The sequence below is a fragment of the Nocardia xishanensis NBRC 101358 genome, from assembly GCF_001613365.1.
In the GTDB taxonomy this organism is placed as follows: domain Bacteria; phylum Actinomycetota; class Actinomycetes; order Mycobacteriales; family Mycobacteriaceae; genus Nocardia; species Nocardia xishanensis.
This window is the reverse complement of the sequence record NZ_BDCF01000001.1, coordinates 1-55,832: the sequence shown is the minus strand read 5'-3', so window position 1 is coordinate 55,832 and position 55,832 is coordinate 1. Positions and strand designations below refer to the sequence as shown.

Sequence of the window (55,832 nt, the reverse complement as noted above, 5' to 3'; positions counted from 1 at the left end):
CTCGTGCTGCGGCGCACCCGGCCCGACCTGCCGCGCGGCTTCCGCGTTCCGCTTGTCCCGTTCATTCCGATCCTCGGCGTCCTGTCCTGCCTGTGGTTGATGCTCAACCTCTCGGTCGAGACCTGGTTGCGATTCCTCGTCTGGATGGTTATCGGCCTGGTGATCTACTTCGCCTACAGCCGCAGGAACTCGCAGCTCGGCAAGGCGCTCGCCGAGTAACCCGCGACTCGCCGTGCCCTGCCCGCCTGCGGGGCACGGCGTATCCTGACAACCCGCCCATCCCACAACCCGAGACCAGCCGCGCCACAATTCCGGTACAGCCGTACGAGTCGGTAGGCTGACCGAACGGCCCCTATAGCCCAATTGGCAGAGGCAGTGGACTTAAAATCCATTCAGTGTCGGTTCGAGTCCGACTGGGGGCACCGCGAGTGGGGGATTCCGATGGCCGGTGTTCGATCCTGCCTCGGGGGTCCGCGCAGGCTGCCCATGGAACTCACGCCAACGGAATTCGGGGCGCTGAGCAGGGGTGTTTTCTCGTAACAGGGTTCGGTGCCCGCCGATGTCACAACCGAATACCGAAGACGGAAGGCGGGCCATGCGGAATTCCCTGAAAAGTGTTGTGGCACTGGGTATCGCATTTTGTTTGTGGGCGGTAGCCGGTGGTTTCGGTGGCCCGGCGGCGGCAGAACCCGCTGGGTTGAAGCATTGCGAGCTGCGGCAGGGGCGGCAGTTTCCGACGGCGACACCCGAGGAGGTCGGGTTGGACTCGGCGGTGCTGCGCGCCGCGATCGCGGCGGCTTCTTCCCCGACCCGGCTCAACTTCAAGGTGTTTCGCAATAACTGCCTGATCGCCGCCGGGCCGCAGAACGAGCGGACCGGCGGATTGCCGTGGAACCTGTGGAGCGCGACGAAGAGCGTGGTCTCGCTGGTCGCCGGTATCGCCGTCGACGAAGGGCTGCTCGGGCTCGACGATCCGATCGGCGCCCATCTGCCACCCGGCCTCGGCGACGCGGAGCACCGGGCCATTCGCGTGCGCAATCTGCTCACCGAGTCCTCGGGTATCGAGGTCGCGGTGGTGTCGGAAGGCGTGACCGGGCTGGGGCAGCTCGATCCCAACGTGGTCGCCCAGGCATTGGCGATGCCGATCGAGGATCCGCAGGGCACGACGTTTCGGTACAGCCAGCGGGCCGTGGATCTCATCGCCTACGTGGTGCAGCAGGCGGTCGGCGAAGACTTTCAGGCGTATGCGCAGCGAAAGCTGTTCGATCCGTTGGGTATCCGGGCCAGCAACTATCACTGGGGGCGGGATCGGAGCGGAAACACCTATGGCTACGCGCATCTGGTGATGGCACCGGACGATTTCGCGAAGCTCGGTCTGCTGGTCGCCAATCGTGGGAACTGGGAAGGGGCGCAGGTCATTTCCGCGGAGTACCTGACTCAGGCTGCCGAATCCTCATCCGGGTACGAGTGCTACGGCTTCCTGTTCGTGGTCAACGGTCCCGGCTGCGGTCCGGAATTCCCCGGTCTGCCCGCCGACGCGGTGAAGATGAGCGGCATGATGCGCCAGGACAATTACATCGTCCCGAGCCTGAACCTGCTGGTCAGCTGGACCGGGTTCATCGTTCCCGGTGATGTCGGCTTCGCGTATCAGGTGCTGCGCTCCCTCGTCGGCGCGTTCCGCGAACCGGCGCTGCCGGACCCGGGCCCGTTCGTCCCGCTGCCCGACGTCAGCATCACCGACCCGATGATGACCAACCCCGACGCCACCCTCGCCGCGCTCGGACTCGGGCCATACGCCTATCCGGGCTGCGATCCGATCACCTGCCTCGGCAAGCCGTTGCCGCCGCCGTTCGCGGACTGGCCGGTGGGTTGCTTCGTCGTGGGGTGTTCTACGCCGACGCCTGGCCGTCGGTAGATACGCCGGTGCTGCACCGGCCTCCGAGGTTCGCCGGGCGCTCGATCTCGGTGAAGCGACGGTAGGCCCGTGCCGTGACCATCGGCACTCGGCCGCGGGGGAACACCCGCGGCTGCCGTGGTGTTCCCACCGACCGGGGCGAAGACGAAAGCGAGGACGACCGTGCGGGTCGAGATCTGGACCGATATCAACTGCCCGTTCTGCTACCTGGGCAAGGCCAGGTTCGAGCAGGCGTTGGCAAAGTTTCCGCAGCGTGCGGAGGTCGAGGTGGTGCACCGCTCGTTCGAGCTGGATCCGTCGCTGCCCGCGGACGAGACCGGTCCCGTCATCGCGAAGATCGCCCGCAAGTACGGCATCAGCGAGGCGCAGGCGGCCGCCAACGAGCGCGGTATCGGCGCGCAGGCGGGGGAACTCGGCCTGCCGTACCTGACCGAGGGACGTGACTACGGCAACTCATTCGACATGCACCGCCTCCTGCATTTCGCGCTGGCGAAGGGCCGCCAAGACGAACTCCTCGACGCGCTCTACCGCGCGAATTTCGCCGAGGAGGCGTCTCTTTTCGGCGATGCCGAGCGGTTGGTCGAGATCGCCGTCGCGACGGGTTTCGAGGAAGCCGAAGTCCGCAGGGTGCTGGCCGATCCCACCGCGTACGCCGACGCGGTGCGCGCCGACGAACGGGAGGCGGCGCGACTCGGCGCGAACGGGGTGCCGTTCTTCGTATTCGACAACAAGTACGGCGTGTCCGGCGCGCAGCCCCCGGCGCTCTTCACGCAGGCGCTGGAGCGAGCCTGGGCCGACCGCGAGCCCGCCTTGCAGATCGTGGGCGACGCGGAAGCGTGCGGTCCGGACGGCTGCGCGGTCCCCAGCCACGACTGACACCGCTGACCTAGCGGCGAGCCTCCGGCGCCACCCGGTAGTTCCGAAGCACGAGAACCAAACACCCCGCCGCGGTCACGGCCAGCCCGGAGTACATAGCCGGATAACTGAACCCCGCGTGCTGATGCAGGTACGACAGCCCCGCCGGAACGCCGAATCCCAGATAACTGACCGAGTAGAACACCGCCGTTAGCCCGGCGAGATCGTCCGGCCGGGCGATGCGTTCGATTTCCTGTAGGCCCGCGACGAGCCCGATGCCGTAGCCGGCGCCGAGGATGACGGCGGTGAGGACGGTCGCGCCGAGTGTGAGCGCGCCGGAAGCCCATGTCGCGGCGAGCATTCCGCAGGTGACAAGGGCCAGGCCGACGGCTGCGGCGCGGGCGGTGCCAGGCCGGTCGATGCGGCGGGCCACCGACTGAATGGTGAATCCGCAGCCGAGGGTGATTACGGTGATCAGCGCCGAGAACGCGATGGGTGCGCCGTGTACGTGCGGCAGCATGAGCGTCGGCATGACCGCGTAAGCCGTTGCGGCGGAAGTGAACAACCACAATGCCGCGGGCAGCGCGACGTAGCGGAAGCGGCGGTGACCGGCGGCGGGAATCTTCAAGTCGTCGCTGAGACGGCCGGGGTTCTCCTGCGGCGGAACGGTTTCCGGTGCGCGGGACAGCCACGCCGCTGCCGCGAGACAGAGGGCGGCGTTGATCAGGTAGGCGAGCGTGTTCGGCAGCGGAGCCCATTGCGCGAGCACCCCGGCGGTGCCCGCCCCGATGGCGAACCCGCCGGTGAGGCTCATCGCGGAGCGGCGCGCACCGGTACCTGCGGGCAGGGCGCGGCCGTAAGGGGGTTGCGAGAGTTCCTTGAGCCAGCTGCTGCCCACCGCCATCGCCAAGCCGAGGGCGACGCCGCACAACACGCGTCCCGCCGCGAGCGCGGGCACCGAGCAGGAGCCGAAGGCGAGCAGCAGCGATCCGCTCGCGGCGATCAGCGGAGCGGGCAGCAGGAGCTTGCGGCGGCCGTAGCGGTCCGAGAGCGGGCCGCCGATCAGCAGCGCGGGCACGATGCCGAGCACGTAGTAGAAGAGCAGCAGATCCACAGTGGTCGGCGCCAGCCCGTGGCTCTTGTACATGACCAGCAGCGGAGTGAATTCGTTTCCGCTCCAGGCGATGGTGAACACCGCGGCGGCGACGCCCCACCAGTGCTTGGTTGCGGTGGCCGATCGGACGGGGCGTAGGTCGGTCAGGGTCGTCATCACAGGCCACGTAGTTCCAGCTGGTGCACCCCGGCGAGGTGGTCGATCAGCGCCGCCGCGAAACCTTCCACGTCGCTGGCGGTGATCAGCTCCGCCAGCCGGGCGTGCTGGTCGATGATCCGGTCGACGTCCAACGGGCCGCGCCGCAGGGCGACGCTGTTCATCCGGCGCTGCCGCTCGCGCAGCGAATCGTAGAAGCCGCTGAGCAGCGGATTGCCCGCGGCGACAACGTAGGCGCGGTGGAAGTCGGTGTCTTCGACGGCGAAGGCGTCCAGGTCCTCGGTCGCCGCCAGCGCGCGCTGACGGTCGAGAGAAGCGCGCAACGAAGCCGCGACGGCGGCGGGGTCGGCGGCGACCAATACGCGGACGGCCGCGGTCTCGACGACATACCTGGCGTGCGCGACGTGCTCGGCTTCGTCGGGCGGGATCGGCACGACGAGCGCGCCGCGCTTCGGGTAGAGCCGCATCCACCCCTCGGTCTCCAGCCGGAGAAAAGCCTCGCGCACGGGTGTGCGCGAGGTGCCGAGCGCGGCGGCGATCTCGCCCTCGCTGATCAGCTCTCCGCCGGGCAGCGCACCCGTGAGAATGCGCTCTTTGACCTCGCGATAGGCGTGCTCGGCCGATGAGTACGTCTTAGACACAAGTCGTATCTTAGGGGCGCACGCCGCTCACCGAAGTGTGTGGTCGGCCCATCCGGGTCAGATCAGCGACACGATTATCGCAATCGCGACCACCGTGAACAGGACGACCAAGGCGATCGTCACGGCCAGCGCGGCGATGCCGGTTCCGGGGAACCGGTGCCTGGTGCGCGGCTCCGGCGCGGACAGGCCGGAGGTCTGCGCTGTTTCCGGCGGAGTCGCACCCGGGGCGACGCCACCGCCCGGTTCCAGATCCGGGGTGCGTGCGGGATCGGGGTCCATTGCCGCCATCGGAATCACTCCCCGTCGTTGCCTGGAGACTCCGGCGCTCCAGGTCGCCGTCCGGACATCTTGCGAGACAGGACCACCGCGCCGACGAGCACGGCGATCCCGATGATCACCAGTAGCTCCATGTATGCCGGTTACCCGCGATCGGCCCGGCCAATCACGGGGCGGCGCGTTGTGGGATCTCCAGCCCGGCGCGCGCCGCACTGGTGATTTCCCCAGCGATCGCCGATCGCGTTGCCGGGCGTGCTTCGCGGCTGGACGATCGAAAGAGAACGCGACGCGGCGGCTGATCTCGCTGCCTCGCGATCGATTCCACAAGCCTGCCGACCCGTGGAAGGTGGATGGCGACGATGACATTGCGGCAGACCTTCGTGACCTATCGGGAGATGTACCGATTCCCCGTCGCGATCATGGGGACCCAGGTGGTCCTCCGGGTGGGCGTGGTGGGGGTCGTGACCATGCCCGACGGGCTCGGCGCGCGCCTGCAGACCTTGTTGCAGCCCGCGCAGCACGCCGGTCCCGTCTTCGTCGACCCGGACACCGGTCGGTGGGTCTTCCTGACCGCGGGCATCTGCGAATCCGCGCACCGCGGCCTGCTCTCCGAGGCCGGCGTGCGGATCGCGGAATGGGGCGAACACGTCACGCTGCCGCTGCTCAGCGAATCCAGCAAGCCGACGTCCGAGGAACGCCGCTGGCTCTGGCCGCCGGGTTACGAGCTGCCGCAGCCCGGGCCGTTCGTCGCCGAATTGCTCGGCGCAGTATACAGATTCGGCAATCGTGGTGACCTGCGAGGTCGTGCGCTCGCTGGGTGAGCGATACCGGCCGAGGCTCCCGATCGCCTTGGAGTACCGGCGAGTTCGTTCGGACGGTTTCGCCGCGGTGAGTTGGGATACCCAGCTGCCGAACGTATCGCGTACGAACCGAACGAGGTGGTCGCACCATGGCATCCGACGGCACGTGGGAGATTCCCCCGCTCGATGACGCACCGGACATCGCCCGCACGCCCGGACCTCAACCAGGGGAGACGATGGCCGACACCCGGAATTGGGCGGGCTTCGTGCTGGTCGGAATCGGATTGCTCACGGTGATTCCGGCCGTCGCGCTCGCTGCGCTCGGCGCCCGAGGGTGGGCGCTGCTCATCGGGTTCATCGCCTGCGTCGCGTTGGCGGCCGGTGCCGCGCTGCTCGTCTTACAGCGGAGGAATCAGCCTGCGAGACAACAGGGTTCGGAAGCGAAGCAGAAGACCGCGGCCTGGTAAGGGAGCGTTCGACGGCCCTGAGCCCGGCGGTGGCGGGTGACTCGGATCAGTGGCCTCGACAGGCTTCGCGCGCGGAGTTCTTGGTCGCGTTGAACTTGTCGATGGCGGCGTTGAGCGTGTCCACATCCACGCGGCGTTCGAGCAGGTCGGCGAGTGCGTTGGTGTCGTCCCGGTAGGCGCGCAGCGTGCTCGCGACATTCGGTGGGACGTCCTTGCTCAGCTTCTGATCCACGTTGCGGGCATTGGCGCGCAGTGTGCTGACGGCGGCGGTGGCCTTGGCGTTGGCGTCGGGCGCGTTGTTGTTGCTGGCGTCGATGTAGGCGTTGAACGAATCCACCGAGCTGTCGTTCGCCGCCGCGAAGGCGCCGCAGGCGGCTTCGGCCGCGTGTTCGACGGCCGCCGCCCGCGACGACGAGGCGGCGGCGGAGGAGGCGGCGACCTCGGACGTGTACGCGGCCAACTCGGTCTGGTTGACCTGGGGGTTGCCGGTGACCTGCGTGGAGCAGGCGCCGATGAAAATGATGCCGGTCGCGGTTGCCGCCGCGGCGGCGGTCATGCCTGCGCGCTCCAGTCTTCGCATGTCCGTTCGCCTTTCCCCTCGGTGCGTCCGGCGCGGAGGAGACCGGACCTTACGACGTTACTTCGCGGCCCGTGCCCCGTCAGCGTGGCGGGCCTATATCGATGGTCAACCGATACCGCCTGGCGTGGACCGGTCCGACCGGTCCGCATCGAACCCGGATCGGGACCGATGCGGACCGATCGCGCGATCAGCTCTGGCCGAGCATGGTGCGCATGGTCGCTATCTCCGCCTCCTGTGCGGTGATCACCGAGCGGGCCAGCGCCTGCGCATCGGGATTGACGCCGTCGGCCAGTTCGGTCTTCGCCATATCGATCGCGCCCGCGTGGTGCTGGATCATCATCTCGAGCCACATGCGGTCGAATTCGGCGCCGGACGCCGCCTGCAACGCCGACATCTGCTCGGGCGACATCATGCCGGGCATACCGTGGCCCTCGTGTCCGCCACCGGCGGTCGGGGCGGGCTTGCCGAAACTCTGCAACAGCGAGCTGATCTGCTCCATCTCGGGCGCCTGCGCCTTCTCGACATCCGCGGCGAGCGCGAGCAGCTGCGGGTTCTGGGTGTGGCTGGGAACCAGCTTCGCCATCTCGACGGCTTGGGCGTGATGCGGGTACATCATCTGCAGGAAGGTGACGTCGGCGTTGTTGAAATCGGTGCGGACGGCGGAGGTCGCCGGCGCGGCGGTGCTCGGCGACGTGCCGGACATCGAATCGGAACCGTCGCCACATGCGGCGGCGAACAGGAGAGCGCCCGCGGCGATGGTGGCCACGGTGATGCGGGTACGGGTGATGAACATGGTCGAACTCCTTGGGAATTGCGAAAACGCACAGTGAAATGGGCAGGCGGAACCGCGTCCGTACGGCAGCACGACGCGGTGGACCTGTCAGATCCGCAGAATCGACAATTCGGCGAGGGACAACACGGTCCAAGGCGGTGGACGTTCACGTCTGGGTCGCCAGTGGCGAGGTTTCGGGCCGCCGCCGTCAGCGGGCCGACCACTACAGATTCGGTACAGCGCAACGAGCAGGACCGCCAGGGCGAACGCGGTCAGGATGAAGACGCAGGCATGCGGACCCGCGTGGCCGTCGCCGCAGTCGGCGCATCCGGGTTCCGCGGAGGGGGTTGCCAGGAACTCGTTGATGGTTGCGGGCCGTGCTGCGCTGGCGCTGTGGATTACAGCGGCCTGCGTCCCGGTGGTGCCGTCGATGACGGCGACCGGCGTGGTGCTGTAGCTACCGAGGCCGCCATGCTCGCGGGGTTCCTTGTATGCGCCGCCGATCAGAAGCGCGCGGCCGTCGGCGGAGCGGACGGACGGCGCAGACGGTTCGGCCGCCGGGCTGGCAGGGTCGGCCGCCAGCGCACGCAGCCCAGATTCATGACTCTCGCCCGCCAAGAGCTGGGCGGAAGTACTGCCGACGGCGGTCGAATGGGCAGCGATCGCCGCGCGTTCGTCGCTTGTTCGGTCTCCGTCCGCCGAGTGGTCTGGGGTCGGTGCGACGTCGGCGCCTGCGCCCGCGGCGGTAGCGGCGTGATGTGTCGTCGCGAAAGGGCCGACCGCTGAGGCAGCGAGGCGGTGCTCGGCGGCGGGTGTGGTGAAGATGCCGACATGCATGGCCGCGATGCCAGCGATCAGAGTGAGCACGCTCAGCATCCGGGTGAACCCGGATGCCTGCTGGGAAGCGTGCGGTGCGGCCACATGGATCAGGGTAGCGGGCGCCATTCGTGGCTACCTATACCCCCTGTGTGTACCAGCGATACTTCGCTGCTCACACACCCCCCGACCGCCGCGATACGGTCGTCGCACACGCTTCACACGCCTCGCAGGGCTTGTAGCCGCTGCGAAGCGTGTCGAAGGTCTGCCGGGCTCGGCGGGTCAGGAGGATGCGATGTCGATCACGAGGCGGGTCGGGTTGGACATGGCGGTGACGGAGAAGCCTGGGCGGTCGGCGTCGACGCCGATGAAGGACTGGGTGGTGCCTTCGAAGACCGCGGTGCGATAGACGCCCGCGATGGTTGGTGCGCTCGGGTCGGTGGCCGGGTCGGGGCCGGAGTAGGGCGTGACGCCGCTGTCGAAGGGGTAGGCCGAGCCGGTGATCTGCACTTCGAGAACGGACTGTCCGGCTACCTCGATCTCCTTGCCGCTGCCGTCCTGTATCGCGCGATCGGTGTATTGCACGATCCAGCCAGGAGTTCCGGTGCCGCCGAGCTCGTAGACGACGCGGTCGAAACCGGGATGGTGGCCGATGCGCAGGTCCGTGACGGTGAGCCCGGCGCCGCTCGATGGCGTGCCTTGTTTGGGCGCCGCGTCCCCCGGCGCGGGGGCCGCCGGCGCTTCCACCAGCGAGCCCGTGGTGGTGGGCGGCGGGGGCGTCGTCGTGGCCGAGCCGGTTTCGGCGTCGTCACAGCCTGCGATCAGAGCCGCCGCGAGCGCGACGGTCAACACCATCTTGTTGCGCATGGGCCGATGGTACGCAGCGCCGGTGCCATGAAAGGGGACAATGCGAGACTCGGTGTGCCGCAGGTCTCGTGTCCGGAAACTTGCCAGGCGAGGCGGCTGCACGTCCGGTCCGCTGTCTCGCTCGAACGAACGATGCGGTGATCGGTTGCTGTGCAGTCGATTTGGTTACGGTCGGGTGAGTCCGTCGATCGCCGAACCCACGCAGCACGCGGCCGTCCGGATGTGAAGCGCCGGTGCTCTCGTTCGGATCTCCCCCGTCGCAACGGCGACGCCGGATGGATCGGCCCGCGACGGAGTGAACGTGAGATGACGCACGCGCAAAACCGAATCGACGACGAGCCGGTGCGGATTCGTCGAAGGGACACGCCGCCGCCCGGCCGCCGGAGCCGACGGCGCAGCCGAGGAAGTCGCGAGTCTCCTTGTGGCAGAACGTTTCAGAAGGAATATGCCGAGCTCGGAAAAAGGCGGACGCGCGATATGCCGGGGTGGACGCGACTATTGGGCAACGATCTAGCACACTTGACGTGTGGACGATGTCGAGGATGTGCTTGGCCGACTGCGGCGGTATCCGGATGTGGAGGCGCTGAACCTCTATGCCGTCGATGCCGCCGACCGGTTGATCCTCGACGTGGCCGTCGATCCGATCGAGGCGGCTGGTAGCGGGAAGATTGCCGTTATCGGTGACAACTACGGCGCGCTGACCCTCGGGGCGATCGCGCGACACGACTTGCGCGACGTTCGCGTGCACCAGGATCTGCTCACCGGGGAACTGGCGCTGGCCAACAACGCTCGCACGCTCGGGTTGGCGGACCGCTACACCGCGCACGCGCTCGGCGAGGATCTGCTGCGCGGCGTCGAGGTCGTGATGCTGCGGTTGCCGAGGGTGCTGGCCGGACTGGCGGAGGTGGCGGAAGCCATCGCGCGGTACGCCGACCCCGGGGTGAGCGTAATCGCGGGCGGACGCGACAAGTATCTGACCAAGTCCATGAACGACGTACTCGGGGAGTCGTTTTCGACGGTCAACGCCAGCCGGGGCAGGCAGAAGTCGCGCACGCTCTTCATCGAGGGACCCAAGCCCGTTGGCGAGCCCCGGTTCCCGGTGCGCGAGTCCTTGGACGAGGTGGGCATCGAGGTCGTCGCGCACGGTGCCGCGTTCTCCGGCCCGCGCCTCGACATCGGCACCAGATTCCTGTTGCAGCACCTGAAATGGATGAAGCCGGACGCCCGCGACGCCATCGACCTCGGCTGCGGCACAGGCATTCTGGCGGTGGCGCTGGCCAAGGCCCGCCCGGCGCTGCGGGTGGTCGGCACCGATCAATCAGCCGCCGCGGTGGCTTCGGCGCGCGCGACGGCGGTCGCCAACGACGTGGCCGACCGGGTGACGGTGGTGCGCGACGACGCGATGTCATCGGCCGCCGACAACAGCGCCGATCTGGTGCTGTGCAATCCGCCGTTCCATGTCGGCGCGGCGGTGCACACCGGCTCGGCCATCAAGATGTTCGCCGAGACCGGACGCGTGCTTCGCCCCGGCGGCGAACTGTGGACCGTGTACAACACCCACCTCAACTATCGCGGCGTGGTGGAGCGGATGGTCGGGCGCACCGAAGTGATCGGCCGGAACCGGAAGTTCACTGTGACAAGATCGGTGCGTGGCCTGCACGACGTCAGGCAACGGTAGAGTCCGAATTGTCCGCCTTGGTGAACGTCTCGGGAACTCGACACGAGTGCCGTACGTTGGACCAGGCAGTTGGATATCGAGCAGCAGCTCGGCAGACAGCGGCAACGACTCAAGAAAGGCACTCACGGTGCGCACCTCGAGCAATCCGGTCTTCAGAAACCTGCCCAGGCAAGAGGGCGGCGGCTACGCCAACTTCGGTTCGGGTGTAGCGGGTGCCGGGCAGTACGGACAGCAGTTCGGTAACCAGTACCCCAACCAGTACCAGCCGTACCAGCAGGCCCCGCCAACCACCCGGGCCATGACCATCGACGACGTGGTGACCAAGACGGGCATCACGCTCGGCGTGCTGACCCTCTCGGCGCTCGTCGCCTTCGGCCTCACCGCGGCCAACACGAGCCTCGCGCCGTTGTTCGTGATCGTCGGCGGTCTCGTCGGCCTGGTGCTCGTGCTGATCGCCAGCTTCGCCAACAAGATGGACAACCCGGCCATCGTGCTGGGCTACGCCGTCGCGGAGGGCCTGTTCCTCGGCGCCCTGTCGTTCATGTTCACCGACATCACGTTCGGTGGCACGGGCGGTAGCGCGCTGATCGGTCAGGCGGTGCTCGGCACCTTCGGTGTGTTCGCGGGCATGCTCGTCGTCTACAAGACGGGCGCGATCCGCGTGACGCCGCGGTTCACCCGCATGCTCATCGGCGCCACCATCGGCGTCGTGGTGCTCATGCTGGGCAACCTGGTCGCGAGCTTCTTCACCGACGGCGGCTTCGGCCTGCGCGACGGCGGTCCGATCGCCATCGTGTTCAGCCTGGTCTGCATCGCGATCGCCGCGTTCAGCTTCCTGCTCGACTTCGACGCCGCCGACCAGCTGATCCGGGCGCAGGCCCCGGAGAAGGCGGCCTGGGGCGTCGCCCTCGGCCTGACCGTCACCCTGGTCTGGCTGTACGTCGAGATCCTGCGACTGCTGAGCTACTTCCAGAACGACTAGTGACCGCGGTCGAGCACCGCTGACGAACACAAAGGCGGCCGCCGGGAAATCCCGGCGGCCGCCTTCGTCGTAGCGATGCGGACGAACGTCAGCTCAGTCGCTCGATGACCATGGCCATGCCCTGGCCGCCGCCGACGCACATGGTCTCCACACCGAACTGCTTGTCGTAGGTCTGGAGGTTGTTGATGAGCGTGGTGGTGATGCGGGCGCCGGTCATGCCGAACGGGTGGCCGAGCGCGATGGCGCCGCCGGAGACGTTCAGCTTGTCCTCGTCGATCTTCAGCTCGCGGGCCGAGCCGAGCACCTGCACGGCGAATGCCTCGTTGATCTCGAACAGGTCGATGTCGTCGACCGTCTTGCCCGCCAGCGCCAGCGCGCGCTTGACGGCCTCGATCGGGCCGAGACCCATGATCTCCGGCGACAGGCCGGACACGCCGGTGGACACGATCCGCGCGAGCGGGGTCAGGCCGAGCTCCTTGGCCTTGGTGTCGCTCATGATGACCAGCGCGGCCGCGCCGTCGTTGAGCGGGCAGCAGTTGCCCGCGGTGACGGTGCCGTCCGGGCGGAAGACCGGCTTCAGCTGGGAGACCGCCTCGTAGGTGACGCCGGCGCGCGGGCCGTCGTCCGTGGAGACCACGGTGCCGTCCGGCAGGGTGATCGGGGTGATCTCGCGCTCGAAGAAGCCGTTCTTGATGGCCTCCTCCGCGCGGTTCTGCGAACGCACGCCCCAGCGGTCCTGGTCCTCGCGGGAGATGCCGGTGAAGCCGGCGACGTTCTCCGCGGTCTGACCCATCGCGATGTAGGCGTCCGGGATCAGACCGTCCTCGCGCGGGTCGTGCCAGATGCCCGCGCCGCCCTCGGCGGTCTTCACGGTCCTGGCCTGGGCCTCGTCGAACAGCGGGTTCTGGGTGTTCGGCCAGCTGTCGGCCGAGCCGCTGACGTAGCGCGAGACGGTCTCGACACCCGCGGAGATGAAGACGTCGCCCTCGCCCGCCTTGATGGCGTGGAACGCCATGCGGGTGGACTGCAGCGAGGAGGCGCAGTACCGGTGCACGGTGGTGCCCGGAACGAAGTCGTAGCCGAGCTGCACCGCGACGATCCGGGCGATGTTGAAGCCCTGCTCGCCGCCGGGGGAGCCGCAGCCGAGGATCAGGTCATCGATCTGGGTGGGGTCGAGCGCAGGAACCTTGTCGAGCGCCGCGCGCACGATCTGGGTGGTCAGGTCGTCGGGCCGCATGTCGACCAGCGAGCCCTTGCGGGCCCGGCCGATGGGGGAGCGGGCGGTCGAAACGATAACTGCCTCTGGCATGAGGGCTCCTTCGTACTTGCTGCTCAGTTTTGTACTGGCACCTCTATGTGTACCGAACCTGTCGAGCGCCGGGAACGCCGCCCCGGCCATTGCGCGCTTCGCCGTCGTCCGCCGCGATCACGCCGGATTTCTGAGCAACCAGCCCGCGCAGCCTGGCCGCGAGTCCGCGAAGCGGGCCGCGCGTGTCGCGGTCGGTGCGCAGCCCGCGCTGTTCGAGGGCGGCGAGCAGGGCGGGAAGCACGCGCGCCGCGGCCAGTTCGTAGCCCGCGGCCGATGGGTGGAAGCCGTCGGCGGAGAACATCTGCTCGGGGGCGGTGCGGAATTCCGGACCGAGCTCGCCCAGCACCACCGGGTGCCCGCCCGCCGCGTTGGTGACCGCGAACTGGGCCCTGGCCAGTCGAACGCTCCAATTGCGCACGATGGTGCGCAGCGGTTGCGGGATCGCGGACACCGCGCCCAGATCGGGGCAGGTGCCGACCACGACGACGCTGCCCGCCAGATGCAGCCGGGCCACCGCGGCGCCGAGCCTGCGGGCCGAGGCGCTGACGGAGTGCTTCTTGGTGATGTCGTTGGCGCCGATGAAGATCACCGCCGCGTCCGGCGGCGGTCCCGCGACGAACATGGCGTCCACCTGACCGGCCAGGCCCTTGGAGGTGGCGCCGGAGATCGCCTTGGTGCTCAACCGGATGCGCTTCCCGCTCGCGTCGGCGAGTGCGCGGGCGATCCGCACGCCGGGCACCCCGTCCGCGGTGAGGCAGCCGACACCGGCCGCGGTGGAATCGCCGAAGATCATCAGGTGCAGGTCGGCGTGCTTACCGGCGCGCCACGGCTCCGGCGCGTCGCAGCCCGCGGTGTAGATACCGTCCGCCTCCGGCGGTTTGGAAGTGTCGCGGCCGATCACGCCGCGCGCGACGCCCGCCTGTGCCATGAGCAGCCGATAGGCGGCCCACGACGCGGTACCCGCTCCGGAACCGGCGAGCAACGTCGCAGCACCGGTGACGGCGGCCGTGCGCAGGCTGATCCGAGGGGCTTCCACGTTCCGAAATTTTACGGGCCGATCTACCGCCTCGGCGCGAACGAATTCCCGAGGCCAACGGTCATGCGACGTCGAAGACGCCGCGCGCTGGGATGCTCAACGCGTCGGTGGTGACGGTCACCTCGATGCGGCCCGGCCCGGTGTCCTGGAACAGCGCGTACTGGATGCTGCCGTAGATGCCGGTGACCACCGTGTTCTCGTAGGCGCCCGTCGCCCCGGTGTTCAGATTGCGCCACGCCACGGTGGTGCGCACCTCGCACAGCGGCGCCAGCGGGTACTGGCCGGGGCCGATGCCGGCGACCGGCAGCGCGCGAACGTTGAGGATCGCGCGGCCCGGATATTCGGGACTGGTGTCGGCCCAGGTCTGGATGGCGGTCCAGCACAGTCCGCCGTGCGCCATGGTCGGCACTGCCGGGAACGACACGGTGCCCGCGTTGGCCTGCGCGCCGGTCCCGATCAGCGCCGCCGTCGCCGTCGCGGCGATGACTGTGGCGGCGCGAGTGATAGTGGGCTGCCTCATGTTTCCCGATCCTAAGGGCGGCCGCCTCGCCGCGTGGCGTGTCGCCGACCGGACGCTCCGGACGCACGTGCGCCAATTCACAGCGTCGCCATCGGCGGCATTTCCCGGCCCCTGCGCCGGTACGTTGGGCTGCCGCCTGCCGGGACCGTAGCTCATGTCACAACGGGCCTTCTGCAACGATAGGGCTATGCGCATCGCGGATCACGTCGTGGACCTCATCGGCAACACGCCCCTGGTCCGGTTGAACAGTGTGGTGGGGCCGACCGACGGGCTCGTCGCGGCCAAGATCGAATACCTCAATCCGGGCGGCAGCGCCAAGGACCGGATCGCGGTGAAGATGATCGACGCCGCCGAGAAGGCCGGACTGCTGAAGCCGGGCGGCACCATCGTCGAGCCGACCTCGGGCAACACCGGCGTCGGGCTGGCGTTGGTGGCGCAGCAGCGCGGCTACAAGTGCGTGTTCGTCTGCCCGGACAAGGTCTCCGAGGACAAGCGCAATGTGCTGCGCGCCTACGGCGCCGAGGTCGTTGTCTGCCCGACCGCCGTGCCGCCGGACCACCCGGACAGCTACTACAGCGTCTCCGATCGCCTGGTCCGCGAGATCGATGGCGCGTGGAAGCCCGACCAGTACTCCAACCCCGGCGGCCCGCAGAGCCACTACGAGACCACCGGCCCGGAGATCTGGCGCGACACCGAAGGCAAGATCACCCACTTCGTCGCAGGCGTCGGCACCGGCGGCACCATCACCGGCACCGGCCGGTACCTGAAGGAAGTCTCGGGCGGCAAGGTCGAGATCATCGGCGCCGACCCGGAAGGGTCGGTGTACTCCGGCGGCACCGGCCGCCCGTACCTGGTGGAAGGCGTCGGCGAGGATTTCTGGCCCTCGGCCTACGACCCGGCGGTGCCGGACGAGATCATCGCGGTCTCCGACGCAGACTCCTTCGACATGACCCGCAGGCTGGCTCGCGAGGAGGGCCTGCTGGTCGGCGGATCCTGCGGTATGGCCGTGGTCGCCGCCATCGAGGTGGCGCGCCGCGATCCGGACGCGGTGGTCGTGGTGCTGCTGCCGGACGGCGGTCGCGGTTACCTCTCCAAGATCTTCAACGACGAGTGGATGAGCTCCTACGGCTTCCTGCGCGGCCGCCTCGACGGCAGCCCGGAACCGCTGGTCGGCGACGTGCTGCGCGGCAAGTCCGGCGAGCTGCCCGACCTGGTGCACACCCACCCGTCGGAGACGCTGCGCGACGCCATCGAGATCCTGCGCGAGTACGGCGTGTCGCAGATGCCGGTCGTCGGCGCCGAGCCGCCGGTGATGGCGGGCGAGGTCGCGGGCAGCGTCACCGAGCGCGACCTGCTCTCCGCGGTGTTCGAAGGCCGCGCGCAGCTCACCGACTCGGTGGCCGAGCACATGAGCCCGTCGTTCCCGCTGATCGGCTCCGGCGAGCCCATCTCCGCGGCCACCAAGGCGCTGTCGGACACCGACGCGCTGATGGTCGTCGAGGACGGCAAACCGGTCGGCGTCATCACTCGCCACGACCTGCTCGGCTTCCTGAGCACCGGCCGCATCGGCCACTGACCCGCGACACCGTCGCGTCCGGCTGACGCCACACAGCGTGTCGACGCGTCACGTGAGTTGGTGGCGCGTGAGGTCGGCGACGGCGAAGTCGAAGGAGTGCACGGCGTACACGGCGTCGTGGTATCGCGTTCTTCAATGCGCGCTCCCTCGCTCTACGGCCATTTCGCCTCGCCGACCGCGGTCGCGACCTCGCTCAGGTCAGCCGAGCGAGTCGCTGCTCGGCGCGCGAGGGCCTAGGCCGCGGTGAGGTTCTCTTGGCGGTTGCCTCATGGCGCTCGGCCTTCCTATCGCGCGCAGTTTCTCCACCACGATCGAAATGTGTTATAGATCACATTCGACGTTCGGCTATGCGTGTGCGCAGACCCGCGGCGGGTGATGGCGACGGGATTTGGTTAGCCCGAGGCGCTCTCGCCGGTGTGACCGCGGCGGCTCGGTGCTCTGGGTGTCGAACGACCTTCGTCTCCGAAAACTAATGCCATGGCGCGCCGGGCAAATTCTGCGCAAATAACGGATTTCCGGCGCCTCTCGGAGGTATAACCGGCCTGGACATCGCCATGGCAAACGCCATGGCTTAATCGGATAGCGAAGGGAAGGGCGCGGTGTACACCTCCAGTTTGGCTATCGATTTCCAGCAGGGACTTTCGGACGCGTGGAGTTCGGTCGCGACGTTCGTGCCCAAGCTCGCCGGTTTTCTGGTCATTCTGCTCATCGGCTGGGTCGTGGCCAAAGTGGTGGCGACGATCGTCGGCAAGGTGCTCGAACGAGTCGGATTCGACCGGCTCGTCGAGCGCGGCGGCGTCAAGCGGATGCTCGCGCGCAGCAACTACGACGCCTCGAACCTGATCGCCAAGCTCGCTTATTACGCGATCCTGCTGATCGCGCTGCAACTCGGCTTCGGCGTGTTCGGTCCGAATCCGGTCAGCGACGTGCTCGACGGCATCGTCTCCTGGCTGCCGCAGGCCGCGGTCGCGATCGTCATCGTGGTCGTCGCGGGCGCGATCGCCCACGCGGTGCGCGAGATGATCAGCACCATGCTCGGCGGCCTTTCTTACGGCGCCGTGGTCGGCAGGCTGGCGGCGGCGTTCGTCTGGGGCGTCGGCATCATCGCGGCGCTGAACCAGATCGGTGTCGCCACCTCGGTGACCGTCCCGATTCTGATCGCGGTGCTCGCCACCGTCGGCGGCATCCTGGTGGTCGGCGTGGGCGGCGGCCTGATCCGGCCGATGCAGCGGCGCTGGGACGCCTGGCTACGCAATATCGAGGCAGAGATGCCCGCGGTCAAAGGCCACGCGGACGCCTACCAGCGCGGCCGCGAGGACATCGCCCGCGAACAGCAGTGGGCGCGGCGGCCCGTGCCCGCTCAGCAGTGGGTCCAGGAAGCGGCCATGACGGGTGGGCGTTCGCAGGGCGGCTACGCGCAGCCGCGGCCCGGTATGACCCCGGCGCCGAGCAGTGGCTACGGCCAGGGCGTCGGTTACCAGCAGGGCGGCGCCCACGCGCTGGGCGGTCAGGCGGGCGGCTACTCGGAGGGGTATCCCGACGGCGGTGGTTACGCCGAAGACGGACAACATGGTTACGCCCAAGGACAAGACCCGGCCTACCCGCAGAGCGGCGGCTACCCGCAGGGCGGAAACTATCCGCAAGGCAACTACACCCAGGGCGGCGACGAGTACACGGACTACAACACCGAGCCGCGCGACATGCGGTAGAACCGGCGATGGAAACGTCCGCCCCGGGTGATGCCCGGGGCGGACGTTCTTTCAGCCCTGTCGACCGGCGTCGTGCAGGCAGACTCCAGCCAGACGCAGTTGCAGCCAGCCGGCGTTCAGCCAGCCGTGCGTGCCCTCGGGTGCGCCGCTGACGAACGGGACAGTGTCGGCGTTCGCGGGACTCGCGTGGTCGAGCAGCCCTCTGACGTATCCGGCGAGCAATACCGTCGCGGGAACCGAGCTCGCGCCTTCGACGCCCATGTCGAGAATGTCGCGTACGGCGGCCGCGTGCTGATCGAGTGCCGCCGAGACCAACGGAAATTCCGCGGCGGCCGTGCGAGCAGGCGCCCCGTGCGTCGTGTGCAGGCGGTTCAACAATCTGCGTGCCGACACTTCGAGCAACGCGGGGCCGAGCGGAAACACTAGTTCATGCTAGCAATCGGCGAAAATCCATAAAACCGTGATGTTCGACCGATTGTCCGCATGCTCCCCGGAATTTCCAGCAAATTACCCGCATGACCTCAGCGGAATGCGTTCGCGTCGGTGAGCGCCTTGCCGAGCACGAGCTGGTGCACCTCCGCGGTCCCCTCGTAGGTGAGCACCGATTCCAGATTGTTGGCGTGCCGCAGTACCGGGTAGTCGAGCGTGATGCCGTTGGCGCCGAGGATGGTGCGGCATTCACGCGCGATGGCGATCGCCTCCCTCGTGCTGTTCAGCTTGCCCGCGCTGATCTGTTCGGCGCTGATCTCGCCGCGATCCTTCAGCCGGCCGAGGTGCAGCGCGAGCAGCTGTCCCTTGCCGAGCTCGAGCGCCATGTCGGCGAGCTTGCCCTGGGTGAGCTGGTAGCCGGCCAGCGGCTTGTCGAAAACCTCGCGGGTCCTCGAGTATTCGACGGCGGCGCTCAGGCAGTCCCGGGCCGCGCCCAGTGCGCCGAAGATGATGCCGAAGCGCGCCTCGCTCAGGCAGGCCAGCGGCGAACTCAGCCCGCGCGATTCGGGCAGCACCGCGTCGGCGGGCAACCGGACATCGTCGAAATCGAGTTCGGCCGTGATCGATGCGCGCAGCGAGAGCTTGCGATGCATCTCCCGTGCGGTGAAGCCCGGCGTCCCCGCCGGCACCAGGAAACCGCGGACCACGGGCTTGGCGTCGTCGTCCTCGGCGTAGGCCCACACCACCGCGACATCGGCCACCGAGCCATTGGTGATCCACATCTTCGACCCGTTGAGCACCCAGTCGTCGCCGTCGCGCTTGGCCCTGGTGCGCATGCCGCCGGGATTGGAGCCGAAGTCGGGCTCGGTCAGTCCGAAACAGCCCAGTGCGGCGCCCGCGGCCATGTCCGGCAGCCACCGCTGCTTCTGCTCCTCGGAGCCGAACCTGTGGATCGCGGTCATCGCCAGCGAGCCTTGCACCGACACCATGCTGCGCACGCCGGAATCGACCGCCTCCAGCTCCTGACAGGCCAGGCCGTACGCCGTCGCGGACATCCCGGCGCAGCCGTAACCCTCCAGGTGCATGCCGAGCAGACCGAGCTTGCCGAGCTCCGGCGCGATCTCACGAGCCGGGAAGGTGCCTGCCTCGAACCAGTCCGCGATATGCGGTCGCAGCCGCTGCGCGGCGAATGCTGCGACGGTATCTCGGATCTCCCGCTCCTCCCCGGAAAGCAGGGAATCGATCGCGAACAGTTCTTCGACAGTGACCATGCAGTCAGCGTAAATCGCGCCGCCGCAGGAAGCTCGCCGGAACGAATCCGCGGGCGGTTGCTGGTCGGCCGATCGGCTGCGATCGAGACCGAGACGGGCGTCACGACGCGCCCCGGGCGGATGCTCCGAAAACGCCCCCCTTTACGCTGTCCCCATGAGTGAGCTGGGATTCTCCACACGCGCCGTGCACGCCGGATTCGATCCCGACCCCCAGACCGGCGCGGTCAACGTGCCCATCTACGCGAGCTCGACCTTCGCTCAGGACGGCGTCGGCGGCCTGCGCGGCGGCTACGAGTACGCGCGCACCGGCAACCCGACGCGGACCGCGCTCGAAGCGAACCTGGCCGCACTCGAATCCGGCCGGTACGGAAGGGCTTTCGCATCCGGCATGGCCGCGACCGACTGTGCGCTGCGCGCGACGCTGCGCCCCGGCGATCACATCGTCATCCCGGACGACGCTTACGGCGGCACTTTCCGGCTGATCGACAAGGTTTTCAGCCAGTGGGGCATCGAGCACTCGCCCGCGCACGTGTTCAACACCGACGAGATGCGCGCGGCGATCCGCCCGAACACCAAACTGATCTGGGTCGAGACCCCGACCAACCCGCTGCTGAGCATCGGCGACATCCCCGCGCTCGCCGACGTCGCGCACGCCGCGGGGGCGAAGCTCGTGGTGGACAACACCTTCGCCACCCCGTACCTGCAACAGCCGCTGCTGCTCGGCGCCGACATCGTGGTGCACTCGACCACCAAGTACCTGGGCGGACATTCCGACGTGGTGGGTGGCGCGCTGATCACCGACGACGCGGAGCTGGACGCGGCGTTCGGCTTCCTGCAGAACGGCGCGGGCGCGGTGCCCGGTCCGTTCGATTCGTTCCTCACCATGCGCGGCACCAAGACGCTCGCGGTGCGCATGGAGCGGCACTGCGACAACGCGGAGACCCTCGCCGACTTCCTCGCCAAGCATCCGGCCATCTCCCAGGTCATCTACCCCGGTCTGCCCGAGCACCCCGGACACGTGGTCGCCGACAAGCAGATGCGCCGGTTCGGCGGGATGATCTCGGTGCGGCTGCACGGCGGCAAGGAAGCGGCCCACGACTTCTGCTCGCGGACCGAGATCTTCACCCTCGCCGAGTCGCTGGGCGGCGTCGAATCGCTGATCGAGCACCCCGGCGCCATGACGCACGCGTCCACCGAGGGCTCGCTGCTGGAGGTGCCCGCGGATCTGGTGCGGCTCTCGGTCGGCATCGAGGACATCAGCGACCTGCTGGCCGACGTCGAGCAGGCGCTCGCGAAATAAGGACAGAAACAGGAATGGATACGACGAAGCGGCCGCACTCGGGATCGAGTGCGGCCGCTCGCGTATCGGTCGGGTTTTCTCGGTCCGGATCCGGTCGGCGACCGGATCGGCGCCCGCGCGCCGACGAGGAGCGCGCGGCGGGATCAGCCGTGGTACGGCTCGGCGCTGACCAGCGTCACCTTCATGGTGTTGCCGTTCGGCAGCGTGTATTCGCGGGTCTCGCCGACCTTCGCGTCGATGAGCGCGCCGCCGAGCGGGGAGTTCGGCGAGTACGTCTCCAGGTTGGAGTTGCCGCGCAGGCCCTCTTCGCGGGTGGCGATGAGGAAGGTCTCGGTGTCGGACTCGTCGCCGTCGTAGTAGACCTTCACGACCGAGCCCGGCAGCGCGACGCCGGACTTGGTCGGCGCGACGCCGACCTTGGCGGTGTTCAGCAACTCCTGGAGCTGACGGATGCGAGCCTCCTGCTGGCCCTGCTCCTCACGCGCCGCGTGGTATCCGCCGTTCTCCTTGAGGTCGCCCTCTTCCCGACGTTCGTTGATCTCCGCGGCGATGACCGGACGGTTGGCGATGAGCGCGTCGAGTTCGCCCTTGAGCCTGTCGTGCGACTCCTGGGTCAGCCAGGTCACGTTCGTCTCAGTCATCTCGATCACTCCCTAGTAGTTGTTCCCGGCGGGCCGGGATTCCCTGAGCACTGCCGCATCACCCACCCGAAGGCAGGCATGCACCAGCCGACGGCGAGAGCCATCCTGGGGGGGTGGTCCTACGAACCCCGACAGGCCCGGCTCCGGGCAAACCCGAAAACCCGGAACGCGCAGCGCTGGCCGCCAATGCAGCAAACACGGCTCCGGGGTACGGAACCGTGTATCACGCCATTTTAGCATGAATCACAAAAACGCAGGTCGGAGTTATTTTTATCGGCGTCGCGCCGTCGATTCGCCCCGCTGGATACCGATCTGGGCGGGTGATCGCCTGGCGCGGAGGCCTCCAATCACCCCGTCCGGCGGTACTGAATTACCCCCTGCGGAGGTGCTGAATCACCCCGCCCGGAGATATTCGGGAACCTTGTCGCTGCACCCGTAGATGTTGCCCGCCGCGGGTCGCGCGGAGGAGCGGACCGTCGTGGTCAGTTCGATCGTTCCGCTCGTCGACGGGCCGATCAGCACCTCGCGGCGGCCAACCTCGGCGCCGTCGCGGTCCATCGCGCGCACGAAGCAGACCACCGGTTCGCCGGGCTCGTCGCGGGTGACCTTCATCCTGATACTCAGGGTGGAGTCGTCGACGACCGTGTAGCCGAGCTGCTCGGCGTCGATGTCCTCGGGACCGAACTTCTGGAAACCGAGATAGGCGACGCCCATGCCTGCCGCGACCACCAGAAGGCCGAGCGCAACGGCCAGTTTGCGCCGCGGCGTGCGCGGCTTCGTCCCGTAGCGGTCGGCGTGTCGCCGCGCCTGCTCGGCGGCCGAGTCGCCGCTGCGTTCGGGCGTGGGATCGCTCGTCACTGGTCGCTCCCGGGGGGTACGTCGGAACAAAAGACGGTCGAATGGAACTATAGGGAACGAAGACCCGACACCCGCGACCGAGAGCGATGGTGAACGAGACGTGAGTGGCCTTCGCCTCATGGCGGTGCACGCCCACCCAGACGACGAATCCAGCAAGGGTGCCGCGACGACCGCCCGATACGCCGACGAGGGCCACGAGGTCCTCGTCGTGACGTTGACCGGCGGCGAACGCGGCAGCATCCTCAACCCGGCGATGGACACGCCCGGGGTGCTGGAGCGCATCGATGAGATCCGGCGCGAGGAGATGGCGGCCGCGGCGCGGGCGCTCGGCGTGCGACAGACCTGGCTCGGTTTCGTCGACTCCGGCCTGCCCGAGGGCGACCCGCTGCCCCCGCTGCCGGAGGGCTGCTTCGCGCTGGTGCCGCTGGAGGAGGCGACCGAGGCGCTGGTGCGCGTGGTGCGCGAGTTCCGGCCGCACGTGATGACCACCTACGACGAGACCGGCGGCTACCCGCACCCCGACCACATCCGCTGCCATCAGGTGTCGATGGCCGCGTTCGAGGCGGCGGGCGACCCGGAGCGCTTCCCCGGCGCGGGCGAGCCGTGGACGCCGCTCAAGCTCTACTACGACCACGGCTTCAGCATGAAGCGGCTGGAGCTGTTCGCCGCCGAGTACGAGCGGATGGGCGAGCCCTTCCCGTTGCAGGAGTGGCTGGATCGCATTCGCGCCTACGCGGTGGAGCGCGGCGACGTGATGTCCAGGGTGACCACGCAGATCGAATGCGGTAAGTACTTCCCGCAGCGCGACGACGCGCTGCGAGCGCACGCCACGCAGATCGACCCGAACGGCGCCTTCTTCGCGATCCCGCTGGAGATGCAGCAGCGGCTGTGGCCGACCGAGGAGTTCGAGCTGGCCAAGACCCGGGTGCGCACCGCCATCCCGGAGACCGACCTGTTCGCGGGCATCGAGGACGCGACCCGGTGATGTTGGAACTGCTCGCGCAAACCCCGGGGACGCCGACCGGCCCCGAATTCGGCAAGGCATCGCCATTGGGCCTGGCCGTCATTCTGCTGCTGCTCGCAGGCACCTTCCTGCTGGTGCGCTCGATGAACCGGCACCTGAAGAATCTGCCGCCGACCTTCGAACCCGAGCATCCCGAACCGGATCAGGAAGCCGACGAGGGGACCGATCACGGCGCGGTGCACCGGCCCGACGGACCCGACGACGCAGGCGCCGAGGGGCGACCGCAAGCCACTTGAGCGCGGCTCGACCGTCGGCGCGATACCGCGAACTCGCCCGTCGAGCCCGGGTTTCCAGACTCGGCGAACGAGGCCTTGTCGAGTGGGCTGACACCTGATCGGGTGCCGAGTTCGTCACAGGCCGGACTGGAACGGGTTCCCGAACCGGCTTTGCTGCTATCACTTTCGCGATGGTCAGTTCTGTTGTCACACAAGGCTTTTGCCAAGGTAGAGGCACTCCCGCGCGATCGCTGATTCGCGACAGTCGGCGGGGCGCAATCGTTTTCGCCGCCTTTCGGGGTCGGCGCACCGCTTTGTGCGTCGGCCGACACCTGTCACCCGGTCGTGCTATCAATGCTCCAACTCCGCTCGACCGAAGGATGCCCATGGACACTGTGATCGGCCAGATCGACCGCGCTCTCGACATGACCGGCGCGATCGTCGCCGCAGTCGACGACGACCTGCTCGCCGCGCCGACGCCGTGCAGTGACTGGGATGTGCGGGCGGTACTGAACCACACGGTGGGTGGGATGCACACCTTCGCAGCCGCGCTGAGTGGGAACGATCCGCGCGGCGCGCGCGGCGACGACTGGCTGGGCGGCGACCCGCAGGGCGCCTACGCGGCCGCGGCCGAGGTGGATCGCGCCGCGTGGCGCAGACCCGACGTGCCGACGGCGACGGTGCGGATCGGCCTCGGCCCGATGCCGGGCCCGGCCGCCGCGATGATCCACCTCACCGAGGTCTTGGTGCACGGTGTCGACATCGCCCTGGCGATCGATCGGCCGGACCTGGCCGACGACGCGCTGTGTGCCGAGCTGCTATCGACCATGCGGGCCATGGGCGGCATCGATATCTTCCGCACGCCGGGTATCTACGAGGCCGAGGTGCCGATCCCGGATGACGCCCCGCCGCACCGCAAGCTGCTGGCCTACACCGGTCGTAAGTGGTGATTCCGGCGCGCGGTCGATAGACCGGACGACGAACGGGAGCGCGGTCGATCAGCTCGACCGCCGCACCGGCTGACGCAGAATCGTCCTCGTCCGGCTGTCCGGGCTCCTGTTCGGATCGGTCAGATAGATCTCGTGGTGGCGTCCGTGCGGGATAAGTCCCTCGGCCGCCATGAACGCCTCCATACGCGACAGCGTCTCCGGCTCCGTCACATACGGTCCGGCGTGCAGGGCCTGGACCGACTCGCCCTCGACCAGGCGCTCGAATCGCACGGGCCCCTCGCCGAGCATCGCCGCGGTGACCGCCTCCGGCATGCGGATCATCATGGTCCAGTGCCACTGCTCGCGCGGCACCGAGAGGGGCGGCTCGTCGGACTCCACCCACCACAGACCCTCGAGCTTCGGCACCACGAAATCCCGCCCGTCCGCCTTTGCGATCTTCTTGGCTCGGTACGCGGCCTGATAGAGCAGTTTGACGGCGTCGGTGTACGCGGGCCCGGTGGGCGCTCCGGAGCCGGTGATCATGGCGTAGTCGTAGCCGTCGAACGCGCGTAGGACCGGATCGGCCGGTGCGCTGTAGTACTGCTTGTCGCTCTTGGCCAGATCGAGTTTCACGATATCTCCTCCTGTCGGACTCGGATCGAGCCTCCGGTCTCCAGCGGCGGTAGAGTCAAGCGGGTGCGGCGCGGGTGGCCGGATTTGTGAGACCGTGGAAGATATGAACCGGCTCGGGAAAGCGACCTCACCGTATCTGCGCCAGCACGCGGACAATCCGGTGCACTGGTGGGAGTGGGATGCCGATGCGCTGGCCGAAGCGCGGCGGCGCGACGTGCCGATCCTGCTCTCGATCGGCTACGCCTCCTGCCACTGGTGCCATGTGATGGCGCACGAGTCGTTCGAGGACGAGGCGACCGCGGCGCTGATGAACGACCACTTCGTCTGCGTGAAGGTGGACCGCGAGGAGCGCCCCGACCTCGACGCGGTCTACATGAATGCCACCGTCGCCATGACGGGGCAGGGCGGCTGGCCGATGACCAGCTTCCTCACCCCCGACGGCGAACCGTTCTACTGCGGCACCTACTACCCGAAGCATCGGCGCGGCGGGATGCCCTCGTTCGCCGAGGTGCTCACCGCCGTCGGCGACACCTGGCGCAACCGGCGCGAGGATGTCGACAAGGCGTCGGCGCAGGTCGCCGAGGCCCTGCGCGCGCAGGCGGCCGGGCTACCCGATGCCGATCTGACCATCTCCCCCGAACTGCTCGACCACGCGGTGGCGGCGGTGCTGCGCGACGAGGACGCCGAGCACGGCGGATTCGGGAGGGCGCCGAAGTTCCCGCCGTCCGCGCTGCTGGAGGGACTGTTGCGCAGCTGGGAGCGCACCGGCGACCAGACCGTGCGCGGCGTCGTGCAGCGCGCGGCCGACGCGATGGCGCGCGGCGGCATCTACGACCAGCTGCGCGGCGGCTTCGCTCGCTACTCGGTCGACAATCGTTGGCTGGTACCGCATTTCGAGAAGATGTTGTACGACAACGCGCAATTGCTGCGCGCCTACGCGCATTTGGCGCGCCGGACACCGCACGCACAGGATTCGCTCGCGCTCCGTGTCACCTGCGAGACCGCGCACTTCATCCTCGACGACCTCGGGACCGAGCACGGCGGGTTCGCCTCCGCGCTGGACGCCGATACTCATCTCGAACCGGGCGGTCCGGGCGTCGAGGGCGCGACCTACGTGTGGACGCCCGCGGAACTGGTCGGCGCGCTCGGTCCCATCGAAGGCGCTTGGGCCGCTGATGTTTTCGGGGTGACGACGGCGGGGAACTTCGAGCAGGGCACCTCGGTTCTCACGCGCTACCGCGATCCGCGTGACGCGGCCGAGCAGGAGCGGTTCGACCGGATCAGGGAGACGTTGCGCGCCGAACGGGCCCGTCGCCCGCAGCCCGCCCGCGACGACAAGGTCGTCACCGCGTGGAACGGGATGGCGATCACCGCGCTCGCCGAGGCGGGTTCCGCAGTGGGACGGCCGGATTGGGTGGCGGCCGCGGATCGCTGCGCGCGGTATCTGCTCGCCGAGCACGTGGTCGGCGGACGGGTGCGGCGGGCCTCGCTCGGCGGCGCGGTCGGAGCCTCGGCGGGCGTGCTGGAGGACTACGCCTGGCTGGTCACCGGCCTGCTCGCGCTGTATCAGGCCACCGGCGACCCGGAGCGGCTCGACCAGGCGCAGCGGCTGCTGGACACCGCCGTCGAACGCTTCGCCGATGCCGAGGCGCCCGGCAGCTGGTTCGACACCGCCGACGACGCCGAAACCCTCGTCGCCCGCCCGCGCGACCCGATCGACGGCGCAACCCCGGCCGGTGCTTCGGCTCTCGCCGAGGCACTGCTCACCGCCGCGGCGGTCAGCGATGTCGAGCGGGCGGCGCGCTACGGGGAACTCGCGGAGGCGACGCTCCGGCGCGGTGCGGTCGTCCTCGCCCGTGCGCCGCGCTCGGCGGGCCAGTGGCTCACCGTGGCGGAGGCCGCGTTGCGCGGTCCGATCCAGATCGCCGTCGCGTCGGCGGCCGAGAATGCCGACACCGCAACGGAATTGCTCGCCGTGGCGCGCGAGCTCGCGCCGGGCGGCTCGGTCGTTCTGGCCGGAGCGCCGGATTCCGCTCCGCTGCTCGTCGATCGGCCGCTGGTGTCCGGTGCGGCGGCGGCCTATGTCTGCCGCGGGTCGGTCTGCGATCTACCGGTCACCACGGCGGAGGATTTGCGGGAGTCGCTTGCTCGCAGCTGAATCGCACGGGCGACTCCGAACCCCTGTGCCGCTCGACATCGCCCGGCACGGTGGCCGCGATCTCGTTGGCGGTGCCCGGCTTCGGCAGACCGCACGCCGCGGCTCCAGGCGACCGTCGAGGGTCGCGACGTGCGCGGCGGCGACCCGCGCCGCGAGCACCGGATCGTCCAGCGTCAGCCACTCGTCGTCGGCGGGCAGCCCCGCCCGGTGCGCCGAACCGGTGAGACCGACCACCAGCGTGCTCGAACGCGAAATTCGATGCTGTGGTGCAGGTTCCGGCGCGCAAGCTGGCTCAGGCGGGGACGCGCTCCACGGCGACATCGCCGAAGGGCGGATAGTTGTCGCCGCCCATGCGCTCGGCCGCGTCGATGTAGTCGGCGAGAGCGTCGCGGGATCGAGCGAGCTTGTCCATCTGATCGTTCAGTCGCTGCAACCGGGATCGCATCGCCGTCAGCAACTCGGGACATCCGGGCAGCTCGGGAGCCTCGCCGACCGCGCAGGGCAGAAGGTACGCGATGTCCTCGGAGGACAGACCGGCACCGAGCAGGTGCCGGATCTGCTTCACCCGCAGCACGGCGCTCTCGTCGAACTCGCGGTAACCGTTCGCGCCGCGGTCCGCCTCCAGCAGACCCTGGGCCTCGTAGTAGCGCAGCTGGTGAGCGTTGACGCCCGTCCGACGACTCAGTTCCCCGATCCGCATCGAATCCTCGCTTGACCTTCACACCGGTATCAACGTTGACGATGCTGCCATGGAAAACACCGAAACACCCGTGACAGTCATCGGACTCGGGCTGATGGGCCAGGCGCTCGCAGTGGCGTTCTTGAAGGCCGGGCATCCCACGACCGTTTGGAATCGCACGACATCCAAGGCCGACCGGCTGGTGGCCGAGGGAGCACGGCTGGCGCCGACTGTCGCCGACGCGCTCGCCGCCAGCTCCCTCACGATCCTTTGCGTCACCGACTACCGGGCCGTGTACGAACTGCTCGGCGGCAGCGAAAACGACCTGGCGGGAACGACATTGATCAATCTGACTTCGGGCAGCTCGGCCCAGGCCAGGGAAGCCGCCCGATGGGCCGCGCAGCGCGGCGCCCACTACCTCGACGGGGCCATCATGGCCATCCCGCCCGCGATCGGGACCGCCGAGGCGGTGATTCTGCACAGCGGTCCGCAGCCGGACTTCGACGCGCACAAGCCGGCGCTCGACGCGCTCGGCACGGTCACCTACCTCGGCGCGGACCACGGGCTGGCGTCCCTGTACGACGTGGCCGGGCTGGCCATGATGTGGAGCGTCCTGAACGCCTGGCTCCATGGCACCGCCCTGCTCAGGACGGCCGGTGTCGACGCGGCGACATACGCGCCGTTCGCACGGCAGATCGCGGCCGGTGTGGCCGAATGGCTGCCCGGGTACGCCGAGCAGATCGACAACGGCTCCTTCCCGGCCGAAGTGTCGGCCTTGGAGACCGACGCGCGGGCGATGGCACACCTGATCGAGGAGAGCGAGGCGGTGGGCGTCAACGTCGAACTGCCGAGGTTGATCAAGGCGATGGCCGACCGGGCGATCGCCGCCGGACACGGTGGTGAGCAGTATCCCGTGCTGATCGAGGAGTTCGGCAAACCCCGCAGCGCCTGACCGATAGCGGGCGCCAGGTTCGCCGTGCGAACCGGGCTGCGGGCTACTCGCCTTCGGTTGCGGCGCTACGTATTTCGGTCATGGCGCTGATCGGTGCCGCATCGACGACGGCTTCCGAAGTGGCGTCGGCGGGCACGCGGTTGCCGACGCTGCCGGGCGTGGGTTCCGAGGTGGTGCCCGCGGGGTTGTCGGCACCACCGAGTGCAGGTTCCGGTGCGTCGTCGCCCGAGATTGCGGGCTGCTCGATATCGGTCCAGCAGGCCGTCGGTTCCTGCATGCCGCGCAGCAGGATGTTGTCGTACAGCCTCCACCGCTCGCGTTCGTGCGGGGCCGAGGCATCGATCACCGTGCCGCTCACCAGGATTCGGCGGGGCGCCTCCTTGGCCTCGGTGGTCAGGCGGGCGGCCTCGTTGACCGCGTCGCCGATGACGGTGAACTCCAGGCGGGTGTCGGTGCCGACGTCCCCGGCGAACACCTGGCCGTGCGCGACGCCGATGCCGATGTCCAGCTCGCCGCTCGCGGTCACCTCGTCGCGGATGCGGCGGGCCGCGCGCAGCGCGGGAGTCGCGTTGTCCCGCAGCGCGATCGGCGCGCCGAAGATACACAGCGCGGCGTCGCCCTCGAATTTGTTGACCAGTCCGTCGTTCTCCTCGGTCGCGGCGACGACGATCGAGAGCAGCCGGTTCAGCTTGGCGACGAACTCCTGCGGCGGCAGGCCAGTGGACAGCGCGACCGATCCGGTCACGTCCACGAAGAGCGCGGAGACGACGCGCACGTCACCGGTCAGGTCCATGCCTCCGGTGAGCGCCCGCTCGGCCACCTGCGCGCCGACGTGCCTGCCGAACACGGCGCGCATCCGTTCTCGTTCGCGCAGATTGGCGGCCAGCTCGTTGACCGAGTGTTCGAGCCGCCCGATCTCGCTGCTGCTGCCCACCGGCACCCTGACGTGCGTCTCGCCCCTGCTGATCAGATCCAGCGCCAGCCGCAGCGTCCGCATCGGGCTTGCCACCGCACGCGCCAGGATGGCGGTGGCCAGCGCGCCGACGCCGATGCCGACCGCCGACAGATAGATGGCCGTGCGGATGCGGTCCGACGCGGGCGTGGCCGGGTCGGCCAGTACCGCGATCAGCATGGCGAGCGGCATGGCGCCCGCGACCGCCCACGTGACGATCACCCGCATGAGCACCGAGGAGCTCCAGTGCATGGTGTCGCTCAGCACCGCGGAAACCACGGGAATGGTCGGCCGGATCAGCCGGTCCACGATCAGGAAGGTCACCGCCGCGGACTGCAACGCGCCGAGGGTGAACAGCGACGCCGTCACGCCGGGAGAGTCGATCTCGTTCAGGTGGGTGAAGGTGGCCGTCACCACGATCACGCCCGGTATCCAGAGCGCGAGCGCTCGGGCGGTGATAGCGATCGGCAGCCGCAGCAGTCTGCGCGCCTCCTCGGGCGTCGGTCTACGGGTCTGGTCGAGCCAGCCGAAGTATCTGTTCCGATCGCGCATGGCCAACCCGACACCGGCGAGCAAGCCGATCACCGGGTAGATCGCGACCAGGACCATGGTGCGCATCCAGTCCGCGCCGAGCCCGCCGAAGAACCCGCTCAGCCACAGCCCGGTGACGATCACGGCCAGACCGCTGAGATTCGCGGTGATGACCACCGCCGACAGACCCCAGCGGGCCTTCAGCGCCCAGACGACGAGCTTGGCGATCACGACGCGCGACCACCCGGCGAGGACGTCGACCGGGCACAGGCGGCGAGAAGTGACACGAATGAGCAGCTTATCCGGCCGAATAGGGCCGCAGGGTCGGCAATGCGAAACTCGGCACCGCGCTCACGACCAACTCAGCGCAGCACGACCAACCAGATCGCGATGTAGTGGCTCAGCGCCGCGAGCACTGTCGCGGCGTGGAAGAACTCGTGGTGTCCGAAGACCGTCGGCCACGGATTCGGCCACTTGGTGGCGTAGAGGATCGCGCCGCCGCTGTAGATCAGCCCGCCGATCAGCAGCAGGATCAGTGGCGCGATGCCGATTTGGTCGTTGAGCTGCCCGGCCACCGGCACGATCGCCCACCCGAGCAACAGATATAGAGGCACGCCGACCCAGCGCGGCGCGGTCGGCCACAAGAGTTTCAGCGCGACGCCGGCCAGGGCACCCGCCCAGACCACCGCGAGCAGCGTCTGCCCGGTGCTTCCCGGCAGGCCGAGCAGCGCGAACGGGGTATAGCTGCCCGCGATGAACAGGAAGATCATCGAATGGTCCGCGCGTTTCATCCTGATCCGGGCGCGCGGGGTCTGCCACGTGACGCGGTGGTAGACGGCGCTGATGCCGAACAACCCGCACACCGTGAGGCCGTACACGAGGGTGGACCAGCCCGCCGTCGCGGACACGGTGGCCGCCGCGGCGACCAATGTGATCACCGCGATTGCGGCGATGCCGACCGCCCAGGTGTGGATCCAGCCGCGCATCCGCGGCTTCACCAGCGCGGCGAGCGCCTCGGCCGGAGAGGTTCCGGCCAGCTCCGCCTCGGCGGCGCCGACAGATTCGGACACGTCAGAGACCTCCTAGTTAACTGGCAAGTAACCTACGCAACCGTAGGTTGACTCCGGCTGTCACTGTACCGGGGAATCGCGGCCGATGCCGTGATCGCGTCGTCGAGGCGTACTGTTGGACGCCGTGGAGCTTCGGAGCCGGGTGCGTGGTCTGCCCTACCGCATCTACGAGGCGCGGCTGTCCAAGCAGCTGGCCGACAAACAACACCCACGACACGTCGCGGTCATGTGCGACGGCAATCGCCGGTGGGCCAGGGAGAACGGGTTCACCGACGTGAGTCACGGCCACCGCGTCGGTGCGCTGAAGATCGCGGAGCTGGTCGGCTGGTGTTCGGACGAGGGCATCGAGATGGTCACCGTCTACCTGCTTTCGACCGAGAATCTACAGCGGGACCCGGATGAGCTGGAAACGCTGTTCGAGGTGATCACCGATGTGGTCGAAGAGCTCTCGGCGCCGGAACGGGATTGGAGCGTGCGCATCGTCGGTTCGCTCGACGGGTTTCCCGAGCTGATCGCCAAGCGGTTGCGCACCGCGGCGGAGCAGACCGAGGGGCGTAAGGGCGTGCACGTCAACGTGGCGGTCGGATACGGCGGGCGCCAGGAGATCACCGACGCGGTGCGTTCGCTGGTGCGCCAGGAGATGGCGGCGGGAGAGACCGGCGAGGATCTGGTGCAGTCGATCACCGTGAACGCAATCGGTCAGCATCTCTACACCTCGGGTCAGCCGGACCCGGATCTGGTCATCCGCACCTCGGGTGAGCAGCGGCTTTCGGGCTTCCTGCTGTGGCAGAGCGCATACTCGGAAATATGGTTCACCGAGGTGTATTGGCCCGAGTTCCGCCGGGTGGATTTTCTCCGCGCCTTGCGCGATTACGCGGCGCGACATCGCCGTTTCGGGGTCTGAAACGGCCACACTCCAGTACCGTCCGGTCTGTGCATGTTCTGACGCGGACCCCGCCTGCGCCCGCCCCCGCGCCGACCGGTGACGGATCGGGCAGGCAGCTGAGCTATGAGGAGTTCGGTCGCCGCTTCCTCGAGTACGCCGTGTCCGAGGAGCGCGTCGCGGGCGCGTTCGGCAAGCTGACCGGCGCGGCTTTCGATGTCGGCCCCCTGCGGGTCGGGCCCGCCGGGCTGGCCAAGGTCGTCGCCCATGTGCGCCTTGGCATTCCGCAGGTGCACCGCCGCCTCGACGAGGTCATCACCTTCGAGCTGGTCCTCCCGTTGCGCGTCGGCATGCTCGTCGACCTCGGCATCGACCGGCACCGCTTCGAAGTGGACGGCACAATCCACCTGCACCTCACCGCCCGCACCGCCGAACCGCTCCGTGTCCTCATCGACATCGCCGAACCCCGGCAGCGCGACGTCCGCGTCAACGTCGCCGCGGGCACCAAACGCGCCCAGCTGCTGCGCGTCCTCGTCGGCGTCGACCACGAGATCCGCCGCTTCGTCGCCCGCTACATCGCCACCGAAATCCGCAAACCGCACATCACGGCGGTACTCGACATCGACGTGGCGAGCCGGTTGGACCAAGCCTGGTGGTTGTAGGGGCTCATAGGCCCCCGAGCCCCACATTCGATCGCCCGATACTACCCTGCCGATTGCAGGCTGGAAGCTCATGGGCGGCAACGGAATAGACGATAGCCGGGCGGTGGAGTGTAGACGGGTCTGCAGGGGGTGGTGCTACCGCCGCAGCGTGACGCGTTGCGGGAAGGGCAATTACAACTTCCACAGCCGAATCGGCGGCGCGAGGGCGATTACAACTTCCGTAGCCGGAGGCGGTTGATGCTGTGGTCGGCGTCCTTGCGGAGGACGAGGGTGGCGCGGGGGCGGGTGGGGAGGATGTTCTCGACCAGGTTGGGGCGGTTGGTGGAGTTCCAGATCTCCTTGGCGGTGGAGGTCGCCTGGTCGTCGGTGAAGCCGGCGTAGTGGTGGAAGTGGGCGTTGGGGTCGGCGAAGGCGGTTCTGCGCAGGGTGAGAAACCTTTGCACATACCACTTTTCGATGTCCTCGATACGCGCGTCGACGTAGATGGAGAAATCGAACAGATCCGAAACCATCAGGCGCGGACCGGTTTGCAGCACATTCAGTCCCTCGACGATGAGGATGTCCGGCTGACGCACACAGTGGAATTTGCCGGGCACGATGTCGTAGGAATTGTGCGAATACACCGGAGCGCACACCTCGGGCGCGCCCGATTTCACCTCGGTGACGAAGCGCAGTAGTTTGCGCCGGTCGTAGCTCTCCGGAAAACCCTTGCGGTGCATGATGCCGCGCCGGGTGAGTTCGGCGGTGGGGTAGAGGAACCCGTCGGTTGTGACCAAATCCACACGCGGATGATGATCCCAGCGGGCCAGCAATGCCTGCAGCACACGCGCGGTAGTCGATTTCCCGACCGCGACGCTGCCCGCGACGCCGATCACGAACGGCACCTGCTGATCCGGATGCTTCTCCCCGAGGAAGGTGGCGGTCGCGGCGAACAGGCGCTGACGGGCGGCGACCTGCAGGTGGATCAGACGAGCGAGCGGCAGATAGACCTCTGCGACTTCCTCGAGGTCGATCTGTTCGCCGAGGCCGCGCAGGCCGATCAGCTCTTCCTCGGTGAGCACCAGCGGAGTCGATTTGCGCAGCGTTCGCCACTGCTTACGGTCGAATTCCACATAGGGACTCGGCTCGCTCATTCGTGCCACTTACCCGACGCTCCGTTTCGGCAAACACGCACACAAGCCGGTTCGGCCCTGTGAGATTCGATCTAGCTCTCGCCGCATGGTCGAATTCTCCTCCGCTTCACCCTTGTGTGAAACGGGGGGTGCCGCTACCGGCTGGTAACCACCTCGATACCGTGCGCGGCACCCGCTAGTCTCGGCTGGCATGGAAGCGCATCCGCTCGTGACCGAGTACCTGCGACTCGGCCTGGCCTTCGACCGGCTCGAGGAAGGTTTCGTCGACGCCTACACCGGCGATCCGCGGCTGCGCCGCGAGATGGAAAACGCCCCAGCACCTCTGCCTCGCGACCTGGCCCGGCGCGCCGCCGACCTACGGGCGGCGCTGCCCGATGCAGGTCTGGCGCCGGAGCGCACGGAGTTCCTCGATGTGCACCTGCGCGCGCTGGAGTGCTCGGGCCGCAAGTTCGCGGGCGAGGACATCGGCTTCGTCGACGAGGTGCGCGCCTACTTCGACGTCGACATCGCGCCGGGCGACATCGAGGACTATCGCGAAGCGCACCGGCAGATGGACGAGGTGCTCGGCGGCGACGGACCGCTGGCCGAGCGGGTCGCCGCGCACCGCAAGGCGGACGAGATCCCGCCGGAGCGGTTGCGCGTCTGCGTCGAGGCATTCTCCGGCGCGTTGCGCGAGCTGGTTCGCGAACGCTATCCGCTGCCCGACCACGAGCACGTCACCTACGAGGTGGTCGGCGACAAGCCGTGGTCCGGATTCAATTACTACCTGGGCAACTACCGCTCCACGGTCGCGATCAACTCCGATCTGAAGCAGCACATGGCGAACCTGCCGCACCTGATCGCGCACGAGTCCTACCCCGGCCACCACACCGAGCACTGCCGCAAGGAAGCCGGTCTGGTGGCGGACGGGCAGGCCGAGCAGACGTTGTTCCTGGTCAACACGCCGCAGTGCCTGATGGCAGAGGGCCTCGCGGATCTGGCGCTGCGCTCGATCGTCGGTCCCGGCTGGGGCAAGTGGGCGCAGGAGATCTACGCCGATCTCGGTCTGCGTTTCGACGGCGACCGCGCCGAGCGCCTGTCGACTGCCTCGGCGAAGCTGCTCGCCGTGCGCCAGGACGCGGCCCTGCTACTGCACGATCGGCGTCGCGACGAGACCGAGGTCGCGGAGTTCTTGCAGCGGTGGAATCTGGTGACACCGGAGCGGGCGCGTCAGTCGCTGCGGTTCCTCTCCTCGCCGCTGTGGCGCGCCTACATCAGCACCTACGTGGAGGGATATCGCCTGCTCGGCGGCTGGCTGGACCGCGCCGTCGACGCCGACGACCGCGCCGACCGCTTCCGGCGCCTGCTCGACGAGCCGCTCACCCCCGGCGCGCTGCGCCGAGATGCGAACGCGCCGTCCGTCACTGAATGACCGCGCACCCTTCGCCGGACGAGAGGGAACACATCAGCAGGGACAGCGTCCGCAGCAGCGCTTCGATCGGGTTGCTGGGGACGGAGACGAGATGAAACATGATGACTCCTCGGTGATTCGACGGGGACGACGTCACCTGTGAAACCGGTCCGCCCCGCCCGTCTCGTTACGCTCCGTGCTGCCCCCAAAAGCGTTGGCGAAGACCTCAGGCCGCGGCGAAGGTGACCCGCACCGAGATCGGCTCGGTCTCCAGCGCCTTGATCGTCCACGCCAGAACCGGCCGGGCGATCCTGCCGGTGGCGAAGCTGCGCGCCCTGGCCACCACGTCGTCGCCGGGGACGAACGCAGCGGTGCCGGTGTACCAGCGGTCACCGCGGCGAATGCGGACCTTAGGGTCGGCGGTGATGTTGCGGGCCCAGCCGGCACGGGGGCCGTGCTGGCAGATGATCCAGGCGCCGGCGTCGTCGAACGACGCGGTCACCGGAACCCGGCGTGGCAGGCCGGTTTTCGCGCCCGTGGTCTCCAGCTCGGAAACGAGCGCGGTGCGAATGCCGAGCCGATCGAGCGCCGCCACCGCGGGGTTCGCGATGTAGCGGCCGATCATCCTCTCTCGCTTGAACTTTCGCAGGGTGTCACGTTCGGTCATGACGATGCTCCTCAGCGGAAGATGACGCAGGTGGTGGTGGCGTGGGCGACGAGGCGGCCTTGGTCGTCGACGACGCGGCCCTCGGCGGTCGCGGTGGTGCGCCCGACGTGGATGGTGGTGCCGGTGGCGGTGAGCTCGCGTCCGTCGGTCGGCACCGCGCGGATGTAGTTGACCTTGAGCTCCAGCGTGCTGTAGCCGACGCCGGCTTCCAGGGTGCTGTGCACCGCGCAGCCCATCACCGAGTCGAGCAGGGTCGCGCAGATGCCGCCGTGCGTGCTGCCGAGCGGATTGGCGAACTCCTGGCGGGTCCGCAGGCTGAACACCACCTTGCCGTGCTCGAGCACGTCGGCCTCCATGCCGAGCAGGTCGCCGATGAACGGCGGACGGTCTTTCGGCGTCATCGCGAACTTCAGCAATTCGAGGCCCGAAAGCTGGGCCGGATCGATCTGGGCGGGCGCACTCATTGATTTCCGTCCTTTCGATGAACCGATCGGTCCACATCTGTCATAATTGGAGCATGGACCGATCGGTTCACGCAAGCTCTCGGAGAGGAAGGCCATGACGCAGGGTCCGCGCGCGCGGTTGATCGAGGGCGCCATCGAACTGGTGCGTGAGCAGGGTGTGCACGGTGCGGGGCTGGCCGCGCTGCTCGACCGGAGCAGCGCCTCGCGCAACTCGCTCTACCAGCACTTTCCGTCCGGCAAGAGCGAGCTGGTCGCGACCGCGACCGAGGTGGCGGGCCGCAGGATGTCCACCGTCATCGAAGCGATGACCCGCACCGGCGAGCCGGAGGACTGGATCGTCGCGCTGGTCGGCTGGTGGAAGCGGGCGTTGGAATCCAGCGCCTACGTCGCCGGGTGTCCGATCGTCGGCGCCGCGCTGGCCGAATCCGAACCCGGTGTGCAGGCCGCAGCGGGCGACGTCTTCGCGGGCTGGGCCGAAGTGCTGGCCGCCGCCATGGCGAGCCGCGGCGTCGACGCCGCGCGAGCGAGTTCATTGGCGAGCTTCGTGATCAGCGCCGTGGAGGGCGCGATCGTCCAGGCGCGCGCGACGAAATCGAGCCGTCCGCTCGACGACGTGCGGGACAACCTCGTGATCTTGCTCCGCGCCGGGTGAGCGAACGCAGGCACCAGCGGCCCCGCGAACCCCCTGCCGGAAGCTCGACCAGGCCCCAATAGACTGAGGCACGTGACGCAGACGACCGCCTCTGTCAATACCCAGTCTCTCGGTGAGCTCGATCCCGAGCTCGCTGCCGCGATGGCAGGCGAGCTCGCCCGCGAGCGCGACACCCTGGAAATGATCGCCTCGGAGAACTTCGTGCCGCGCGCCGTGCTGCAGGCACAGGGCAGCGTGCTGACCAACAAGTACGCCGAGGGCTACCCCGGCCGTCGCTACTACGGCGGCTGCGAGCACGTCGACGTCGTCGAGACCCTCGCCCGCGACCGCGCCAAGGAACTGTTCGGCGCCGAATTCGCCAACGTGCAGCCGCATTCCGGCGCGCAGGCGAACGCCGCGGTGCTGATGGCGCTGATGAACCCGGGTGAGAAGCTGCTCGGCCTCGACCTCGCGCACGGCGGTCACCTGACCCACGGCATGCGGCTGAACTTCTCCGGCAAGCTCTACGAGGTGCACTCGTACGGGGTGAGCAAGGAAGATCACCGCGTCGACATGGACGAGGTCCGCAAGATCGCGCTCGAGGCGCAGCCGAAGGTGATCGTGGCGGGCTGGTCGGCCTACCCCCGGCACCAGGACTTCGCCGCGTTCCGCGAGATCGCCGACGAGGTGGGCGCCTACCTGTGGGTGGACATGGCGCACTTCGCCGGTCTGGTCGCCGCCGGTCTGCACCCCTCCCCGGTGCCCTACGCCGACGTCGTCTCCTCCACCGTGCACAAGACGCTCGGCGGTCCGCGTTCCGGCCTGATCCTGGCCAAGCAGGAGTTCGCCAAGAAGCTGAACAGCTCGGTGTTCCCCGGCCAGCAGGGCGGCCCGCTCATGCACGCCATCGCCGCGAAGGCCGCCGCGTTCAAGATCGCCGCCACCGACGAGTTCCGTGACCGTCAGGAGCGCACCCTCTCGGGCGCCAAGATCCTGGCCGAGCGCCTCAACGGCGCCGACGTCAAGGACAAGGGCATCAGCGTGCTCACCGGCGGCACCGACGTGCACCTGGTGCTCGTCGACCTGCGCAACTCCGCGATCGACGGCCAGCAGGGCGAGGATCTGCTGCACGAGATCGGTATCACGGTGAACCGCAACGCCGTTCCGTTCGACCCGCGTCCGCCGATGGTCACCTCCGGCCTGCGCATCGGCACCGCCGCCCTGGCCACCCGCGGCTTCGGCGACGCCGAGTTCACCGAGGTCGCCGACATCATCGCCACCGCACTGGTCGGCGGCTCCGATGTCGAGACCCTGAGCGGCCGCGTCACCAAGCTGGCCAAGAGCGTCCCGCTCTACCAGGGCCTGGAGGACTGGCGCCTGCTCGGCTGAGCCATTCTTTGACGAACGCCCTCACGGGACACCGTGGGGGCGTTCGCTTTCGTCTCTGTCTCAGTTTCGACGGTGACGGATCGGGTGCGCTATGCCAACAGGATTCGGTGGCACGCTTACCGAGCTGGCGTCGCTGCTGTGTTGCTGCTGCGGATGTGTTGGGTCAGGAAGAGGGCTGCACGTTCGAGTGCCTGGTCGGCTTCGTCGAGAACGCCGGCGTAGGACTGGAAGACGTGGGGCACGTCGGCGGTGATGTCGAGGATCACGTTCACGCCGGCGTCGCGGGCGCGGGCGGCCATGCGGGTCGAGTCGTCCAGGAGGACCTCGTTGGTACCGGCCTGGAGGAGCATCGGCGGGAGACCGGTCGGGTCGGCGCACAGTGCTGGGCTCGCCATCGGCTGGTGTGGGTCCTGCCCGGCGAGGTAGAGGGGGGCGATGGTTTCTTGGAGGTACTCGCGGGTGAAGATCGGGTCGATACCAGCTTTGGTGTCCATGCTCTCGCCCGACCCGGTGGCGTCGAGGGATGGGGAGAAGGCGACGATCGCGGCGGGTAACGGGAGTCCTGCGTCGCGGGCGGCGAGGCAGGTGGTGACGGTGAGCCCGCCGCCGGCGGAGTCTCCGGCGAACGCGATGGCCGATGGGTCGCGCCCGCTGTCGAGGAGGGCGCGGTAGGCATCGAGTGCGTCATCGATCGCGGCCGGGAGCGGGTGCTCGGGGGCGAGCCGGTAGTCCAGTGAGTACGACCTGAACCCGGTCTTGGCCACGAGATGCCCGGTCAGCGAAAGCGCGGTCTTGGGGGAGCCGGCCACCCAGCCGCCGCCGTGGAAGTACAGGATCGTTGCGGGGCGCGGGTTGCTGTCCGGCTCGACGTGCAGTGCGGGTCGGTCACCGAGCGTCGTCCGCGTGGTGCGGATGCCACCCGGGATGATCATCTGGTCCATCGTCGCCTCGAATCGGTCTCGGAACGCCTCGACCGATCGCGGGCCTTGCGGTCGGGCTGTCGGAGCATCGCGTCGAGCCTGGCGCGTTGTTGCTTGCTCATACGGGTCGTTCCTGTCGGTTGCCGGGGCTGGTCGCCGGGTGCGGTTCGTGCGCAGCCGAATCCGGCGGCCAGGCCGCCGAATGCCTGGCGCTCCTCGCCGCTGGAGCTCGGGAGTCTCGGGAGGCGGGTCGGCGCGGTCGAGCCGGGCCGAATCGGCCGCATGCTGAGCGCTGACGGCGCGGGGGCGGTCCTCTTTCACTACTTTTTCACCAGGTTTTTCGCGGTAATGCTCTGAGCGGCGGTGATGATGGCGTCCTCGGGGTTGCGCGTCTGCCAGCCCAGTACGCGGCGGGCCTTCTCGTTGGAAGTCTTCTTGGCGTAACCGAGGTCGGGCGCGATAGAACGCAGTTGTGTGGAGAACAGGGCGCCGATCCGCACGATGATGTTCGGGATGCCGCGGGTCGGGACGTTGTCGGCTGCGTCGCCGAGGTGTGCCCTGATGGTGGCGGCGATCTCCTTCATCGGGATCGCCCGCCCGTTCGAGAGCAGGAAGCGCTGGCCGGCGGCATTCGGTGTCGTCATCGCCAGGATATGTGCCGCGGCCACGTCGCGTACATCGACGATCGGGATGAAAAGGTTTGGGAGGACGGGTATTTCGCCGCGCAGCAGCGCCCGGACGAGGTGGTTCGAACCCGAGACGTCCGCGCCCATGACAGGCCCCATCGTTGCGACGGGGAGCAACGTGGACAGTTCCATCGAACCTCCCTCGGCGTCGATGAAGTCCCAGGCGGCACGCTCGGCGAGGGTTTTGCTCTTGGCGTACGCGTCGACGCCGGGGCCGTCGACGAGGGTCCAGTCGGCCTCGGTGAAGACGTGGTCGTCGTGCGGGTGGCCCCAGCCGACGGCGTGGAACGCGGAGGTGAGGACGACGCGCTCGACGCCGGCGTCGCGGGCGGCGCGCAGGACTCGCAGGGCGCCTTCGCGCGCCGGGAGGACCAGGTCGTCCTCGTTTCGGACGTGTCCGGGTTGGACGGGGGAGGCGACGTGCAGTACGAAGTCGACGTCGGCGACGGCTTCGGCCCAGCCTGCGTCGTGAGTGAGGTCGGCGGCGGCGAAGCTCAAGGTGTCGCCGCTCACCATGCCCGCGTCGGCGAGCACGGATCGCACGGCAGGCTCGCGCCGCAGGGACCTGACCGTGGTGCGCACGCGATAGCCGTGTTCCAGGAGTTGGAGGATGCAGTGACCGGCGATGAAGCCCGATCCGCCGGTGACAAGCACGAGTTGCTGGGTCATAGCGGCCATGTTCCGTGTCGGGCACGCCGACAGCCAGCACCTTCGTGTTCCTGGGGGCGTCAGGACCAGTCACATTCCGGCCACGCGGATTACGGTGGGGACGTGACCGGTGAGCAGAACTTGCTGGGCGACTACCTGCGCGCCCGCCGCGAGCTCGTGACCCCTGAGCAGGTCGGGATCCCCGTCCTGGGTGTGCGGCGGGTCCCCGGCCTGCGTCGCGAGGAGGTCGCCATGCTCGCCGGCATCAGCGCCGACTACTACCTGCGCCTCGAGCAAGGCCGCGACCGCAAGCCTTCGGTCCAGGTCCTCGAATCCATCGCCCGCGTACTGCAACTCGACGAGGACACGAGCGCTTACCTGCTCGGGCTCGCCGCCGACAAGCCCCGCCGCAAGCGGCGACCGGCCAAGGAGACCGTGCCACCCAGCATCGTGAAGCTCCTCGGAACGCTTCCGCTGCCGGCGTTCGTGGAAGGGCGCTACCTCGACGTCCTAGCCGCCAATCCCCTTGCCACGGCGCTGTCGCCGCGCCTCGTGGTCGGAGCCAACAGGCTGCGCGACGTGTTTCTCGACCCCGCCGAGCGCTCCCTGTTCCCGGACTGGGAGCTCGCCACCGAAGGTCTCATCGCGGGCTTCCGACAGTCGGTCGGCACCGACATCGACGATCCTCGCTTCATCGAGCTCGTCGGCGAACTCTCCCTCGCCAGCCCCCGCTTCCTCCGGCTCTGGGCCCGTCACGACGTCAAACCGCGACAGGGCACGCTCATGCGCTTCGACCACCCTCGAGTCGGCCGCCTGGTTCTCAACCGCGAGAAACTCCTCATCACCCGTACCAACGGAATGATGCTCGTCATGTACCACGCCGACGCCGGAAGCGACGACGCCGACAAGCTGTCGATCCTCGCCTCCGCGACGCTGCCCCCAGCAACAGCTCGTGGCGTGGCCACCGACACGAGTGCGCTAACAGCTACCTGACCCGGCTGTCGACTGCACCAGCCACGGCACGACAAGCCTGTTTCGCCGCGACCACCATCGCCGAAGGCGCCGTGATCGGCAAACTCACCGCCGCCGCGCGACCGAGTTCCGTGAGTTTCGCACCGTTGTCCGAAGCCGTCTCACCGGTCGTCACCGTTGCCCGTGTGCTCGGTGACGTGCGGTTATCCGTCCATGCGGGCCCGCGCCCGGATGATCGATTCGTCCAGATAGCGGCTGATGTCGGCGCTGGAGCCGGGGCGAATCATGAGGGCGCGGTTGGCGGGGATCTCGCAGTAGCGCCCGTCGTCGGTGTCGATCCAGCGAAGTTTGCCGGTGCGCAGTGGGTCGGCGTTGCGTGGGCCGAGCAGGACGGTGACTGTGCCGCGGGTGGTGCACGACTGCCGCCAGAAGCGGCGGTAGCGGTCCCTGGTCTCGGCGGCGGGTGCCGAGCCGAAGGGGTCGGGGCGGTCGTCGGCGAGATCGTCCAGGAGATAGGTTCTTTCGGCGACGGTGCCCGGTTTGTGGTCCGGGAGCAGCCGGACGAGTTCGGTGGCGAGCTGGTCGGTTCGACAGCGGCGCAGACGGATCTTCCCGCCGTCGGGCGCCGGGTTCTGCAACGCGACGACGCCGGAACCGCCCCGGTGCGCGCAGCCGATGGCGCGCAGTTCCGCGCCGCCCCGCCGGTTGTCGATGCCGAAAAGCTCGATGCGCCAATCGGGTCGGGCCAGCACGTCGACGGCGCGGCGTAGCGGCAAGTGCTCGTCGTGAGCCAGCTCGGTCCGGAAATCCCGCTGGTAGGCCTGGTACTCGCGGAGCCCGGGGTAGCGGCTGGTGAAGCGGAACGGGAACGGCATCCGATCCAGGCCGGTGCCGAACCACACCGCCGCGAACTGTTCGGCCGAGAGTGTCCACTGCGCCATCAGTCGGCTCCCAGCGCCGGCGGGACGGTCTTCGGCGTCTCGCCGATCAATTCCTGGCCGTGTTCTTCGGAACGCAGGTACCGCGCCGTCCGGTGTTCGCCGTCCTCCTCGGTGCGAGTCCGGGGAGCGGACGGCATCACGCTCGCATAGCCGGTGGTCCCCGGCGTGCCCAGGCGGGCCGGACCGCCCGATGCCGGCGCGGTGTTCGGGGTAGCAGCGGGCTGGGCGGGCACCGAGGAGCCGGGGCTGGGTGGCGGTGCCGGCGGAGTGTTGGTGGGTGCAAGGGGGAAGGGCGCGGTGGGGCGAGCGGAGGTCTCGTGAAGCGCGGCGGGAGCGAACGGAGACGGCGGACTCGCCATTGGGGATGCGCCGAGCGGAGTGGTGGGCGTGATGGGAGTGGCCGGTGTCGAGAAGACGGGTGCGGGAGAAGGAGTGGATGACACGGAAGGCGCGAGCGAGGCGGCAGGTGGTGCCGACGGCGCGTTCGTCGGCGACGAGACGGACTGCGCGGCAACCGTCTCCGGGTCGGCGTGTGGTTCTCGTGGAGCGTTCTCGCCGGATGACGGCTCCTGGTTCGACGGGTCTCCCTGACCGGTCGCCGTCTCCGGTTTGGTCACCGCCGACCCGTGCGCTCCGTTATCCGAGGGCGCTCCGCTCTCGGGCTCGCCCTCACGGTTGGGCCGGGTTTCGCGGTCGGGCGGCACGTCGCCCTCGGACTGCGTCTCGGGCCGGGGACCGGTCGCCGATTGCGCACCGGTCTCGGGCGGTGCGCCGTTCCCCGTCTGCACACCGCTCCCGATCGAATCTCCCACGCCGGGATGTACTTCCGCGCCCGGATGTGTGCCGTTGCCGGTTCGATCACCCTGCGCACCAGCATCGGACTGCACCCCGGTGGACGTCTGTCCCTCCGCCCCGTGATCCGATGACGTCGACGAGCCGACCACCATGTCGCGTTGCGACCCCGAAACCGCCTCCGCCGCATCGGTATCGGTCACGGGATTCGCACCATCCGGCCGTCCCGCCCCGGACGAGGACCACGGCCGTCCATTCCCGCCCAGCAGTCCGTCCATCGATCCGCCGCCGCTCGGACCCACCGGCGACGGCAACGTCGGAATGCGCGACGCCGTCGCGCCGTACGGCCGGATGTAGAGCCGGTTCATGTCGTCGCGCGCCTGCTCCTCACGAGCGTTGCGTTCCTGCGGCGCCGTCGAATCCCCGTTGCCGGTCGTCACATCCGGTATGGCCGCCTTGAATTGGGCGGCGGCGCTCCCTGCCGCGGTGAGCGGCTCGGACTGCCTGCCGAGCGCCGCTCCCAGTTCTCCCAGCTGGGTGACGAAGGCACGGACGCCGCGCACCGCCGCGTCGGCCGCCGCGCCCTCCCACCGCTGCTCGACCACGCGTTGCAGCGCGGAGCCGAACTGTTCACCAGCCGTGCCGACGGCGGCGGAGAGCGCGGACCACCCGGCGTGGGCGCCCTCCAGTCCGGTGGGATTCATGCGGTCGGCCGCCTGTTTGATCTCCGTGTGGGAAAAGCTCTGCGCGTTCTCGGGATTGGTGATCGCGCGGCCGTCGGTGCCATGCACTGCCATCGCGGTGGCCCCTTCCGTCAGTGCTGTTTGAAGGTATTAGACGCGCTCGCGTGCGGAGCGGTTCCATCGAACTCGCCGAAGTCCGTTCAGCGGGCGGCCAGCAGGGCGGGATAGTCGCGCAGGTCGATATCGGTGGCGGCGTTGTCGCCGTACTTCGTCATCAGCGTGAAGAGCCGCGATTCCAGGAACCAGTTGCGCATCCGGATGCCGAACGCGGTGGTCGGCGCGAGGAACTTGCCCGCGTTGGCGTTGCCCGCGATCTTGGCGTACCGGCGCATGATCTCGTCGTAGCGGGTGAAGGCCGCGGCGTGGTCGCCGTCGGCGAGCGCGAGTTCGCCCGCGATCACGTACGCGCCGACCACCGCGAGCCCGGTCCCGAAGCCGCCCAACGTGTTTCCGTACGCCGCGTCGCCGACGAGCGCGACCCGGCCCGCGGTGTAGCGATCCATCCGCACCTGGCCGATCGAATCGAGGTACACGTCGTCGAACTCGGACAGTTCGGCGAGCATCCGCGGCACCTCCCATCCCAATCCGGCGTAGCGCTCTTCGATGATGCGCCGCTGTGCGTCGACGTCGTCGCGCGCGTAGTCCAATTCCGGTGCGGCGAACAGATACAGCTGCTGAGCCTTCGAGCCGCCGCTGATCGCGAGCAGCCCGGGCGCGTTGTGGCCGTAGGAAACGATGCGCTCGCGCGGCGTCGCCGAGTCGCTCCACGGGCTCGCGCCCGCCACACAGTAGTAGTGCCCGAGGTGCCGCACGAAGTCGCGCTCGGGTCCGAATGCCAGACGCCGGACCCGGGAGTGGATTCCGTCGGCGCCGAAGACGAGGTCGAAAGTGCGCGCCGGTCCGTGCGCGAAGGTCACGTGCACGCCGTCAGGGGTCTCGGTGAGCCCGGTGATCGAATCGCCGAAGACGTATTCGCAATCGTTCGCGGTGTGGCGGTACAGGATCGCGGCGAGGTCGCCGCGCAGGATCTCGACGACGCCGCCGGTGAATTCGCCGGACATGGTGGCCAGCCGCGCGCCGCGCTCGTCGACGAACACGACATCCGTGGTGCCGGTGCGGTGTGCCTGAATCTCGTCCCAGACGCCCATTCGCTCCAGCACGGTGCGATGCGTGCTGCCCTTGAAGTCGACGGCCTGCCCGCCGGGGCGCGGTGCGGCGGCGCGCTCGACGACGGTGACGGCGAAGCCGTAGCGGCGCAGCCAGTACGCGAGCGAGGGGCCCGCGATGCCGGCGCCGGAGATGAGAACGGACAGGTTGCGCATGGTTTCTCCCAAGTCAGAAATTGTGTCCCTCGTATTCTGTTTCCGGTGGACACAGATCAGCGTATGGTAGACACAGTTTCTCGTCAACCCGTCGGTCATGGAGGATTCGCCAATGTCGTCACCGACCACCGTCGAACTGCTGTGGGGTACGAGGCAGCCGCCTCGGCGCGGACCCAAGCCATCGCTCACGCTGGGCGGGATCGTCGGCGAAGCCATCGCGCTCGCCGATGCCGATGGCTTGGCCAACCTGTCCATGCAGCGCCTCGCCGAGCGGCTCGGCTACACGAAGATGTCGCTGTACCGGTACGTGCCGGGCAAGGAGCAGCTCATCGCCTTGATGCTCGACGCGGCGCTGGGCGAGCCGCCCGAACCGCCGGGGGATGTCTCCGGCGCCGAGCGTTGGCGTGAGGCTCTGCGCGCCTGGGCGCTGGCCATCTTCGAGCGCTACCGCGCGCACAGGTGGGCGATGGAGCTCGCGGTCGGAGCGCGCCCGATCGGCCCCAACGAGATGGGTTGGCTGGAGGCCGCCGTGACCGCGATGGACGGCATGGGTCTCACCGGACCCGAACGGCTCGACACCGTCGTCCTGCTCAACGGCCATGTGCGCAGCCTCGCCCAGCAGGTCGTCGCGGGCGGCGACGCGGACCTCGCCGAACAGATCCTGCGGCAGTTCACCGAGACGATGGAGGCGGCCGCCGATCGCTACCCAGCGGTCAAGGCGGCTTTCGCGGAGGAGGCTGCCCGCTCGGCGCAGCCGCCTCGGGCCGGTGGACCGGACGACGCGCTGTCCTTCGGGATCGAGCGCGTCCTGGACGGCCTCGCCGTCCTCGTGGCGCGCAGGGCCGCCGAAAACGACCCGACGGCGGGCGGCCCGGCGGCCTAGAGTCGAACTATGTCCGACGACGAACTCGAACTGCAACAGGACGCGATCACGACCGTGCGGGAATTCTTCGCCGCGCTCGAGCTCGGCGCGGTCGGCGAGGCGCTGGAGCTGCTCGATCCCGGCATCGTCTGGAAGAACACCTCGCTACCCGACGTGCGCGGCATCCGGCGCGTCGGCGGCGTGCTGCGCGGGCTCGACCGGCCGCTGTTCGGATTCCGGGTCGACATGCACCACATCGTCGGCAACGGCGACATCGTGCTCACCGACCGCACCGACTACCTGCGCTTGGGCCCGGTCGAGGTCGGATTCTGGGTGACCGGCACCTTCGAACTGCGCGACGGCCGAATCGCGCTGTGGCACGACCACTTCAGCTGGGAGAACTTCCTGCGCGGCACCGCGGTCGGACTCTTCCGCGCGGTGTTCTCCCGCCGCTGAATCCGCGCTCGCCGTCATCGATTCGCCCGGCGCGCAAAAGTTTTCGGCGACGATTGCCGAACGGTCGCGGCCGCGTTGCCCGCGGCGGCCCCGGTCACGAGTGCGCGATCAAGTACTCCAGATAGAACGGCCGTAGCTGCTCGGCCACCGCGCCGTCGCCCGCGTGGATGTAATCGTCGAGCAGCGGCAGCACGTACTTGATCTCCGCCTCGCTGTCGCCGACGTTGCCCGCGGCGGCCTCGGCGGCGGGAATGCGGGTGAGCAGCTGCCACAGGTACTTGATGTCGCCGCGGCGCACGGCCAGCCGCACCGCCCGGTCGTGCAGCTCCTTCGACGACAGATTCTCGAATTCCTCGTTACCGGCCATGCTTCGACTTTAGTCGGCGCAGGCGGGCGAAGTCCGTCGAAAAGCTCGCGCGTGGCCTCGGCGGAAGCGGAGGTGCGCTTGGTCGACCCAGCCGGGCCGAGCCCCTCGAAGACTCCGCGGCGGTGGCGGAGATACGCCGAGCCGGCAGGGCTGGACGCATTCTGGCGGAAACCCGCGAATGGCCAGGCCGTGGATGGGGGTTCGCCCCCGGTGAGCTGCGGCGACAACGGATCCGGCGCCCGACTCGAGGCGGGCGTTAACGGGATCTTCACCGACACGCCTCGCGGTCCCCGAGCGCAGACCGGCCAGTCGGCGGTAACTTCGGAGATGCGGACCGCGTCGGTGTGGTTCGTACGGGAGGTCCTGACCGTGACTGAGCTACTCAGTACGAGGGGGCCGGCACCCGGCCCTCGTGGCATCTGACGCAAGTCGGATCCAGAAGGACGGACCGGTCCAGCGAGATCGTTCACGCGGGTGCCGTGTGGACACAAAAGGAGCCCACCGTGACTGCTGCACGCTCCGTTTCCGCCCCCTCGGCGCACTCCCGTTCTGCTGGCACAGGAAAGCGCGCCGCTGTCTCTTCGGACACCAAGGGGGCCCGCCCCTCGCTCTCCCACGCATCCGGTGCCAAGACCTTCGTCATCGACACCTCGGTCCTGCTCTCCGATCCCTGGGCGTTCACCAGGTTCGGCGAGCACGACGTCGTCCTTCCGCTGGTCGTCATCAGTGAACTCGAGGCCAAGAGGCACCACCACGAATTGGGCTGGTTCGCCAGGGAAGCCCTGCGCAACCTGGACGATCTCCGGCTTCAGCACGGCAGGCTGGACGAGCAGGTGCCGATCGGCACCGAGGGCGGAACGCTGCAGGTGGAACTCAATCACACCGACCCCACGGTTCTCCCGGTGGGCTTCCGCACCGAAAGCAACGATTCCCGGATTCTGGCCTGCGCCTTGAATCTCGCGTCCGAGGGCCGCCAGGTCGTCATGGTGTCCAAGGACATTCCGCTGCGCGTCAAGGCGAGCGCGGTGGGTCTGCACGCCGACGGGTATCACGCGCAGGACGTGGTGACCTCCGGTTGGTCCGGGATGGTCGAGGTCGATGTCGCATCCACTCGGATCGATCAGCTCTACGCCGAGTCGGTGATCGACCTGGACGAGGCGCGGGAACTGCCGTGCCACACCGGGATCCGGCTGCTCGGCACGAGCTCGAGCGCGTTGGGCCGGGTGACACCGGACAAGCGCGTGCAGCTGGTGCGCGAGCGGGAGGCCTTCGGGCTGCACGGGCGCTCGGCCGAACAGCGGATCGCGCTGGATCTGCTGCTCGACGAGAGCGTCGGCATCGTCTCGCTCGGCGGCAAGGCGGGCACCGGCAAATCGGCGCTGGCGTTGACCGCCGGTCTCGAGGCGGTGCTCGAACGGCGCTCGCAGCGCAAGGTTGTGGTGTTCCGTCCGCTCTACGCGGTCGGCGGCCAGGATCTCGGCTATCTGCCGGGCAGCGAGAGCGAGAAGATGGGTCCGTGGGCGCAGGCCGTCTTCGACACCCTCGACGGCCTCGCGTCGCCGGAGGTGATGGACGAGGTGCTCAGCCGCGACATGCTGGAGGTGCTGCCGCTCACCCACATTCGCGGTCGCTCGCTGCACGATTCCTTCGTGATCGTGGACGAGGCGCAGTCGCTGGAACGCAATGTGCTGCTCACGGTGCTCAGCCGACTCGGCACCGGCTCCCGCGTCGTGCTCACCCACGACGTGGCCCAGCGCGACAACCTGCGCGTCGGCAGGCACGACGGCGTGGCGGCGGTGATCGAAAAGCTCAAGGGGCACCCGCTTTTCGCGCACATCACGCTGACCCGCAGCGAGCGCTCGCCGATCGCGGCTCTGGTCACCGAGATGCTGGAGGAGTACGGCCCGAACGCATGAGCGGGGGCGTGGATACACCCTGGCTAACGCAAAGGGTGTGTTTTGCCTCACGTCGGGTGGGTAATATCCGCCGAGTTACCAGTTGAGCAGCGGCCCGGCGAGTCGTGCAGCGATTCGCCGGGCTGTTGCCGAACATCGGCCTAGGCTACGCGCGGCGCCGGTGTCAGGGCGCCGTCGGAGCCACACTCGAGAGGGGACGACACATGCACCACGCTCGACGCACGGCTGGATTCACCATCGCGCTGGCGGCCTCGGCACTGCTGGTCACGGGTTGCGGTGACGACAACGACAAAGACTCCAACTCGGTCCTGACCACACCCAGCATCGCCATGCCGACCGGGATGGCCACGACGCACTCGGAGGCGCACGGCACCCAGCAGACCGGTGCCCAGGCGACCGGGACCACGGAGCGCGGCGAGACCCCGGACGAGACCAGGATCCCCACCGCGGGCGGGACCGAGGTGACCGTCTCCGGCGACATCTACGACAAGTACATGGAGGCGGGCGGCCCGACCGGCCCGCTGGGCGCGCCGCTGGAGCCGGTGGAGAACGCCCCGAACAACGGCAAATACCAGGACTTCGTCGGCGGCACCATCTACGAGCCGGAGGACGGCGATCCGCACATCGTGTGGGGGGAGATCCGCAAGGCGTGGGAGGAGAACGGCGGCGCGGCGGGCCAGCTCGGCTACCCGGTCAGCGACGAGACCGACATCCCCGGCGGCAAGCAGACCGAGTTCAGCGGGGGGACGATCACCTGGGTGAACGGGCAGATCACCGTCACCATGAAGTAGTGAATCGAGACGGCGCCCGAGACCGCGCATCGGCGCGGCCCCGGGCGCTGTTCCAATTCCTATCGGTAGAGTCCCGCGGCGCGGGCCGAACGGCTAGGTTGTCATCGTGCAAAATCACTTGACCGACCGTGAGTTGCTAGAGGCGCTCGCGGATGAGGTGGAACTGAATCTGCGGCGCCACATCGCCGTCGCCGACGGGTGGCAGCCGCACGACTACGTCCCCTGGGACGACGGCCGCAACTTCGCCTTCCTCGGCGGCGAGGACTGGACCCCTGAGCAGTCCGAGCTCAGTGATATCGCCAAGCTGGCGCTGACGGTCAGCGTGCTCATCGCGGACAACCTGCCCTCCTACCACCGCGAGATCGGCAAGTACTTGCGCATCGGCCCGTGGTGGCGCTGGGTCGGCCGCTGGACCGCCGAGGAGAACCGGCACGAGATCCTGATCCGCAACTACCTGATGGTGACCAGGTCGGTGGATCCGGTCGATCTGGAACGGCAGCGCATGGCGCACATGACGGCCGGATTCCGCCGTCCCGCCCTGCATCTGCTCGACGTCCTCGCCAACGGCGCTTTCGAGGAGGCGGCCTCCGCGATCCGCCATCGCAACACCGCGGCGCTGAACGAGAACCCGATGGTCACCGCCATCGCCGCGCGCATCGCGGCCGACGACGAACTGCAGTCGGAGTTCTTCGCCGACCTGGTCGCAGCGGCCTTCGCCATCGCGCCGGATCAGACGATGCGCGCGATCGCCGACCGGGTCGCCGGTTTCGAGGTGCCCGGCGTCGCGCTGCCGGACGGCCGTAGCAGCGACGAGGTGCTGGCCGAGGCGGGCATCTACGACCGCGCCAAGGAAGGCGAGCTGGTCTTCGCTCCGCTGCTGCGCCGGTGGAACGTCTTCGATCGGGCCGATCTCGGACCCGAGGGCGAGCAGGCCCGCGCCGAACTGGAGCACCTGCGCGCGTTCTCGCACGCCTGATTTCGCGGGTGCGGAATTACCCGGTGTGCCGGGCGGTTTCGATCCGCCCGGCGCACCGTGCGCTCACTTCTCGTCTTCCACCTTCGCCATGGACAGCACGTCGAGGCGGCGGTCGAGTTCGGCCTCGGTGAGCCGGTCGCCGAGCAGACCGCGATCGACCACCGTCTGGCGGATGGTCTTCTTCTCCTTCAGCGCCTCCTTGGCCACCGCGGCTGCCTCCTCGTAGCCGATGGCCGAGTTGAGCGGCGTGACGATGGAAGGCGAGGACTCGGCCAGCGTGCGCAGCCGCTCCACGTCGGCGGTGAGCCCGCGCACGCACTTGTCGGCGAAGAGCCGGGTCACATTGGCCAGCAAGCGAATCGACTCGAGCACGTTGCGCGCCATCACCGGGATGTAGACGTTGAGCTCGAAGGCGCCGTTCGCGCCGGAGAAGGCGACCGTCGCGTCGTTGCCGATGACCTGCGCCGCCACCTGCGTGACCGCCTCCGGCAGTACCGGATTCACCTTGCCCGGCATGATCGAGCTGCCCGGCTGCAGGTCGGGCAGCTGGAGTTCGGCCAGGCCGGTGAGCGGGCCCGAACCCATCCAGCGAATGTCGTTGGCGATCTTGGTGAGACTCACCGCTACGGTGCGCAGCGCGCCGGACAGTTCGACAAGACCGTCGCGCGCGGCTTGCGCCTCGAAATGATCGATGGCCTCGGAGAAGGCGTCGATATCGGTCGACTTGACCAGTTCCGCAACGACTTTCGCACCGAAACCGGCGGGCGCGTTGAGGCCGGTACCCACCGCGGTGCCGCCGATAGGCAGCTCGCCGAGGCGCGGCAGCGTCGCCATCAAGCGGTCGATGCCCGCGGCGACCTGACGGGTGTATCCGCCGAACTCCTGGCCCAGCGTCACCGGAACGGCGTCCATGAGGTGGGTGCGGCCCGACTTCACCACGGTGCGCCACTCCTCGGACTTGTCCAGCAGTGCGAGCCGCAGATGCTCGAGCGCGGGGACCAGATCCTTGATGACGCCCTCGGTCGCCGCGACGTGCGTGGCGGTGGGGAAGGTGTCGTTGGACGACTGCGACATGTTCACGTCGTCGTTGGGGTGCACCTCGACGCCGTTGGCTTTGGCGATCGAGGCGATCACCTCGTTGGCGTTCATGTTGGAACTGGTGCCGGAGCCGGTCTGGAAGACGTCGATCGGGAACTGATCGTCGTGCTCGCCCGCGGCGATCTCGCGCGCGGCGGCGATGATCGCGTCCGCCTTGCCGGGGTCGAGCAGGCCGAGATCCCTGTTCACCTGGGCGCACGCGGCCTTGAGCAGTCCGAGCGCGCGAATCTGCGCGCGCTCGAGGCCGCGCCCGCTGATCGGGAAGTTCTCCACGGCCCGCTGGGTCTGTGCCCGCCACAGTGCGCGCGCCGGGACCCGTACCTCGCCCATGGTGTCGTGCTCGATGCGGTACTGCGTCTCCTCGGTCATGATTCCGACCCTATGCCGCACGAGGGCGCCGTGGGGCCGCCACGCCTGAGCGGAATCCCACACCGATCCGCCGGAATACCGTCCGCCGGACCGTCGACGCCGGCATCAGGAGGAGAACAGCACCTTGCCGAAGGAGCTGTGCCGATGGTGGTGGCCGTGTCCGTAGTGCGGAGCGGGCGCGCCCCACACGCCCGCCGCGCCCGCCCGTGCGGCGGCCTCGTCCAGCGCGTCGACGAGTTCGCTTGTGCTCGAGGGTGTTTGCCGGTCTATCTCGATCCCCACCCGATCATCGTCGCGGGATACGCGCGCGGCCGCACCCGGAGTTCCGGATGCGGCCGCGCGGTGAGAGCCGATCAGGGCATCGGCGGGACCGCGTGCTCGTCGCCGTGGAAGTCGACCGAGGAGTACTCGCGCAGCTTGGTCAAGCGGTGGTAGGCGTCGATCATGCGGACGGTGCCCGACTTGGAGCGCATGACGATCGACTGGGTGGAGGCGCCGCCACCGTAGTAGCGGACGCCGCGTAGTAGGTCGCCGTCGGTGACGCCGGTCGCGCAGAAGAAGACGTTGTCGCCGGACACCAGGTCCTCGGTGGTGAGCACCCGGTCCAGGTCGTGTCCCGCGTCGATGGCCTTCTGCCGCTCCTCGTCGTCCTTCGGAGCCAGCATGCCCTGCAGCTCGCCGCCCATACAGCGCATGGCCGCCGCGGCGATGATGCCCTCGGGGGTGCCGCCGATGCCGACCAGGATGTCGGTGCCGGAATCCGGGCGGGCCGCCGCGATGGCGCCCGCGACGTCGCCGTCGGAGATCAGGCGGATGCGGGCGCCCGCGTCGCGGACGTGCTGGATGAGCTCGGCGTGCCGGGGCCGGTCCAGGATGCAGACGGTCAGGTCGGACACCGCGGACTTCTTCGCCTTGGCCACACGGCGGATGTTCTCGCCGATCGGGGCCGAGATATCGATCACGTCGGCGGCGTCGGGGCCGACCGCGATCTTCTGCATGTAGAACACCGCGGACGGGTCGAACATCGCGCCGCGCTCGGCGACCGCGAGCACCGAGATCGCACCGGGGGAGCCCTTCGACATCAGCGTGGTGCCGTCGATCGGGTCGACCGCGAAGTCGACATCGGGGCCGGTGCCGTCGCCGACGGCCTCGCCGTTGTACAGCATGGGCGCCTCGTCCTTCTCGCCCTCGCCGATCACCACGATGCCGCGCATCGAAACCGAGCTGACCAGCTGCCGCATCGCGTCGACGGCGGCGCCGTCGCCACCCTCCTTGTCACCGCGGCCGACCCAGCGACCGGCGGCCATGGCGCCCGCTTCGGTCACCCGGACCAGTTCGAGCGCAAGGTTACGGTCCGGCGCCTCGCGGCGGCTTGGTGCTGGCGAAGATGCCGTCATGGCGGGGTGCCTCCCTCGGGTTGTAAGTACGGGACGATTGTCTCATTTCGCGGTCGCCCGTCCGACACCCCTGGTCCAGGCCACGGGGGTGCCTGGCCGCGCACCCGGCCGCCGAGTGGATACTGAGAGCGTGTCCTACCAAAAGCCACGCATCCTGCACGACTACAAGGATCTGTTCTTCTCGCTGATCCCGCTGGTGCTGATCGCCGTGGTCTTCGCCGCGCTGGCCAGCCAGTGCAGCTTCGCCGCCAAGGGGCCGACACCGGGCCAGATACCCCACTTCGACGTGAACGCGGCGCTGAAGACCGACGCGCGCACGCTGGCGTTCCCCATCCGCAATCCCGGCGTGCCCGCCGACTGGACCCCCAACTCCGGAAGCCGCGACACCGTCACCGGCGAGGGCGGCGGCCCGCTCAGCACCGTCGGCTACATCACCGGGCAGGGCACCTACATGCAGCTGACCCAGAGCAGCGCCACCGAGGAATCGCTCGCGCGCTTCGTGCTCGGCTCGCGCTACGCCAGCGGTGCGGAGCGGATCGGCGACCAGAAGTGGATCGTCTACGCCGAGCCGACCGAGGAGACGGCGTGGATCGCCGACCTGGGCGGTGTCCGCGTGTTGATCAAGGGCGCGGGCAACGAGGCGGCGTTCGAGACGCTGGCCAAGGCGGTCACCGCCGCTCAGCCGCTGGCGCGCTGAGTACAGCGCGGGGCCGCTGAGTTCGATCTCGGCTAGCGCACGCCGTCGCGGCCCGAGTGGGTGACGACGTTGACGATCGTTCCGCTCGGATCGCGGACGAAGAATCGGCGCACGCCCCACGGCTCGTCGCGGAGTTCGTAGACGATGTCGGCGCCTTTCGCGGTCATCGCCGCGTACACGGCGTCGACATCGTCGACCTCGACGCTCATGCCGGGCTGCGGCTGCTCGACCTCCGGCCCGACCAGAAGCACCTGCGCGGTCGGGTTGGTCGGCGACGCCATGGTGACGGCCCAGCCGAGATCCATCGCCTCGGCGAAGCCGAGCAGCCGATAGAAATCGCGGCTGCGTTCCATGTCGTCGGTGCGGATATCAGGTGTCGCGCGGCGGATGGTCACAACGCCTCCTCGCGGTGTCCGAAGCTCGGGGTCACTCGTCGTCGGCCGCGGCGCGCGCGAGCGCGTCCTCGACCCGTTTGCGCGCGCCGGCCAGGTGTTCCTCGCAGCGGTTGGCCAGCGCCTCGCCGCGCTCCCACAGCGCCAGCGAATCATCGAGGTCCATGCCGCCCTGCTCGAGCATCTTGACCACGTTCGCCAGTTCGTCGCGGGCGCGTTCGTAGCCGAAGCCCGCGATCTCGGCCAGCTCGTCCTTGCCGGCTTCGGCCAAGGTCAGTTACCTCCTGTGCGTTCGTCGACCCGGCGGGCGCCGGAATCCGCGGTGCGACCGCTCGGCGTGCGCGCGCCGAGCGCTTGGGTGCCGAGCGCGGCCGCGGTCACGGCGCCGTCGGCGACCCGGATGCGCAACTGACTGCCGGCGGGCGCGTCCTCGATGCTGCGTACGACGTGCCGTTCGGAGCCGGTCACGCGCTGTACGACAGCGTAGCCGCGGGCCAGCGTCGCGGCCGGACCCACGGCGGTGAGCTTCTCGCGCAGGTGGCGCGTCGCGGTGGCCT

At 68.7% G+C, this 55,832-nt stretch carries 60 protein-coding genes and 1 tRNA gene (1 of these 61 running past the window's edge); 28 read left to right on the top strand and 33 right to left on the bottom strand.

The genetic code is table 11. The annotated features are described in order from the left end of the window. From NX1_RS00300 to NX1_RS00285, 4 genes are all read left to right on the top strand, one after another. Positions 1-219, top strand: the final stretch of a protein-coding gene (locus NX1_RS00300) for an amino acid permease (protein ID WP_068051801.1). Its footprint begins 1,260 nt before the window's first position; only the last 219 of its 1,479 coding nucleotides appear in the window; its start codon lies off the left edge, out of view; its stop codon occupies positions 217-219. A 129-nt stretch (positions 220-348) separates the two neighbouring features. After that, positions 349-422: transfer RNA gene (locus tag NX1_RS00295), tRNA-Leu, on the top strand. Positions 423-760: 338 nt separating this feature from the next. After that, the gene (locus tag NX1_RS00290; protein ID WP_245668241.1) at positions 761-1,915 is read left to right on the top strand and encodes a serine hydrolase domain-containing protein; all 1,155 of its coding nucleotides are present in this window, start codon (positions 761-763) and stop codon (positions 1,913-1,915) included. 162 nt (positions 1,916-2,077) lie between these two features. Continuing rightward, the gene (locus NX1_RS00285; protein WP_068052761.1) at positions 2,078-2,791 is read left to right on the top strand and encodes a DsbA family oxidoreductase; all 714 of its coding nucleotides are present in this window, start codon (positions 2,078-2,080) and stop codon (positions 2,789-2,791) included. 10 nt (positions 2,792-2,801) lie between these two features. On the opposite strand, the gene NX1_RS00280 is transcribed toward NX1_RS00285, so the two are convergent. Genes NX1_RS00280 through NX1_RS00270 form a run of 3 tightly spaced genes read right to left on the bottom strand, consistent with a single transcriptional unit; the run spans position 2,802 to position 4,969 of the window. Then, positions 2,802-4,040, bottom strand: a complete 1,239-nt coding sequence (locus tag NX1_RS00280; RefSeq protein ID WP_068051799.1) for an MFS transporter — start codon at positions 4,038-4,040, stop codon at positions 2,802-2,804. After that, a complete protein-coding gene (locus NX1_RS00275; protein ID WP_068051796.1) occupies positions 4,040-4,681 on the bottom strand; it encodes a GntR family transcriptional regulator in 642 nt (213 codons plus the stop codon). Before NX1_RS00275 ends, NX1_RS00280 begins: the two co-directional genes overlap by 1 nt. Before the next feature lie 57 nt (positions 4,682-4,738). After that, a complete protein-coding gene (locus NX1_RS00270; protein ID WP_068051793.1) occupies positions 4,739-4,969 on the bottom strand; it encodes a DUF6480 family protein in 231 nt (76 codons plus the stop codon). A gap of 347 nt (positions 4,970-5,316) precedes the next feature. Here NX1_RS00270 and NX1_RS00265 point away from each other — a divergent pair, with 347 nt between their 5' ends. Further along, the gene (locus NX1_RS00265) at positions 5,317-5,778 is read left to right on the top strand and encodes a hypothetical protein (protein ID WP_157119465.1); all 462 of its coding nucleotides are present in this window, start codon (positions 5,317-5,319) and stop codon (positions 5,776-5,778) included. A gap of 128 nt (positions 5,779-5,906) precedes the next feature. After that, positions 5,907-6,224, top strand: coding sequence for a hypothetical protein (locus tag NX1_RS00260; protein ID WP_068051786.1), 318 nt, complete (start codon positions 5,907-5,909; stop codon positions 6,222-6,224). Positions 6,225-6,270: 46 nt separating this feature from the next. Here the strand turns inward: NX1_RS00260 and NX1_RS00255 are convergent, their stop codons facing one another. The 4 genes from NX1_RS00255 to NX1_RS00240 all read right to left on the bottom strand — a co-directional run bounded on the left by NX1_RS00255 (position 6,271) and on the right by NX1_RS00240 (position 9,259). Then, positions 6,271-6,804, bottom strand: coding sequence for an Rv2240c family protein (locus tag NX1_RS00255; RefSeq protein ID WP_068051783.1), 534 nt, complete (start codon positions 6,802-6,804; stop codon positions 6,271-6,273). A gap of 187 nt (positions 6,805-6,991) precedes the next feature. Beyond that, on the bottom strand, positions 6,992-7,597 hold the full coding sequence (locus tag NX1_RS00250; protein WP_068051780.1) for a DUF305 domain-containing protein: 606 nt from the start codon (positions 7,595-7,597) through the stop codon (positions 6,992-6,994). An 87-nt stretch (positions 7,598-7,684) separates the two neighbouring features. Then, on the bottom strand, positions 7,685-8,497 hold the full coding sequence (locus tag NX1_RS00245) for a DUF6153 family protein (RefSeq protein WP_169812151.1): 813 nt from the start codon (positions 8,495-8,497) through the stop codon (positions 7,685-7,687). A gap of 177 nt (positions 8,498-8,674) precedes the next feature. Beyond that, complete coding sequence (locus NX1_RS00240; RefSeq protein ID WP_068051776.1) at positions 8,675-9,259, bottom strand: AMIN-like domain-containing (lipo)protein; 585 nt, start codon at positions 9,257-9,259, stop codon at positions 8,675-8,677. A gap of 526 nt (positions 9,260-9,785) precedes the next feature. Here NX1_RS00240 and NX1_RS00235 point away from each other — a divergent pair. Next, complete coding sequence (locus tag NX1_RS00235; RefSeq protein WP_068051774.1) at positions 9,786-10,937, top strand: class I SAM-dependent methyltransferase; 1,152 nt, start codon at positions 9,786-9,788, stop codon at positions 10,935-10,937. Positions 10,938-11,064: 127 nt separating this feature from the next. Further along, the gene (locus NX1_RS00230; protein WP_068051771.1) at positions 11,065-11,919 is read left to right on the top strand and encodes a Bax inhibitor-1/YccA family protein; all 855 of its coding nucleotides are present in this window, start codon (positions 11,065-11,067) and stop codon (positions 11,917-11,919) included. 88 nt (positions 11,920-12,007) lie between these two features. Here NX1_RS00230 and NX1_RS00225 read toward each other — a convergent pair whose 3' ends face one another. The 3 genes from NX1_RS00225 to NX1_RS00215 form a co-directional block, all read right to left on the bottom strand. Beyond that, complete coding sequence (locus NX1_RS00225) at positions 12,008-13,228, bottom strand: acetyl-CoA C-acetyltransferase (protein ID WP_068051768.1); 1,221 nt, start codon at positions 13,226-13,228, stop codon at positions 12,008-12,010. A gap of 43 nt (positions 13,229-13,271) precedes the next feature. After that, positions 13,272-14,264: an SGNH/GDSL hydrolase family protein gene (locus tag NX1_RS00220; RefSeq protein ID WP_068051765.1), complete on the bottom strand. Its 993-nt coding sequence runs from the start codon at positions 14,262-14,264 to the stop codon at positions 13,272-13,274. Positions 14,265-14,325: 61 nt separating this feature from the next. Then, on the bottom strand, positions 14,326-14,784 hold the full coding sequence (locus NX1_RS00215) for a hypothetical protein (protein WP_068051762.1): 459 nt from the start codon (positions 14,782-14,784) through the stop codon (positions 14,326-14,328). Positions 14,785-14,971: 187 nt separating this feature from the next. Here NX1_RS00215 and NX1_RS00210 point away from each other — a divergent pair, with 187 nt between their 5' ends. Together NX1_RS00210 and NX1_RS00205 are read left to right on the top strand one after the other, a co-directional pair. Next, complete coding sequence (locus tag NX1_RS00210; RefSeq protein WP_068051759.1) at positions 14,972-16,360, top strand: cystathionine beta-synthase; 1,389 nt, start codon at positions 14,972-14,974, stop codon at positions 16,358-16,360. Positions 16,361-16,959: 599 nt separating this feature from the next. Next, complete coding sequence (locus NX1_RS00205; RefSeq protein WP_084500704.1) at positions 16,960-18,069, top strand: mechanosensitive ion channel family protein; 1,110 nt, start codon at positions 16,960-16,962, stop codon at positions 18,067-18,069. Positions 18,070-18,120: 51 nt separating this feature from the next. Here NX1_RS00205 and NX1_RS00200 read toward each other — a convergent pair whose 3' ends face one another. Then, the gene (locus tag NX1_RS00200; RefSeq protein ID WP_068051756.1) at positions 18,121-18,492 is read right to left on the bottom strand and encodes a DUF6401 family natural product biosynthesis protein; all 372 of its coding nucleotides are present in this window, start codon (positions 18,490-18,492) and stop codon (positions 18,121-18,123) included. Positions 18,493-18,590: 98 nt separating this feature from the next. Continuing rightward, on the bottom strand, positions 18,591-19,769 hold the full coding sequence (locus NX1_RS00195) for an acyl-CoA dehydrogenase family protein (protein ID WP_068051753.1): 1,179 nt from the start codon (positions 19,767-19,769) through the stop codon (positions 18,591-18,593). A gap of 154 nt (positions 19,770-19,923) precedes the next feature. Here NX1_RS00195 and NX1_RS00190 point away from each other — a divergent pair, with 154 nt between their 5' ends. Beyond that, a complete protein-coding gene (locus NX1_RS00190) occupies positions 19,924-21,069 on the top strand; it encodes a cystathionine gamma-synthase (protein ID WP_068051750.1) in 1,146 nt (381 codons plus the stop codon). A gap of 143 nt (positions 21,070-21,212) precedes the next feature. Here NX1_RS00190 and greA read toward each other — a convergent pair whose 3' ends face one another. Beyond that, positions 21,213-21,710, bottom strand: coding sequence for a transcription elongation factor GreA (gene greA, locus NX1_RS00185; protein ID WP_067784632.1), 498 nt, complete (start codon positions 21,708-21,710; stop codon positions 21,213-21,215). A 393-nt stretch (positions 21,711-22,103) separates the two neighbouring features. Continuing rightward, positions 22,104-22,568 carry a DUF4307 domain-containing protein gene (locus NX1_RS00180; protein ID WP_068051747.1) on the bottom strand — a complete coding sequence of 155 codons (465 nt, stop codon included), beginning with the start codon at positions 22,566-22,568 and terminating at the stop codon, positions 22,104-22,106. Positions 22,569-22,686: 118 nt separating this feature from the next. On the opposite strand from NX1_RS00180, the gene mca reads away from it, so the two are divergent. From mca to NX1_RS00165, 3 genes are all read left to right on the top strand, one after another. Next, entirely contained in the window at positions 22,687-23,553 is an 867-nt protein-coding gene (mca, locus tag NX1_RS00175) for a mycothiol conjugate amidase Mca (protein WP_157119482.1), read from the top strand. Further along, on the top strand, positions 23,553-23,828 hold the full coding sequence (locus tag NX1_RS00170; RefSeq protein ID WP_068051744.1) for a hypothetical protein: 276 nt from the start codon (positions 23,553-23,555) through the stop codon (positions 23,826-23,828). The genes mca and NX1_RS00170 overlap by 1 nt, the downstream gene beginning before the upstream one ends. A 365-nt stretch (positions 23,829-24,193) precedes the next feature. Then, complete coding sequence (locus NX1_RS00165; RefSeq protein WP_068051740.1) at positions 24,194-24,757, top strand: TIGR03086 family metal-binding protein; 564 nt, start codon at positions 24,194-24,196, stop codon at positions 24,755-24,757. A 48-nt stretch (positions 24,758-24,805) separates the two neighbouring features. On the opposite strand, the gene NX1_RS00160 is transcribed toward NX1_RS00165, so the two are convergent. Next, positions 24,806-25,369, bottom strand: coding sequence for a GyrI-like domain-containing protein (locus NX1_RS00160; protein ID WP_218024026.1), 564 nt, complete (start codon positions 25,367-25,369; stop codon positions 24,806-24,808). Between the two features lie 103 nt (positions 25,370-25,472). Here NX1_RS00160 and NX1_RS00155 point away from each other — a divergent pair, with 103 nt between their 5' ends. Next, a complete protein-coding gene (locus tag NX1_RS00155) occupies positions 25,473-27,527 on the top strand; it encodes a thioredoxin domain-containing protein (protein ID WP_068051737.1) in 2,055 nt (684 codons plus the stop codon). A 292-nt stretch (positions 27,528-27,819) separates the two neighbouring features. Here the strand turns inward: NX1_RS00155 and NX1_RS00150 are convergent, their stop codons facing one another. Then, positions 27,820-28,227, bottom strand: a complete 408-nt coding sequence (locus NX1_RS00150; protein ID WP_068051734.1) for a MerR family transcriptional regulator — start codon at positions 28,225-28,227, stop codon at positions 27,820-27,822. Between the two features lie 49 nt (positions 28,228-28,276). Here NX1_RS00150 and NX1_RS00145 point away from each other — a divergent pair, with 49 nt between their 5' ends. After that, positions 28,277-29,158, top strand: a complete 882-nt coding sequence (locus tag NX1_RS00145) for an NAD(P)-dependent oxidoreductase (protein ID WP_068051731.1) — start codon at positions 28,277-28,279, stop codon at positions 29,156-29,158. 43 nt (positions 29,159-29,201) lie between these two features. Here NX1_RS00145 and NX1_RS00140 read toward each other — a convergent pair whose 3' ends face one another. Then, on the bottom strand, positions 29,202-30,872 hold the full coding sequence (locus NX1_RS00140; RefSeq protein WP_084500701.1) for an adenylate/guanylate cyclase domain-containing protein: 1,671 nt from the start codon (positions 30,870-30,872) through the stop codon (positions 29,202-29,204). Between the two features lie 131 nt (positions 30,873-31,003). Next, positions 31,004-31,678, bottom strand: a complete 675-nt coding sequence (gene trhA, locus NX1_RS00135) for a PAQR family membrane homeostasis protein TrhA (protein WP_373864852.1) — start codon at positions 31,676-31,678, stop codon at positions 31,004-31,006. 148 nt (positions 31,679-31,826) lie between these two features. Here trhA and NX1_RS00130 point away from each other — a divergent pair, with 148 nt between their 5' ends. Both NX1_RS00130 and NX1_RS00125 read left to right on the top strand, forming a co-directional pair. Then, a complete protein-coding gene (locus NX1_RS00130; RefSeq protein ID WP_084500698.1) occupies positions 31,827-32,615 on the top strand; it encodes an isoprenyl transferase in 789 nt (262 codons plus the stop codon). A gap of 38 nt (positions 32,616-32,653) precedes the next feature. Further along, positions 32,654-33,256, top strand: coding sequence for a hypothetical protein (locus NX1_RS00125; protein WP_373864851.1), 603 nt, complete (start codon positions 32,654-32,656; stop codon positions 33,254-33,256). A gap of 209 nt (positions 33,257-33,465) precedes the next feature. On the opposite strand, the gene coaA is transcribed toward NX1_RS00125, so the two are convergent. Beyond that, on the bottom strand, positions 33,466-34,398 hold the full coding sequence (coaA, locus tag NX1_RS00120; RefSeq protein ID WP_068051729.1) for a type I pantothenate kinase: 933 nt from the start codon (positions 34,396-34,398) through the stop codon (positions 33,466-33,468). Positions 34,399-34,579: 181 nt separating this feature from the next. Between coaA and NX1_RS00115 the strand changes: the two genes are divergently transcribed. Beyond that, the gene (locus NX1_RS00115) at positions 34,580-35,800 is read left to right on the top strand and encodes a DUF885 domain-containing protein (protein WP_068051726.1); all 1,221 of its coding nucleotides are present in this window, start codon (positions 34,580-34,582) and stop codon (positions 35,798-35,800) included. 205 nt (positions 35,801-36,005) lie between these two features. Here NX1_RS00115 and NX1_RS00110 read toward each other — a convergent pair whose 3' ends face one another. Together NX1_RS00110 and NX1_RS00105 are read right to left on the bottom strand one after the other, a co-directional pair. Further along, positions 36,006-36,446 carry a nitroreductase family deazaflavin-dependent oxidoreductase gene (locus NX1_RS00110; protein ID WP_068051722.1) on the bottom strand — a complete coding sequence of 147 codons (441 nt, stop codon included), beginning with the start codon at positions 36,444-36,446 and terminating at the stop codon, positions 36,006-36,008. 11 nt (positions 36,447-36,457) lie between these two features. Further along, on the bottom strand, positions 36,458-36,910 hold the full coding sequence (locus tag NX1_RS00105) for a PaaI family thioesterase (protein WP_068051720.1): 453 nt from the start codon (positions 36,908-36,910) through the stop codon (positions 36,458-36,460). Positions 36,911-37,004: 94 nt separating this feature from the next. On the opposite strand from NX1_RS00105, the gene NX1_RS00100 reads away from it, so the two are divergent. Both NX1_RS00100 and glyA read left to right on the top strand, forming a co-directional pair. Next, on the top strand, positions 37,005-37,562 hold the full coding sequence (locus NX1_RS00100; protein WP_068052743.1) for a TetR/AcrR family transcriptional regulator: 558 nt from the start codon (positions 37,005-37,007) through the stop codon (positions 37,560-37,562). 72 nt (positions 37,563-37,634) lie between these two features. Further along, positions 37,635-38,930: a serine hydroxymethyltransferase gene (gene glyA / locus NX1_RS00095; RefSeq protein ID WP_068051717.1), complete on the top strand. Its 1,296-nt coding sequence runs from the start codon at positions 37,635-37,637 to the stop codon at positions 38,928-38,930. Positions 38,931-39,046: 116 nt separating this feature from the next. Here glyA and NX1_RS00090 read toward each other — a convergent pair whose 3' ends face one another. Further along, positions 39,047-39,862: an alpha/beta hydrolase gene (locus NX1_RS00090; protein WP_218024025.1), complete on the bottom strand. Its 816-nt coding sequence runs from the start codon at positions 39,860-39,862 to the stop codon at positions 39,047-39,049. Between the two features lie 308 nt (positions 39,863-40,170). After that, positions 40,171-41,205 (bottom strand): SDR family oxidoreductase, encoded by a 1,035-nt coding sequence (locus tag NX1_RS00085; protein ID WP_068051714.1) that lies wholly within the window; start codon positions 41,203-41,205, stop codon positions 40,171-40,173. A gap of 102 nt (positions 41,206-41,307) precedes the next feature. Between NX1_RS00085 and NX1_RS00080 the strand changes: the two genes are divergently transcribed. Next, a complete protein-coding gene (locus NX1_RS00080; RefSeq protein ID WP_068051711.1) occupies positions 41,308-42,177 on the top strand; it encodes a helix-turn-helix domain-containing protein in 870 nt (289 codons plus the stop codon). A gap of 182 nt (positions 42,178-42,359) precedes the next feature. Here the strand turns inward: NX1_RS00080 and NX1_RS00075 are convergent, their stop codons facing one another. From NX1_RS00075 to NX1_RS00065, 3 genes are all read right to left on the bottom strand, one after another. After that, a complete protein-coding gene (locus NX1_RS00075) occupies positions 42,360-43,097 on the bottom strand; it encodes an ESX secretion-associated protein EspG (RefSeq protein ID WP_068051708.1) in 738 nt (245 codons plus the stop codon). Continuing rightward, positions 43,097-44,686, bottom strand: a complete 1,590-nt coding sequence (locus NX1_RS00070; RefSeq protein WP_068051705.1) for a PPE domain-containing protein — start codon at positions 44,684-44,686, stop codon at positions 43,097-43,099. The genes NX1_RS00075 and NX1_RS00070 overlap by 1 nt, the downstream gene beginning before the upstream one ends. A gap of 86 nt (positions 44,687-44,772) precedes the next feature. Then, on the bottom strand, positions 44,773-45,954 hold the full coding sequence (locus NX1_RS00065; protein ID WP_068051702.1) for an FAD-dependent monooxygenase: 1,182 nt from the start codon (positions 45,952-45,954) through the stop codon (positions 44,773-44,775). Positions 45,955-46,066: 112 nt separating this feature from the next. Between NX1_RS00065 and NX1_RS00060 the strand changes: the two genes are divergently transcribed. After that, on the top strand, positions 46,067-46,837 hold the full coding sequence (locus NX1_RS00060; RefSeq protein WP_068051699.1) for a TetR/AcrR family transcriptional regulator: 771 nt from the start codon (positions 46,067-46,069) through the stop codon (positions 46,835-46,837). A 9-nt stretch (positions 46,838-46,846) separates the two neighbouring features. After that, complete coding sequence (locus NX1_RS00055; protein WP_068051696.1) at positions 46,847-47,272, top strand: limonene-1,2-epoxide hydrolase family protein; 426 nt, start codon at positions 46,847-46,849, stop codon at positions 47,270-47,272. Between the two features lie 94 nt (positions 47,273-47,366). Here NX1_RS00055 and NX1_RS00050 read toward each other — a convergent pair whose 3' ends face one another. Next, entirely contained in the window at positions 47,367-47,639 is a 273-nt protein-coding gene (locus NX1_RS00050) for a hypothetical protein (RefSeq protein WP_068051694.1), read from the bottom strand. A 503-nt stretch (positions 47,640-48,142) separates the two neighbouring features. On the opposite strand from NX1_RS00050, the gene phoH2 reads away from it, so the two are divergent. The 3 genes from phoH2 to NX1_RS00035 all read left to right on the top strand — a co-directional run bounded on the left by phoH2 (position 48,143) and on the right by NX1_RS00035 (position 51,322). After that, positions 48,143-49,555 (top strand): RNA 5'-3' helicase PhoH2, encoded by a 1,413-nt coding sequence (gene phoH2, locus NX1_RS00045; RefSeq protein WP_068052740.1) that lies wholly within the window; start codon positions 48,143-48,145, stop codon positions 49,553-49,555. Between the two features lie 203 nt (positions 49,556-49,758). After that, the gene (locus NX1_RS00040; protein WP_068051691.1) at positions 49,759-50,346 is read left to right on the top strand and encodes an LGFP repeat-containing protein; all 588 of its coding nucleotides are present in this window, start codon (positions 49,759-49,761) and stop codon (positions 50,344-50,346) included. A 106-nt stretch (positions 50,347-50,452) separates the two neighbouring features. Further along, entirely contained in the window at positions 50,453-51,322 is an 870-nt protein-coding gene (locus NX1_RS00035) for an acyl-ACP desaturase (RefSeq protein ID WP_068051686.1), read from the top strand. A gap of 63 nt (positions 51,323-51,385) precedes the next feature. Here the strand turns inward: NX1_RS00035 and NX1_RS00030 are convergent, their stop codons facing one another. From NX1_RS00030 to glpX, 3 genes are all read right to left on the bottom strand, one after another. Continuing rightward, the gene (locus tag NX1_RS00030) at positions 51,386-52,789 is read right to left on the bottom strand and encodes a class II fumarate hydratase (RefSeq protein WP_068051683.1); all 1,404 of its coding nucleotides are present in this window, start codon (positions 52,787-52,789) and stop codon (positions 51,386-51,388) included. 105 nt (positions 52,790-52,894) lie between these two features. Next, entirely contained in the window at positions 52,895-53,071 is a 177-nt protein-coding gene (locus NX1_RS35865; protein WP_157119464.1) for a hypothetical protein, read from the bottom strand. Positions 53,072-53,142: 71 nt separating this feature from the next. Continuing rightward, a complete protein-coding gene (gene glpX / locus NX1_RS00025) occupies positions 53,143-54,186 on the bottom strand; it encodes a class II fructose-bisphosphatase (RefSeq protein ID WP_068051679.1) in 1,044 nt (347 codons plus the stop codon). Between the two features lie 130 nt (positions 54,187-54,316). Between glpX and NX1_RS00020 the strand changes: the two genes are divergently transcribed. Next, positions 54,317-54,883, top strand: a complete 567-nt coding sequence (locus NX1_RS00020) for a DUF4245 domain-containing protein (protein WP_068051676.1) — start codon at positions 54,317-54,319, stop codon at positions 54,881-54,883. 32 nt (positions 54,884-54,915) lie between these two features. Here the strand turns inward: NX1_RS00020 and NX1_RS00015 are convergent, their stop codons facing one another. The 3 genes from NX1_RS00015 to NX1_RS00005 all read right to left on the bottom strand — a co-directional run. After that, positions 54,916-55,278 carry a VOC family protein gene (locus tag NX1_RS00015; RefSeq protein WP_068051673.1) on the bottom strand — a complete coding sequence of 121 codons (363 nt, stop codon included), beginning with the start codon at positions 55,276-55,278 and terminating at the stop codon, positions 54,916-54,918. A gap of 31 nt (positions 55,279-55,309) precedes the next feature. Beyond that, a complete protein-coding gene (locus NX1_RS00010; RefSeq protein ID WP_068051671.1) occupies positions 55,310-55,546 on the bottom strand; it encodes an exodeoxyribonuclease VII small subunit in 237 nt (78 codons plus the stop codon). 2 nt (positions 55,547-55,548) lie between these two features. Further along, positions 55,549-55,832: exodeoxyribonuclease VII large subunit (locus NX1_RS00005; RefSeq protein WP_507762090.1), on the bottom strand; the 284-nt coding region annotated here is incomplete at its 5' end.

Coding starts and splice junctions, on each gene's coding strand:
- NX1_RS00280 (WP_068051799.1), bottom strand. CDS start 4,040: ATGACGACCCTGACCGACCTACGCCCCGTCCGATCGGCCACCGCAACC.
- NX1_RS00270 (WP_068051793.1), bottom strand. CDS start 4,969: ATGGCGGCAATGGACCCCGATCCCGCACGCACCCCGGATCTGGAACCG.
- NX1_RS00265 (WP_157119465.1), top strand. CDS start 5,317: ATGACATTGCGGCAGACCTTCGTGACCTATCGGGAGATGTACCGATTC.
- NX1_RS00260 (WP_068051786.1), top strand. CDS start 5,907: ATGGCATCCGACGGCACGTGGGAGATTCCCCCGCTCGATGACGCACCG.
- NX1_RS00255 (WP_068051783.1), bottom strand. CDS start 6,804: ATGCGAAGACTGGAGCGCGCAGGCATGACCGCCGCCGCGGCGGCAACC.
- NX1_RS00250 (WP_068051780.1), bottom strand. CDS start 7,597: ATGTTCATCACCCGTACCCGCATCACCGTGGCCACCATCGCCGCGGGC.
- NX1_RS00240 (WP_068051776.1), bottom strand. CDS start 9,259: ATGCGCAACAAGATGGTGTTGACCGTCGCGCTCGCGGCGGCTCTGATC.
- NX1_RS00225 (WP_068051768.1), bottom strand. CDS start 13,228: ATGCCAGAGGCAGTTATCGTTTCGACCGCCCGCTCCCCCATCGGCCGG.
- NX1_RS00215 (WP_068051762.1), bottom strand. CDS start 14,784: ATGAGGCAGCCCACTATCACTCGCGCCGCCACAGTCATCGCCGCGACG.
- NX1_RS00210 (WP_068051759.1), top strand. CDS start 14,972: ATGCGCATCGCGGATCACGTCGTGGACCTCATCGGCAACACGCCCCTG.
- NX1_RS00195 (WP_068051753.1), bottom strand. CDS start 19,769: ATGGTCACTGTCGAAGAACTGTTCGCGATCGATTCCCTGCTTTCCGGG.
- NX1_RS00190 (WP_068051750.1), top strand. CDS start 19,924: ATGAGTGAGCTGGGATTCTCCACACGCGCCGTGCACGCCGGATTCGAT.
- greA (WP_067784632.1), bottom strand. CDS start 21,710: ATGACTGAGACGAACGTGACCTGGCTGACCCAGGAGTCGCACGACAGG.
- mca (WP_157119482.1), top strand. CDS start 22,687: ATGGCGGTGCACGCCCACCCAGACGACGAATCCAGCAAGGGTGCCGCG.
- NX1_RS00170 (WP_068051744.1), top strand. CDS start 23,553: ATGTTGGAACTGCTCGCGCAAACCCCGGGGACGCCGACCGGCCCCGAA.
- NX1_RS00165 (WP_068051740.1), top strand. CDS start 24,194: ATGGACACTGTGATCGGCCAGATCGACCGCGCTCTCGACATGACCGGC.
- NX1_RS00155 (WP_068051737.1), top strand. CDS start 25,473: ATGAACCGGCTCGGGAAAGCGACCTCACCGTATCTGCGCCAGCACGCG.
- NX1_RS00150 (WP_068051734.1), bottom strand. CDS start 28,227: ATGCGGATCGGGGAACTGAGTCGTCGGACGGGCGTCAACGCTCACCAG.
- NX1_RS00145 (WP_068051731.1), top strand. CDS start 28,277: ATGGAAAACACCGAAACACCCGTGACAGTCATCGGACTCGGGCTGATG.
- NX1_RS00115 (WP_068051726.1), top strand. CDS start 34,580: ATGGAAGCGCATCCGCTCGTGACCGAGTACCTGCGACTCGGCCTGGCC.
- NX1_RS00110 (WP_068051722.1), bottom strand. CDS start 36,446: ATGACCGAACGTGACACCCTGCGAAAGTTCAAGCGAGAGAGGATGATC.
- NX1_RS00105 (WP_068051720.1), bottom strand. CDS start 36,910: ATGAGTGCGCCCGCCCAGATCGATCCGGCCCAGCTTTCGGGCCTCGAA.
- NX1_RS00100 (WP_068052743.1), top strand. CDS start 37,005: ATGACGCAGGGTCCGCGCGCGCGGTTGATCGAGGGCGCCATCGAACTG.
- NX1_RS00090 (WP_218024025.1), bottom strand. CDS start 39,862: ATGATCATCCCGGGTGGCATCCGCACCACGCGGACGACGCTCGGTGAC.
- NX1_RS00085 (WP_068051714.1), bottom strand. CDS start 41,205: ATGACCCAGCAACTCGTGCTTGTCACCGGCGGATCGGGCTTCATCGCC.
- NX1_RS00075 (WP_068051708.1), bottom strand. CDS start 43,097: ATGGCGCAGTGGACACTCTCGGCCGAACAGTTCGCGGCGGTGTGGTTC.
- NX1_RS00070 (WP_068051705.1), bottom strand. CDS start 44,686: ATGGCAGTGCATGGCACCGACGGCCGCGCGATCACCAATCCCGAGAAC.
- NX1_RS00065 (WP_068051702.1), bottom strand. CDS start 45,954: ATGCGCAACCTGTCCGTTCTCATCTCCGGCGCCGGCATCGCGGGCCCC.
- NX1_RS00060 (WP_068051699.1), top strand. CDS start 46,067: ATGTCGTCACCGACCACCGTCGAACTGCTGTGGGGTACGAGGCAGCCG.
- NX1_RS00055 (WP_068051696.1), top strand. CDS start 46,847: ATGTCCGACGACGAACTCGAACTGCAACAGGACGCGATCACGACCGTG.
- NX1_RS00050 (WP_068051694.1), bottom strand. CDS start 47,639: ATGGCCGGTAACGAGGAATTCGAGAATCTGTCGTCGAAGGAGCTGCAC.
- NX1_RS00040 (WP_068051691.1), top strand. CDS start 49,759: ATGCACCACGCTCGACGCACGGCTGGATTCACCATCGCGCTGGCGGCC.
- NX1_RS00030 (WP_068051683.1), bottom strand. CDS start 52,789: ATGACCGAGGAGACGCAGTACCGCATCGAGCACGACACCATGGGCGAG.
- glpX (WP_068051679.1), bottom strand. CDS start 54,186: ATGACGGCATCTTCGCCAGCACCAAGCCGCCGCGAGGCGCCGGACCGT.